The sequence below is a fragment of the Flavobacterium sp. DSP2-3-1 genome, from assembly GCF_049896865.1.
Classification (GTDB): Bacteria; Bacteroidota; Bacteroidia; order Flavobacteriales; family Flavobacteriaceae; genus Flavobacterium.
In genome coordinates, this window is record NZ_JAFCVD010000011.1 from 1 (window position 1) to 57,671 (window position 57,671).

Below are 57,671 nucleotides of genomic sequence, written 5' to 3' on the forward strand. Positions count from 1 at the left end.
GCAACTTGTTAAGTAGAAAAAAAGTCCACCTATTAAAATAAATCCGATAATAGTATATGTCATTTTCATTGATGTAATTCTGTTGTTGGTTTTGCAACGGTTGCTTGTAACGTCCCGCTGCTTTGAGATGGCTGGAAGTTCGTAAACGCTCAGTTTTCGGCTTAACGAAAAATTGATGCGAAACGGTAATTCCACTAAATTCCGGCTATATCAAAACAGCTGTTGTATGCTGGCTTTATTATTTTTTCCAATGTTCAATTTTGAAACTATTCAGCGTTGAATCTTTTGATATTTTTATTTTTAATGTTTTTACTTCCACGGGGTCAATATCCCAACCATAATCGGTCATCAATTCATAACTAATTGTTCTTTCAATTTCATCATTTAAGTTTTGTGGCGCTCCTAATAAACTTATTATTTTTTTGTACGTTGTGCCTTTTTTTAAATAATTTTCTGTTAAATCTCCAATCATTTCTTCACGATAAAGATAGAATCCATCTTCTCTTTTGTTCCACTTTATTTTGTCAAATTTTTGGCTTTTACCAACGCAGGAATTTATTAATGAAAGCATTAAAATCATAAAAAAAAATATTAGTAAAATTAAACAGCCATTTTTCTTTTTTTTGTCGGAACTGCGTATATTTTCAATATTGTCTTTGGCATTTTTTTCTGTCAAAAAATATCCTCGCCAAGCATTTTCAGGTATTGATAACCACCAATTTTGATTACAATTTCCACAAGTGTAAGTGTAATGAAAGTCGTCCAAATATTCGTTTTTTGAATTTATAAGCTCTAAGTATTTTGATTTTTTTCCCAGTGTTTTTTCAAAATCATTAAAATCTGATTGGCTGTCAAATCTGAATATCTCTTTATCAAAACATTTTTCGCACATATTTTTAAGGTATTGATTTTCAGCAAGCTTGCATACAACTTGTATATACTCGCTACAAAGTAGCGACAATCTACCCAATTTAGGATGGATAGTCGCTACGGAGTAGCGTATTTTTATCAAATGTATAAATAATATTTTTATTACAAATCATCAAAAGGACTTTTTATTTGTTGGATACTTTTTGTACTTACGTGGGTATATATTTCGGTCGTTTTGCTGCTATTGTGTCCCAATAATTCTTGAATGTACCTCAAATCGGTTCCGCTTTCAAGTAAATGAGTAGCATAACTGTGGCGTAACCAGTGCAAAGTAACGGGTTTTCTGATTCCTGATTTTTGTATGGCTTGTTTTAAAACTTGTTGTAAGCTTCTATCATCATAGGGCTTTCCTTTGATTTGTCCTTCAAACAAATACGTTGTGGGTTTAAATACTTTATAATACTCCCGTAGCATTTCTAAAATTTTTGGGCTTAATGGGACTATCCTGTCTTTTTTGCCTTTTGAATTTTTAAGCAATACAATATTCCGCATTGAATCTATGTGAACGGGCTGGAGAGCCAATAATTCGCCACAACGCAGGCCACAACTATAAATCAATGAAAGCATCATTTTATGTTTGATGTTACTATGAGCGTTTAATATCAATTTTATTTCTTCTTTGCTTAATATATTGGGTAAAAGTTTAGCTCGTTTTGGTCGGTGAATTTTATCTATTTCAATTTTTGTTGCTCTGACTGTCATAAAATACAGTTTTATAGCGTTAACGATTTGGTTTTGGTAAGATGCTGACAAATTATTCTTTAAGATATAGTCATTGTTGTAAATGATTACATCGTCATTTGTGATTTCGGAAATGGGTTTTTCCCGATAGAAGATCAAAAAAGATTTCAAGGCTTCGCTATAGGTAGTAATGGTGCTTTCACTATACCGTTTAGAACACATCCATTGTTTGAATTTTTCGATTTGTGTTATTCCTTCGCTTGAAGGGACCAAATTTGCAGGGGGCGCTATGTTAAAACGCAGTCTGTTTTCCTCTGTGTCTGGAAGGTGCCAAACCGTTTTTTGCTGGCTCCACCGTGCGCCTTCTATTTGTTTGATCCTGGCAATCAGGTCTTGATTTTTTTCAAAATAAACGGCAATTCTATTTTCACTGTTGTGTTTTATCAGTTTTGCTGCCCAAGTCATATCGTGTTGATTTTGTGATTGAAAGATAGTAATTATTTTGGTAAATGAGGTTTTATTACTGCAATGTCGCTGGTGGTATTAAGGCTGTTTTGCGTGAGGGATAAAAGTGAAAATCCTTTTATGAAGCGTAGCGGAATAAAAGATTATAGCGGATAGCCCGACCTTTTTAGGGCACGCCCCAATTGATTTGCTAAATCTTGATTAATTTTTTAAATTATCTAATTATCTAGTTTTCAAATTAACCTATCTTTGCCCGCCGAACAATCGGAAGAAATATGCCAATATGAAGTTTGATTTATTAAAAAAAGATCCGCTGTCTAAAGCCAGAGCGGGAAGTATTACTACTGATCATGGGGTGATCGAAACCCCAATTTTTATGCCTGTTGGAACCGTAGCTTCAGTAAAAGGAGTGCATCAGCGGGAATTGAAAGAAGATATAAATCCGGATATTATCCTGGGAAACACCTACCACTTATACTTGCGTCCGCAAACCGAAATTCTTGAGAAAGCCGGTGGTTTGCATAAATTTATGAACTGGGACCGTAATATTTTGACGGATTCCGGAGGATACCAAGTGTATTCGCTTTCGGCCAACCGAAAAATTAAGGAGGAAGGCGTGAAGTTCAAATCGCATATCGATGGTTCCTATCACTTCTTTACACCAGAGAATGTGATGGAAATTCAGCGTACCATAGGGGCCGATATTATCATGGCTTTTGATGAATGTACACCCTATCCGTGTGATTACAACTACGCAAAACGCTCGATGAAAATGACGCACCGCTGGCTGGACCGTTGCATCAATCATTTAGACACACAGCCTGTTAAATACGGGTATGATCAAACGTTTTTCCCGATTGTTCAGGGAAGTTGTTACAAAGACTTACGCCAACAATCAGCAGAATATATCGCAAATTCCAATCAACAAGGAAACGCGATCGGCGGACTCTCAGTAGGGGAACCTGCCGAGGAAATGTATGCCATGACTGAAATTGTTTGTGAAATTCTGCCCGAAGACAAACCGCGGTACCTGATGGGTGTGGGAACTCCAATAAATATTCTCGAAAATATTGCGCTTGGAATCGACATGTTTGATTGTGTAATGCCTACGCGCAACGCCAGAAACGGAATGTTGTTTACAGCAAATGGTACGATTAATATCAAAAACAAAAAGTGGGAAGCTGATTTTTCGCCCGTTGACGAAATGGGAATCACCTTTGTAGATACAGAATACACCAAAGCGTATTTGCGTCACCTTTTTGCTGCCAATGAATACCTCGGGAAACAAATTGCTACGATACATAATCTTGGTTTTTACATGTGGTTGGTTCGTGAGGCCAGAAAACATATCTTAGCGGGCGATTTCAAGCCTTGGAAAGAAATGATGGTAAAAAATATGAATCAGAGACTGTAAAATAATTATGAATTATAAATGATGAGTTAGGTTGTATCTCATAATTCATAATTCATAACTCATAATTTAAAATATGCTAACAATAATAGACAAATACATCCTAAAAAGATATTTAGCCACATTTGTGGTGATGCTGTTGTTGTTTATCCCGATAGGAATCGTTGTTGACGTATCCGAGAAGATCAATAAAATGCTGGAAAATAAAGTTCCGATTTTAGAGATCGGGCTTTATTACTACAACTTTACGGTTTATTTTGCGAACTCTCTTTTTCCAATATTTTTGTTTTTATCGGTGATTTGGTTCACCTCAAAACTGGCGAATGATACGGAGATTATCGCTATTTTAAGTTCGGGGATTTCATTTACACGATTTTTGAGACCGTATATTATAGGCGCATCTATCGTTTCTGTTTTTGTATTGTTAATGGGATTTTTTGTTGTTCCGGCTGCCAGTGAAGGATTCAATAACTTTAGGTACACGTACTTGAAAGGAGGCGGAAAAGAAGCCATGCGCGGTGATAATACAGATGTGTACCGCCAAATCAATGACAATGAGTTTATTTATGTAAACAGTTTTAATACCGAGTCTAAAACGGCTTTTAATTTTTCATTGGAAAAATTTAAAAATGAAAAACTTATCTATAAAATTACGGCCAGCAGAATCAAATGGAATCCAAAGGACAGTACTTACACGATGTTTGATTACACGAAAAGAACAGTGGGTGAACTAAATGATAAAATTGAAAAGCTACCCCAAAAAGATGCTGTTTTCGCGTTTGATTTAGAGGATTTAACACCTGTAGTTTACATTGCAGAAACTTTAAGTTTAGGAAAATTGAATGCCTTTATCGAGAAAGAAAGAGAAAGAGGATCTTCTAACATCAATGTGTATTTGGTGGTATTATATAAAAAATACAGCGTTCCGGTATCGGCATTTATTCTCACTATCATTGCGGTTGCGGTTTCTTCAATGAAACGAAGAGGAGGAATGGGGACCAATTTAGCCATTGGAATTGCATTGGCTTTTGCCTTTGTGTTTTTTGATAAAATCTTTGGCGTATTAGCCGAAAAATCGAGTATTCCGCCAATGTTAGCCGTTTGGTTGCCTAATATTGCTTTCGGAATTTTAGCCATTTATTTATTACGAAATGCAAAACGATAATTTAAAAAGTTACTTAAATCTTCATTTAATTGTTTTTATTTGGGGTTTTACCGCCATCTTAGGCGCTTTAATTACTATTACAGCAGATGCTTTAGTTTGGTATCGCATGTTTTTTGCCGGGGTATTTTTAGCCATTTTTATACTATTAAAGAAAAAATCGTTCAGAATCCCTTTAAAATCTTTTTTCAAATTAATTTTTGTCGGCTTGTTGATTGCATTGCATTGGATCTTCTTTTTCAAAGCGATCCATGTTTCCAATGTGTCAATTACGCTATCGGTTTTTTCGTTGGGTGCTTTTTTTGCATCAATATTAGAGCCATTGTTTTATGGTCGAAAGGTATTGTGGTACGAAGTTTTTTTTGGACTCATCATTATCGCTGGATTGGCACTGATCATGAAGGTCGAAATCAATTATCTTGACGGAATGTTATACGCTTTGGCGTCGATTATATTAGGCGTTTTATTTACGTTAATGAACGGAAAACTGATTGCAGATCACGATCCTTCGGTAATTTCTTTTTATGAATTTCTGGCGGGCGTTTGTTTCATCTCGATTTACTTTTTGTTTCAAGGGAAATTCACTTCTGACTTTTTTGTATTGACCGCTAATAATTGGATTCTAATTCTGATTCTGGCTTCCATTTGCACGGCGTATGCCTTTACAGCTTCGGTGAAAGTAATGCAGAAATTAACACCATACACCGTAATGTTGACGACGAATCTGGAACCGGTTTACGGCATTGTGTTGGCGTATTTTATCCTTGGAGGAAAAGAAAAAATGAGTTTTGAATTTTACATTGGCGCACTGATCATAGTCATCACCGTAATCCTGAATGGTGCTATTAAACATTATCAAAAGGGCAAAACAGAATAAGAATCTACTGCTTTGTTGAAGCAAACTTTTACACATAAATAGAATATTTACCTTTTCGACCGATTTAAAATTTTATATTTGCGGTTCCAAATAAAAACAAAAACGCAAAAATCCTATGGAATATTTAGATTTTGAGCTTCCAATAAAAGAACTAGAAGAACAGTTAGACAAATGTCTCATTATTGGTCAGGAATCAGATGTTGATGTAACGAATACTTGCAAACAAATCAACAAGAAACTAGAAGAGACTAAAAGAAAAATATACAAAAACTTGACTGCTTGGCAGCGTGTACAACTTTCCAGACACCCAAGTCGTCCGTATACAATGGATCACGTTCGCGCTTTGTGTGGCGACACTTTTCTGGAACTTTTTGGCGACAGAGGTTTTAAGGATGACAAAGCCATGATAGGTGGTTTAGGAAAAATTGACGGACAATCGTTTATGATTGTGGGACAACAAAAAGGATTTAATACCAAGACGCGTCAGTTCCGTAATTTTGGAATGGCCAATCCGGAAGGATATAGAAAAGCGCTGCGATTGATGAAAATGGCAGAGAAATTTGGCATTCCTGTTTTGACTTTGATTGACACTCCGGGAGCTTATCCTGGATTAGAAGCTGAAGAACGCGGACAAGGAGAAGCGATTGCCAGAAACATATTTGAAATGATTCGTTTAAAAGTGCCTATTATCACTGTTATTGTTGGTGAAGGAGCTTCTGGTGGAGCATTAGGAATAGGAGTGGGTGACAAAGTATACATGATGGAAAACACTTGGTATTCCGTTATTTCTCCAGAATCATGCTCGTCTATTTTATGGAAAAGCTGGGAATATAAAGAACAGGCTGCTGAGGCCTTGAAATTGACTTCAGCTGACATGAAAAAACAAAAATTAGTGGATGATATTATTCCGGAACCTTTAGGTGGAGCGCATTACGACAGAGAAACCACTTTCAAAACGGTGGAGCAATATATCATGAAAGGTTTTAACGAATTGAAAGACTTATCAACAGCCGAATTAGTGGCTCAAAGAATGGAGAAATACAGTAAAATGGGTGAGTATAAAGAGTAAAATCTTACAAAATATAATTTGATCCGAAGCCTTACCGTTTCGGATTTTTTTTGGGTTATAAACAAAAAATAGTTACTTATGAACATTTATTTGTAACAACTCAATGCCAATTTTTTTTTTATTTTTGCTACTTTCGCTCTATGGAAAACTTCAGAAATATTAGTCCTGTTAAGGTTGATAAAACTACTATTATAAGCCTTGAAAAAGGAAAATTGCAACCGCAAGTTCTCGATTTAGAAGAGGCTGTACTGGGTGCCATGATGATTGACAAAAAAGGGGTTGATGATGTAATTGACATTCTGCAGCCCGATGCTTTTTACAAGGAAGCACACAAACATATATTTGAGGCTATCGTGCAACTGTTTACAGAAACGCAGCCTATTGACTTATTAACCGTTTCTGCGCAGCTCAAGAAAAATGCAAAATTAGAATTGGCAGGCGGTGATTTTTACTTAATTCAGCTTACGCAAAAGATATCGTCTTCTGCACACATCGAATTTCACTCCAGAATCATACTTCAAAAATTTATTCAACGCAGTTTGATTCGGATTTCGACTGAAATTATTGAAGAATCCTACGATGAAACAACAGATGTTTTTGATTTATTAGACAGAGCCGAATCTAAATTATACGAAGTAACACAAGGAAATATAAAACGTAGTTCGGAGACGGCGCAGAGTTTAGTATTGCAAGCCAAAAAACGAATTGAAGAAATTGCAGGCCAAGAGGGTTTGAGTGGTGTTGCAACCGGTTTTGACAAACTGGACAAGATTACTTCAGGCTGGCAGCCAAGCGATTTAATCATTATAGCGGCAAGACCTGCAATGGGAAAAACAGCATTTGTACTATCGATGGCTCGAAATATGGCAATCGATTACGGAATGCCAGTGGCCTTATTTTCTCTGGAGATGGCATCTGTACAATTAATTACCCGTTTGATATCCTCAGAAACTGGTTTGTCATCGGAGAAATTACGTACCGGAAAACTGGAAAAGCACGAATGGGAACAACTGAGTACCAAAGTTAAGAATTTAGAAAAAGCACCTCTGTTTATTGATGATACACCTTCATTGTCTATTTTTGATTTAAGGGCTAAATCAAGACGTTTAGTTTCACAACACGGAATCCGAATTATTATTGTCGATTATTTGCAATTGATGACAGCTGGAGGAAACGGAAAAGGTGGAGGAAATAGAGAGCAGGAGATTTCAACAATTTCACGAAACTTAAAAGCATTAGCCAAGGAATTGAACGTTCCTGTAATTGCCCTTTCGCAATTGTCCCGTGCGGTAGAAACTCGTGGATCCAGCAAAAGACCTTTATTATCTGATTTACGTGAATCGGGAGCGATTGAACAAGATGCGGATATTGTATCTTTTTTATACCGTCCCGAATATTACAAAATTGACGAATGGGATGACGATGAAGCTTCACCAACTGCGGGTCAGGCGGAAATAATGATTGCCAAGCATCGTAACGGTAGTATTGAAAACGTTCGACTAAAGTTTATAGGACACTTAGGAAAATTTGATAATCTGGAAGATTATAGCGGTGGTTATGATGATTTACCATCCAGTATGAATCAGGATGATAATCCTTTTATCACCAAAAATTTACCGTCTGCCAATGACGCGTTTGGAAGCAATTTGAATGATCCGGATGATGATAGTGATGTTCCTTTTTAACATACGTTCCTTTTTTGAAATACGATTCAAGCCTACTTTTGTAGGCTTTTTTTGTAATTAATACCATTTTAGTTTTTAAAATACCGGAATATTTATTGTCAATAGTGTCATTTCAACCAAGGAGATTTAAACGAAGTGAACAAGTGAAACAAATCACATCAAGTTATTCAGATTATAAGATTTATTTCTTTAAGTGTCAGGATCTAAATGACAAATGTGTGCTTATTATTCCAGTAAATACAAAAGTAAAACTGTAAATATTTACTTAGTGTAACATTTTTTATATTGTACATAAACCTTTTCTTCATAAAAGCAAAAAAAAACAGTACTTTAGATTTTCTTTTTCTTAACGGAATAGTAGTATAACTAAAAAACTAAACATTATGTCAGAAGAAGCCGTAACAGGTAACAATGCATCTGAGGGTGCAAAAAAACTAAACACCATTTCGCTAATAGAGGCAAAAAAATGGGCCAAGCGATGGAAGAAAAAAGAAGGGAACTACAACAAACACCACGAATTAAATGCCTTTTTAATTCCAAAAATAGATTTATTGGAAGTATTGACCGAAGACGTTGATGCCGTAAGAGCCTATATTGGGATTGATGATAATGGAGTGGAGAAACTAATGATCGTAGGTACGAAATACGACCCACTAACAAAGATTTATGTCGATATGATTACCGTTGGGGTGGGGAATGAGCCAGCCGGGCAAGATGATATTTATGATTTTACAACTCCTTGTCCAAATGCGTGTGATAAAAATAGCCCGCTTAACCAGTAGCCGTTTGATTTTAAAAGTTTGAAATTTGTATAACATTAAAATTTAATAATTATACTTTTAGACAAAAACTTATTAGATTATATCTCTAACGAAGTGTCCCAATCTGTGAAAGGATAATGTGACGACATCTAATCTGGTTTACAAAACGCTGTATTGGTAGAGAAAAATTTGATTTTGAGCATACTAAGTATTTCAGAAAAAATAGTAGGTATTCGCTTTATGTATGGTTTAGAGGACCATTTAAATCTTAACTCTATTCGACTTTTATTGATACCGCGTTGCAAATAAGATTTCGGCACCTAATTTATTCCGATTTTAACAAAAAATGGTTGTCGTGAATATTTTGGGAATCGTTATTTTGTAGATGAAGTATCTGAATTATTAGCAAATTTTGTACAGTATCAAATGCAATTTAATGATGCTTTAGAATACAAAAAAAAAACAATAAGAGGAGGTTTTTTTGGTGAGAATTCTTTGGATAACAGGTTTTAGAATTAGAATTGCGAGTTTATGGCTTTTTATTTTGAGATAAGTGATAACATTATCAAGTCCGTTCTCTTACCTTAAAATGATCAAACGCGAAATTTTGCTACCGTTTACATGGATTCGACCTCCAATGCCTACAAGGTTGTGATGGATATTAGACAAGTTTAGCAACATTGATGGTTGAAAAATATTCTACAGAGCGTGAATTGTTTTTTTATAGAAAGTTCAGGGATATCATATTTTTTTAAAATTGGATGGGAGTAGCAAGTATAACGAAATGTATTATTTTGTCTCACCTTTCGTAAGCAGTATGATTAAAATGCAGGATTACAAGGAAGAAGCTCTTTCTACGATATACTATGACAAAACAGTTCCTTTTAAAGCATTGATTAAAATAATAAATTAGAACAGGCTTTTGTATGGCTAAAGAACAAATTTGATGAGTAGGTGGGAGAATACAATGTTGCTTTAGTTTAATAGTATTAAAGATTTGTTGTTTTTATGTGGCGTTGTTTTTTAAGCAATGATTCATATTTTATGTAAATAGAAAAAAAATAATGGCAATTATCAATTAAAACTATGTACTAAAAGACTTATTAGAAAAGCATTCGTCAAATAAATTGATTATAAAACTTAATGAGATGGGTTTGTATACCACTATAAATTTAATGTTTTTGCCCTATGGCGCAAAGGAAATCTATGAATTGTTATATAAATCAGCCAATTACCTATTAGCTTTTAACATACTTTTATTTCTAAAAACTGCTGTTAAGGAAAAAATATTTGTAATATTTTTCTGTTATCTTTTGACAGTAGGTGTGATTCAATTCTATTCAACTTATTTATTTAATAAACGCATTAATAATATTTGGTTGTCCCACTATTATTTCATTTCTCAATTTTTATTTCTTAGCTTCTTTTATTATTATTTACTAAAAAAAAGGAAAATAAGAATTGTCATTGGCGGGATTATAATTTTTACGATGGTCGTTTTTACATTTCAATATTCGATTGAGGATCATGTTTTTGAAAAGTATAATTCATTAGGAATTTTTATCACGCAAGTTGTAATTTCGTCCTTTGCAGTACTATATTTCTTAAATACTCTTACTAAAGAAAAGTCATATTCATATATAAATTCCGGTATTTTTATTTATATGTTAACAAGTTCGTTAATTTTTGCGGCAGGAAATTTATTAGTTGAAACTGCTCCTTCTTTGTATATGTATTTTTGGGTATTAAATGCTTTCTTTTGTTTATTATATCAAATCTTAATTAATATCGAATGGTGGAAGAGCTTTTATCGGAGGAAAACAGATTAGTTTTAATTGTTGCACTTGGGGTCTTTCTAATATTATTCATGGCTTTGTTGCTAATACTTTTCTTTAAACTTTCACAAAGAAAAATCATTCAAAAAGAATTGGAAAAAAAAGATTTAGAAATTAAGTATCAAAAAGAGCTTTTAAGTGCTGTTATTATTACACAAGAAGAGGAACGCAAGCGTATTGCGCAAGATTTGCATGATGATATTAGTTCTAAACTCAATATAGTTTCATTAAACAGTCATTTGCTGACCGCGCCTAATTTAACCGCTAATGAAGTAATTGAAATCACAGCGAATATTATTAATCTTACACACAAAGCATTAGATAATTCAAGGAAAATTGCACACGGTTTGCTACCGCCTGTTTTAGATAAATTTGGATTGCATGCAGGCGTTGAGGAATTATGCATGGAATTTAGCAGTTCCAAAGCTGTAGATATAGATTATCAAAATAGAACGACATTTGCTATTTCTGATAACGACAAACATTTGCATGTGTTTAGAATTTTGCAGGAACTGATGAATAATTCATTACGGCATGGAAAAGCCACGGTTATTTCAATTCTTTTTGAAGAAGAAAATGGTGTAAAAAATTGTCATTACACGGATAACGGTACTGGTTTTGAAATCAAAAATAATAAAAATCAGCACGGTCTTGGAATGAAAAATATAGAAAGCAGAATCGCTTTTTTGAACGGTAAATTGACCTTGGAATCAGCATTAAACAAAGGGATTTCCGTAGTTTTTAATTTTTAAATAATGAATAAAACTATAAAAATTGTATTAGTGGATGATGAAATTCTTTTTAGAAAAGGAATTTCTTTTTTATTGGGGCGCGAGACAAATATTAAAATTATTTTTGAAGCTTCCAATGGGAACGAATTGATTTCTTTTCTCCAAAGCAATATAAACAATCACCCTGATATTATTATCATGGACTTAAAAATGCCCGGAATAAATGGTGTTGAAGCAACAAAGATCATGCATGCTGAGTTTCCGGAGTTAAAAATCATTGCATTAACGAGTTATAACTCTAAATCTTTTGTTGCAAATATGATTGATGTGGGTGCGGTTTCGTATTTAATAAAAACCGCGACGCCTCACGAATTACTGACAACTATAAATGAAGTTGCTGAAAAAGGATTTTATTATACGGATCATGTCATGAAAATTATTCAGGCGGACGTGTTGACTTCTAAAAAAACAAAAAGCATATTAGACACTACTTTTTTAACCGTTCGGGAAATTGAAGTGCTTAAGCTTATTTGTTCGCAAAAGAGTACAGTTGAAATTGCAGATGCTCTTTTTATTAGTCCAAGAACCGTTGAAGGACATAGAAATAATTTGTTGTTGAAGACAGATTCAAGAAATATTGCAGGCTTAGTTGTCTACGCAGTTCAAAATCAAATTATGCTGCTTGATGTCTAAGATTGCAGGTTAAATTCAAAAGTAAGAGCAATAGAGTTTATGGTTAGTAGGTATTTCTGGCGTTTTTAACTTTTTTTGAACTGAAACGTGTACCCTGTCATGTCTTTTTCTAAAGTTGTTTGCAATAATTCTTTAACGGAACTCATGCCTCCAAAATCTCGATGGTAGGAAAATAAAAATTTTGACGTTGTGATTAATTTTAAATCGGTATCGAAATGGGTCTGCGATTTGATCAGTTTTTTGGTGATTTTTTGGAGTTGTTCGTTGATAATTTCACTCTCATAATAATCAATTATTGGATTATTTAAACAAATACTTTTTAACGCAAAATGGATTCTGTAATCCAACTCTTTTACTGCCTGTGTTTTTATAAAATCAGAGTAAAATGGATTGGTAAAGTATCCAAAACCCATTTTAAATTTAGTCTTCCTTAAAATTCCGTGCTCAATATCGTTTAATGAAAGTAAACAATGAGCAATTTTTATTCTTTTCAATGTGAAAATGGAGTCACGATCTGCCGTATCTTTTGAAATGATATGAAAAAATGCATTGTAAATATTTATCCAAAATGTTTTTCTCAAATCATTAGTATCCAAACTTTTCTCCAGTTTGGCTTGTCGGATATAAAAAAGCTGTCTTCTGAGCAATGTCGAATCCCCTTCGAATTTTGCTATAGAGAGAATTTCCTCTGATAAAGTGGTATAATAATTTTTCAAAATGATTTTTTTTAGTGATTTACAGACGGAGATGTTGGAAACAAAGCATGTAGAAAGTTAAAATCAGAATTACTAATAGACATAATCCTATTTTTTTCAATAAATTCATTAAATTAAACGGGTCATTGCTTTCATTTGGATTCATTACTAAATTTTTCATTATGATTGCTTAAGAGATATCTGCGAATTTATGATTAAGATGTAGTTTGGCTATGCGTATTTTTACGTGTTTTATTAAAAAAGATAATTTTTGTAATTCATTTAAAAGTTAAATTTGAAATAATTCAAATGCTTAATTTCTATCTTTGAGGTATCAAAATTTTCAGAATATGCGCAAACGATTTCTATTTATACTCATTTTGTTACTGTCAATAACAAGTAAAGCGTCTTTTATTTTATTACCAATGGATGAAACTTCGCAGAAAAATCATCTGAAAGCGTATGGAATAACTTATTGGTGTTTGGATAAAAATTATAAAGCAAGCTGGTTACTCAATTACCGTGGCGGATCTTTTTTACTGCCTGATGCAGAGGAAATTCGTAAAGAATGTCAGATTCGGGGTGTCAGTTTTGAAATAATTTCTGATGGAGAAGAAGTAGCCATATTAAATGAAATTTCCAGTCCATCCCAGAATATGGAATCAGTAATATTAGAAAAAGCTCCAAAGATTGCCGTTTACACACCCAAAGGAAAACAACCTTGGGATGATGCTGTAACTTTGGTTTTGACCTATGCTGAAATTCCTTTTACTCCCATTTATGATGAAGAAGTACTTAGTGATCAATTATTGCTTTACGATTGGTTGCACTTGCACCACGAGGATTTTACGGGACAATACGGAAAATTTTATGGAGCCTATAAAAATGTTCCTTGGTATATTGAACAAAAGAAAGAGGCTGAAACATTAGCTTCAAAACTAGGATATTCCAAAGTTTCTACTGAAAAAGGAGCTGTAACCAAGAAAATCAGGGATTTTGTAATTGGAGGAGGATTTATGTTTGCGATGTGCTCGGCAACGGATAGTTTTGATATTGCTTTGGCGGCTGACGGACTTGATATTTGCGAAGCCATGTTTGATGGCGATGCCAGTGAAGGAAATTACCAATCAAAGATGAATTACAATAATTCTTTTGCCTTCAAAGATTTTATTTTGGAAAGAAGACCCGAGCAATATGAATTCTCAGATATTGATATGACTTCGAAACGAAGAATTCCTATGGACAAAGATTACTTTACTTTAATGGAATTTTCAGCAAAGTGGGACCCAATTCCTAGTATGTTGTGTCAAAATCACACGCAGTTGGTCAAAGGATTTATGGGGCAAACTACCGCTTTTGATTTGCCTCTAATAAAATCAAATGTCTTGGTTATGGGATCTTGTGAATTAAATGGGGAAGCACGTTATATTCATGGGCAAAAAGGCAAAGGGATGTTCACGTTTTATGGTGGACATGACCCCGAAGATTTTCAACATCAGGTGGGTGATCCACCTACGGTTTTAGACTTGCATTCTAATTCACCGGGCTATCGCTTGATTTTGAATAATGTGTTGTTTCCAGCAGCCAGAAAGAAAAAATTGAAAACATAAGGTAAAAATAAAAGTCAATCGGAAATCGATTGGCTTTTATTTTTTAGCCCTGATGGTAGTGGCATCCTTTCTTTGCCTTCTTTAGGCAAAGAAAGATATAACGGACAGCAGGAACAGCTTCTGAAAATTACAGCACTCCGTGTTCGTTTTCTTTGTCTAAATATTCTTGTACAATATCAATTGCATTCGTAACTACGTCGCTTAAGGCTGTGATGAAACTTCCTTCTTCGGCGCAATTTATGGCATGTTTTATCGCTTCGGTTTCTTTAGGAATAATTTCATAAGTAACGGTTTTACCGGAATTTTTGATACCTTCAAGAATTAAATTAATGATTTCATCTTCAGTTCTTCCTCTCAGGTATTTTTCTTGTCGGATGATAATGTGGTCGAACATTCGGGCGGCAATAGTGGCACATTCCCTGATATCTTCGTCACGACGGTCGCCAACTCCTGCTATAATTCCAATTTTCTTAGTAGCATCTACACTATGAAGGTATTCTTCGACACCTTTATAGCCTGATGCGTTGTGAGCAAAATCAATCAATACTTTGAATTTTTTAAACTCAAAAATATTCATACGACCTGGAGTTTGTGCGGCACTTGGAATAAAAGTTTGCAAAGACAAGCTGATATCTTCAGTTTTGAAACCCCATAAATAACTCGCTAAAGTGGCTGCAAGTACATTGGCAATCATGAATTTCGCTTTTCCGCCCAATGTTAAAGGTACGTGAGTGGCACGCTCGATGCGGATTTTCCATTCTCCTTTTTTGATGGTGATGAAACCATTTTCATAAACAGCAACTGTTTTTCCTTCGGCACAAAGTTTTTTTATGAAATCGCTGTCTTCGCTTAAACTGAAATATGCGACATTACAATTCAGGTCTTGACCTATTTTTACACAATGTTCGTCATCACCATTCAAGACAGCCCACCCGTTTTTCTTGATACTTTTGACCACTGTGGCTTTCACCCTGGCCAAATCACTTAAGGTATGAATGTCACTTAAACCCAAATGATCTTCCTGAATGTTAGTTATAATTCCGATATCACAACGGCTAAAACCCAGTCCAGAACGAAGAATTCCGCCTCTGGCAGTTTCCAGAACAGCGAATTCTACAGTTGGATCTCTCAAAATATATTCGGCGCTTAAAGGTCCTGTAGTATCTCCTTTTTCCATCATGTGATTTTGAACATAAATCCCGTCTGATGTGGTAAATCCTACTTTAAATCCATTATTTTTAACAATGTGTGCCAAAAGTCGGGTAGTAGTGGTTTTTCCATTAGTTCCTGTCACAGCAATTATTGGAATACGACATGATTTTCCCGGGGGATATAACATGTCAATTACCGGTGCCGCAACGTTTCTTGGCAATCCTTCCGAAGGCGCAAGGTGCATTCTAAAACCGGGCGCCGCGTTGACCTCCAAAATTACACCGCCATTTTCTTTTAGCGGTTGCGTTAAATTTTCGGCCATAATATCAACTCCGCAAACATCGAGTCCAATGACTCTTGAAATCCTTTCGGCAAGAAAGATATTTTCCGGGTGCATCATATCAGTTACATCTACAGATGTTCCGCCGGTGCTTAAATTTGCTGTGGATTTTAAAAATACAATTTCTCCAATATTTGGAATAGTTTCTAATGTGTAGTTTAGTTTTTTCAATAAATCTTCGGTATCCCGGTCGACATCAATTTGAGTCAGTACATTTTCATGTCCGTAACCTCTACGTGGGTCCAGATTTGTGGTGTCAATTAAATTCTGAATGTTGTCCGTTCCATTTCCTATAACATGAGCAGGAACTCTTTTTGCAGCAGCAACTAATTTATTATCGATAACTAATATTCTAAAATCGAAACCAGTAATGAATTTTTCTACAATGACACGTTGGCCGTATGCTTGCGCAAATGTTAAACCGGCAACCGCATCCTCCCAATTAGTAACATTAATAGAGGCGCCTTTTCCATGATTTCCGCCCAAAGGTTTTAGGACAATAGGATAGCCAATTTTTTGTATCACTTCAGCTAAACTGTCTTCGTCTATACAAATGCTTCCGCTGGCTACGGGAATGGAAGCCATTTCCAACATTTTTTTAGTTTGTTCTTTATTGCAGGCAATATCAACCGCAATGCTGCTTGTTTTGCAGGTAATTGTCGCCTGAAAACGCATTTGATTGATGCCGTATCCAAGTTGTACCAAAGAATTTGTTCCAAGTCGTATCCAAGGAATATCTCTGGAAACTGCTTCTTCCACAATACTTCCGGTGCTTGGCCCAAGTCTCACACGCTCGCGTATTTCTCTCATTTTCTGCAAGTCGGCATCCACATCATATTCAGTCCCCGCAATTAATGCTTCGGCAATGGCAACAGAGGATTCCGCTGCAAAAAGACCTACATTTTCTTCGGTATAACTGAAAACTACATTATAAGTTCCGGAAGTTTTAGTTTCTCTTGTTCTTCCAAAACCGGTTTCCATTCCGGCAAGCGACTGAATTTCGAGTGCAATATGTTCGATGACATGTCCCATCCAGGTTCCGCGTTCTACTCTGGAAAAAAATCCGCCTCTACAACCTTCAGAACAACGATGTTCAATCATTGAAGGAAACATCGCTTCAATTCGTTCTTTAAATCCGTCTATTTTATTGGTAGGTAATTGCTCCATTTCTTCCAAAGCCAAACGCATTTGAATTAATTTTTTTCGTCGAATACTCCAGATATTCGGTCCACGAAGGGCTTGTATTTTAATTATTTTCATAAAAACGGAAAAATTATTTTTGTTTAAAAATGCAGTTGAATAGAAAGTCTTAATTTTCATTTTCACCCAGTAATAATTTGGATAAAAAAAGTAAAGTACAATCTAATAATTCAATCTAAATAAGTTATGCTGTAACTAAAGTAAAGTTTTTACAATAGTAATCAAAATTTATTATTTGAAAATTAATGAATAGTATCTCTGTTGGTGATTATTCAAAAAAAAACACAACTTCAAAGGCTCTTTTTTATCTTTTTGGTTATTTTTACAAAATGAATATACTTGGAAAACTAATAATAATAGGCGGTGCAGTGGATAAAGGAAGTTTTACAGAAACCGATTTAGATAAAAATGCCACCAATAATTTAAACTTTTTTGAAACTGGAATTTTAAAAAGGATATTAAATGAATCAAAACACAAAGAAAAATCACGAATAGAAGTCATTACAACGGCTTCAGTCATTCCGAGAGAGATTGGTCCTGAATATGTTAAGGCATTTGAATATTTAAATGCTAAAAATATTGATATTTTACACATTGAAAGAAGAGAACAAGCAGCTGATGAAGCAGTTTTGGCCCGATTAAAAGCGGCTGATATTGTTATGTTTACCGGAGGTGATCAACTTAGATTGAGTTCTATTCTTGGTGGAACACGATTTCATGATATGTTATTGGATAAATATCATAATGAAGAATTTATATATGCCGGAACTTCGGCTGGAGCAGCAGCAGCCTCGAATAACATGATTTATCAGGGAAGTAGCTCAGAAGCATTACTAAAAGGTGAAGTTAAAATTTCAAGTGGATTGGGTTTAATTGATGGCGTTATTATCGATACTCATTTTGTGCAACGCGGCAGAATTGGCAGACTTTTTCAAGCAGTGGTTGGCAATCCTAGAGTATTGGGAATCGGACTTGGTGAGGATACAGGACTGTTAATTACTAATAATAAAGATATGGAAGCGATAGGTTCTGGTTTAGTTATTTTAGTGGACGGTCGCGAGATAAAAGATACTAATTTGACAAAAGTAGAGTTAGGTCAGCCCATATCCATCTCCCATTTGGTAACTCATGTCATGAGTAAATTTGACACTTACAATCTTGAAACGCACAAAATGTACATTCAATCTTCTCATTATTTGTAACATTTAATGGTGCAAACTAAAAGCATTATCAAATATGAAACTAATTATACATGGTGGTTTTTTCTCGGAATCATCAACCAATCACGAAACAAAAGTCGCTAAGCAAAAGGCTTTAGAACGAATTGTCAAAGATTCTTACGATTTTTTGAAAACACACACCGGATTAGAGACGGTTGTTTATGCTATTTCCCTTTTAGAAGATGACGAATTATTTAATGCTGGAACTGGATCGCAAATACAAAGTGACGGAAAAATAAGAATGAGTGCTGCGATTATGGATGGTGAAACCCAGAAAATGAGTGGCGTCATCAATATTGAAGCAGTTAAAAATCCTGTTCAGGTTGCCCAAGTGCTAATGCAATATGACGATAGAATTTTGGGAGGAAGTGGAGCAACTAATTTTGCAAGACAACATGGTTTTGAACCTTTTTCAACTGAAATTCCACAGCGAAAAGCGGAATATGAAGCGAAACTAAAATCACTGGGAACAGGAACGGTAGGTTGCGTGGCTTTGGACCAAAATGGTAAAATTGCCGCTGCGACTTCTACTGGCGGTAAGGGATTTGAAATGCCGGGTCGTATATCTGATTCCGCTACTGTAGCCGGGAATTATGCCAACGCATTTTGCGGCGTGAGTTTGACCGGAGTAGGTGAGGACATCGTGAGTAATGCGACGGCGGCAAAAATCGTCACTCGAGTTACCGATGGGTTTTCATTGCAAGACGCTTTCACCAAAACGTTTAACGAATTGAAACCTTATGATGGTTTTGCAGGCGCGATTGCTGTTGATAATCAAGGAAATGTGTTTCATCAGGATTCGCATCCAAGTATGGTTTTTGCCAGTTTTGACGGAGATAATTTTGAAGTTTTCGATTAAACTGTTATGAATTAAATTGTTGTTAATTTAAAGAAAATTCAAACCAAATAGGAATGTGATCCGATACTGTCCGGGCTTCTTTTAATGAAGTAAAATTTTTATAAAAGTGAATTATACCCGATTTTAGGGAATTTACTTTTAAAGAATTGTAATACATATTGTCAAATTCGGATGCGAGGCATTTTTCATTTTTACATTCTTGTTTAAGCGATGTTTTTTGATCAATCAAAATTGATTCGTACCCCATTTTTTTCAAAGGATTAAAAACGTTATGCGATTGTGGACAGTTAAAATCTCCCGAAAAAATTAAATTTAAATGAGGATATTCGTCCGGTAGAAATTTAAAATATTTAATTTCGGTTTCAGGTTGACTTTTTTTAGAAATGGCATGAAAATTTACCACTGTAAATTGTTTATTTTTATATTCGAACGTACAAAAATAGGGTTCTCTTACTATTTCTAGATGGTATTTTTGTTCGAGCCATGCTCTTCCAATTTTTGTTACCTTGCTAGTTTTCCAAATAAAAGCGTAACGCTCGGTTTTATAGGCACTACTGCTGGTCGGGTCACTAATCACATAATCCCATTTAGCACCTTTACGATTGAGTTCATCGGCCAGTTTTGCTACTGCCTGTGCTCCTCCATAACCCGCAACAATTTCCTGAATTGCAATGATGTCGTATTCTCTCAGCGTATTGGCGATGTAGTTTATTGTTTTCTCTGATTTAGATTTTCCAAAATTTTCTATATTCCAAGAAATCAATTTGGTTTGAGATAGAATGCTGAAGGGGGAAAGTACAAATAGAAGAAAACAAAAGGATTTCAATGCATTCAAATGTTACGGATGTTATAAGTTGTAAAATTAGAATAAATCGACGGTAGTTATTCGATATGGACCAGATTTAATTTATTATCTCTTTTAGTAAAATTGATAAAGGAAGGATTAAATTATTTCTTCATTTTTTTAAATTTGTAGCTATGAAACTGAAATTAGAGCTTCATTACTTTTTTGTATTTTAATAGTATAAATTTCTTTTCGAACCTCATTTACAATATCTATTGTAAGATGTTTTGATTTTAAATGTACTTTATTTTTAAAAATTTGACCGTTTTTTAAGCGTAATTTTAAGCTGTAGCTTTTGTAGTCATTCTTTTTTATAATGATAGCAATTACGACCAAGAAAGCAATGATTAGGATTAAGTCAATTTGGAAATATAAATAATTAAATGCCGCTATACCTGCAGCAGACAGCAATATTAGAACTTCATAAATGGTTTTCATTTTGTTTACAGTTATGTAAATTAGATCTAAATCAGAAAATAAAATTTGTTTATTTTCTTTTGTTTTGAGAATTAAAAGTATTCCATTTTTATTTAATGTTAATTTTCTAAAATTATTTGTAAGGTTCATGACGTGTGTTATTTATCTTAATTAATTTACCGTTATTCTTAGAGTTTGCAGAAAAACTTTTTTTAATTATTTATTTCTTCCATAAATAATAAACTAAATAAATAAGGCCAATTGCGCCTATAAGCAACATTACTATTTGTACAAAAAACAATAAATTTGTATTTAAAAGGTGTAATGGTTTCATTATTTTTATTGTTGGTGTAAATTTTATTTACTGAAAAATTGTTAATCAAGTTTAGTTTCAGGAATTATATAATGATCGTATGAAAGCATGATTTTTCCTTTATTGTTTCTTGAGGAATGCTGGATAGTATTTTCATTCTTGTAAATATCAAACGGATTTTGGATGAAATTTTTCTTGTAAAATTCTTCAGAAATTTTCGTTGAATTTTCTTCGTCAGAATCAAATTTTCCTCCGTTTAATACTGTTATTAAAATTGCATTTTCTTTATTTGTCCTATTATTGTATTTGTGTTTTAGTTTTGTTGGATAAGAAAAAAGCAGGATTAATACTATTACCCCAATTAAAATATTTTTTTTCATTTTGTCTTTAATAAAGATTTAATCACATCATTTATTTACTATTTTCAATTAAATTTTCTAAATTTTTTTATTTGTATTTTTGTCAACAGTCCGTTATTCATTTCCATTGGTTTATTCAATTTCGTATTTAAAACCTCTGTTTTGATTTTCATGTGTAGACATTTTGATAAGGAAACGGTATTTGTCTAAAGTGATTTCTTATCAATCTTTAGATATTCTTTTACATAATTTTCACCATCTTAAATTCTTTTGTTCCATTTGTCATATACTTGATTTTCTTTTTCTTTCACAGTGAAAGGATTCTGAACTTCGTTTTCGTAATTTTTCAAGACTGAATTGATTATGAAAATAATTTAAATTTATGATTTCATCAAAATTAAAAGCGATAAAGCAAATTTCCTTGAGGTAAACCGTAACGCATCAAAATAATAATATGTATTGTCTAAATGTTATTTTTCGATTCTATTAAAATGAAGTATAACAGTTATAAATATTTATGGTGATTGTTTAATTCTAAACGCATATTTTTTTTGCAATCGAATCGAGAAGTAAAAGAAATTATATTTTTATCCAGTTACTGGCAATCCAATCTTGTAAATGATCTTTGTGGTCTTCATTTTCTAATTCGGGATGTTGTAAAAAACTTTCTACTTTTTGAAAACTGGCTTTAGTTTGGGGAACTTTATATTTTTCTAAAAACTGATTGCAGAAATGGATTATTTGAAATTCTTCTGTTTTATCGATATATATGTGATCAAAGATTTCAGTACAATCGGAATTATTTGTCAAATCAATTTTTTGAGAATATCCGTTAAATGCTAAGTCTTCTCTTGTGAAATTGGCCATTTTAAATGATTTTAAAGTTTATGGGGTAAACCTAACATCTTTAAAAACTATATCTTTACGGGAAACCGTAAATGGATTGTTTTTTTTTAAATTTAAAAAAGAATGGCATTTATTTTTGAGAGTATTAACTCAAGGTAGATGGTTTAAAATAAATTGGTTCTTTGTTTTACTAATTTTTTATGAAATAGTTAAGTTGCCTAAACTAGTCCTAAATCTTTAGTAATGGCTATCAAATGCACATTGTTAGTTGCTTTAAAATATATTTTTAATTTATTAATTCGTTTTTCTAAGCTGCTGCTTCCATTTGGAATAATGCCTGAATCTTTGAATTCGGAGGATATATCGTCAAGTGTAAATCCTTTCGCTAAGGATTTCAAAAGAGTAATATCATATGCTTCAATTTCAAATAATGATTTGTCTCTCATTGCGTACGCAACCTCTTCAGATAATTCGATTTCTTGGTTGTTATAAATGCGGTAAATTGCTTTTTTAAGTTCCGGAATACTGTCTCTGCCTTTTAATACATAAGCGTTAATACCTATATTTTGAAAAAGTGATTTTATTCGGTAAGACTTATCCTCAATAGAAAAAACTATTGTTTTTATATCTGGTTGTATTTTTTTTACTTCTTTAATCAGTTCTTCACCTGACTCCAATCGAAGTTCTCGATGATCCGGTTTGAATGACAAATCACTAATTAACAATTCATAAGGGACTTTATCATGAAGTGCTTTTTTTATTTTCAAAAAAGCATCATCGCAGTACTTTGAATGATGAATTTCCATTATGGATAGTTCTTCAAGTGCTTTAATTGAGGCTATACTGATACTGTCTAAATCTTCGGCAATTAATACTTTATTAAACATAAGTAACTGGTTTATAATGAAAAATTAAAATTAACTTTAAATCCTACATAAGATTTAGTATCAAAAGTAATAGTTCCTTTTCTGGTTCTATTACGGTTTTCCACATTCAGCAGTCCATTTTTTTAATTAAATATTTTATTTCTTATTCAAAGCCTGCTATCATTGCAATCGAGGTGTACTTTAGTTTAAAATTCAAGACTGATAAAGTTAAGTTGCACGATATAATAAACTTAGATTATTAATAGAAATGTTTATTTACGATCAGATTTACTTCATATCGGAAACTCACAACTCACTTTAAATCCTTTATTAGATTGGGTGTCAAATGAAATTTTTCCTTTTATGGAATGAATGCGATTTTCGATATTCTGTAAACCATTTTTCGAAGCTAATTTTTCAAATGTTGCGCCAACTCCATTATCACTATAATTTATCTGTAACTTATTTTCATTTTTTTTGAAAGAGATTACGACTAAGCTACATTTACTATGTTTTTTCATGTTTACCAATAATTCTTGAAGGATACGATATATGATGATTTTTTTGTAATTTTCAATATTGGACCAAAATATGGTATCGATACCGTTTGTAATAACATTGACTTCCTTGGTATTGAAACCAGATAACATTTCTTTTAAATGAGACGCAAATGGTGTTCCGGTATTTATATTGCTATTTTCTCTTGAGATATTTCGGGTTTGATAATAAATTGTGTCTAAATGTGAAATCAATATTTTTTTATTTTGACTTGACGATAAATCTTGTGTTTCAGCAAAAGCCATCGTTTGGAAAACGTCATTTGCTAATTCATCGTGAAGTTTTTTAGAAAGCCGAATTTCAGTATTATACGTTACTTTTATTTTTTCTCTTTTATTTTTTATTTTAAGATAGTTCGCAATAATTATACTCAATAAAATAAGTATTACCAATGCAAAATAGACAAGCTGATCTCTATATAGTTCCTGTCTTTGTTGATTTGCTTGCTGAGTTTTTAATTTTAGATTCTCCTCTTTTACTTTCTTAAAATCGTATTTGATTTTAGCAAATTGATTTTTTGCTTTTTGTCGGACGTCAGTAATACTGTCATTAATGTGAAGATATGCGAGAGAATATTTTTTCAGTTGATCATCTGAGGTATTTTGTATTAATAATTTTAAACAAACTAGTCGGTCGTCCACATGGTTTATTTCAGTCGCTTTGTTGTAGGCAAGGAGAGCGTATTTAATAGATAGATTTAAATTTCTAGTTTTGTAATATTCAGATAAATTGTAATAACTTGAAATCAGTCCCGATTTATCTTTTATATCTAACCTTGTTTTTAATCCTTTAATTAAATAAAAAAATGCTTTTGAATTTCCGGATTTATCATAAGCATGCCCCAAATTATCATTTATTCGAGCAATTATCTCGGCATTATTTATAATTCTTTCTTTACGTGTCAATGGCAAGAGAATTTGTATTGCTTTTTGATAATCACCTTTTTCAGTGTAGGCCATACTGATATTATTTAAAATTCCAGATTTAGTGTCATCATCTGTTTTCGAATTTATTGCTTTTTTAAAATAATATATAGCTTTATCATTTTCATGGGTAAGCAAGTAATTATTACCTAAACCAATATATATATTAGTTTCTCCATAAAGATATTTATTTGAATTCTCTATTAATGGAAACGCTTCAATGCTAGTAGTTTCACTTCCGGCATTATCTCCATGGTTTCGTTGTATTTGTGCCAACCAGCTTAAGGTGTGAATAATTCGGGAAGTATCTTTTTTTATTGCGGCAGCATATTTGGCTTTATTAAAGTAATAATAGGAACTATCATATGCTTCGTTTTCATAATGTTTGTGACCAATATCTATGAGTCTGTTGATTTCTGTAAGATCTTGTTTTTTAGGGGAGTTATGTCTCTTTTTCTTTTCACAGGATTGTGTGGCAAAAAGGAATGCCAAGAATACATAAAAAACCGGTAAATATTTTTTTTTGCACATCATTGCACGAAATTACTGAAATTTATTTAAAAATAGAAGGTAACGGATTGCTATAATTTTTTAATATTTACAACAAAATTAAAAACAAAAAACCCCAATCTTTCGATTGGGGTTTCTATATAAGTAAGTAATCTAAATTGAGTTGATAAAACGTTTATTTTACTTTATTAAGTACTGCTTTGAAAGCTTCTGGGTGATTCATCGCTAAATCTGCAAGAACTTTACGGTTCAATTCGATACCGTTAGCTTTTACTTTACCCATAAATTGTGAATAAGACATTCCTTCCAATCTAGCTCCAGCGTTGATACGTTGAATCCACAATGCACGGAAATTTCTTTTGTTCACTTTTCTGTCACGGTAAGCGTAGCACATTGCTTTCTCTACCGCATTCTTAGCAACTGTCCAAACGTTTTTACGTCTACCAAAGAAACCTTTGGCTTGCTTCATTATTTTTTTTCTTCTTGCTCTTTTAGCAACTGAATTTACCGCTCTTGGCATAATTTTGATGTGTTTTTGTAGCTGGCGGCTTGAATTAAATCAAAAGCGCTTAATGGCCATACTCCAAGGTTATTTTAAATTGTTTTAACCTAAAGATTATTTAGTCAAAAGTTATTAAAGTTGAATCTCGAAAGTCTTTAAGACTTCTGAGTTTACAACTTTAAGACTTACTTATATAATTCTTAATTGTTGTTTGATGCTTTTCATATCTGTTTTGTGAACTAACGCTGAGTGTGTCAGAGCTAATTTACGTTTTTTAGACTTTTTAGTCAAAATGTGACTTTTAAAAGCATGCTTTCTTTTAATCTTTCCAGAACCAGTAACTTTAAAACGTTTCTTGGCGCTAGATTTGGTTTTCATTTTAGGCATTTTTTCCTAGTATTTTAATTTATTCTTACTTACTTATCTTTTTTCAAGTTTAAAGTTGTAAAACTGGACGCTGACCACTTCAAACTGAATACTATTTTTTCTTCTTCGGAGCAATGAACATAATCATTCTCTTTCCTTCTAAAACTGGCATCGCTTCCACTTTACCAAATTCTTCAAGATCTGTAGCTAATCTCAACAATAAGATTTGACCTTGATCTTTATAAATAATTGATCGTCCTTTAAAGAAAACGAAAGCTTTCAATTTTGCGCCTTCTTTTAAGAATTTTTCCGCATTCTTTCTTTTAAATTCATAATCATGTTCATCTGTTTGAGGTCCAAAACGAATCTCTTTAACGACTACTTGTGTAGATTTCGCTTTCAGGACTTTGTCACGTTTTTTTTGCTCGTAAACAAATTTCTTGTAATCCATTATTTTACAAACCGGAGGTTCTGCATTAGGAGATATCTCTACTAAATCCAGTTCGAATTGATCCGCTAATCTTAAGGCTTCTGAAAGTTTAAAAACTCCTGGTTCAATATTCTCACCTACAAGCCTTACTTCTTGTACACCACGAATAAGATTATTTATTCTGTGTGCATCCTTTTTTTCTACGCGAGGTTGATAACCTCTGTTGCTTCTTATTGCTATGACTTTATAATTTAAGTTAAACTGAAAATACTTTTAATGTTTGGTTGATTTCTTCATTTACAATAGCAACAAATTCTTCTATTGTAACGGTGATATTTCCTTTTCCTTCTTGTCCATGACGACGGATAGAGATCGTACCATTTTTCTCTTCTTCCTCACCTACAATCAACATAAACGGTGTTTTTTGCATTTCGGCGTCTCTGATTTTCTTTCCTATTGTCTCGTTTCTATTATCAACCGAGGCGCGAATTTCGTGATTTTCTAGCAAATCTAAAACTTTTTTCGCATATATTTCATATTTCTCGCTCAAAGACAATATTATAGCTTGTTCAGGCATTAACCATAGCGGGAAATTTCCTGCAGTATGTTCTAATAAAATAGCGATAAATCGTTCCATCGATCCAAAAGGAGCACGGTGAATCATCACAGGTCTGTGTAATTCGTTATCCGATCCTTTATAAGTCAAATCAAAGCGTTCTGGTAAGTTATAATCTACCTGAATCGTCCCGAGTTGCCATTGTCGTCCCAAAGCATCTTTTACCATGAAATCCAATTTTGGACCATAGAAAGCAGCCTCGCCATATTCAATTACTGTGTTCAAACCTTTGTCTGCAGCAGCATTAATAATTGCATTTTCTGCTTTTTCCCAATTCTCGTCAGAACCAATATATTTATCTCTATTTTCTTTATCCCTTAAAGATATTTGAGCGGTAAAGTTTTCGAAACCTAATGAGCCAAAAACATACAATACCAAATCAATTACTTTCTTAAACTCTTCATCCAGTTGTTCCGGAGTACAAAAAATATGTGCATCATCTTGAGTAAAGCCTCTTACACGAGTTAAACCGTGTAATTCGCCACTTTGTTCGTATCGGTAAACCGTGCCAAATTCAGCATAACGCTTTGGTAAATCTTTATACGACCAAGGGCGTACATTATAAATTTCACAGTGATGAGGGCAGTTCATCGGTTTCAACAAAAACTCTTCTCCTTCGGCTGGTGTAGTGATCGGTTGAAAACTATCTGCACCATATTTCGCATAATGTCCAGAAGTTACGTACAGTTCTTTTTGGCCAATATGTGGGGTAATTACTTGCTCATATCCTGCTTTTTTTTGTGCTTTTTTCAAAAACTGTTCCAATCGATCTCTCAAAGCGGCTCCCTTTGGCAACCACAAGGGTAAACCTGCACCCACTTTTTGTGAAAAAGCAAATAATTCCAATTCTTTCCCTAATTTTCTGTGATCACGACGCTTTGCCTCTTCTAATAATAAAAGGTATTCTGTCAGATCTTTTTGTTTGGGAAATGAGGTTCCGTAAACACGTGTAAGTTGTTTGTTTTTTTCATCACCACGCCAGTATGCACCTGCTACACTCATGATTTTCATCGCTTTGATTATTCCAGTATTTGGAATATGTCCACCGCGACATAAATCTGTGAAAGTAGAATGATCACAAAAAGTAATTGTTCCATCTTCAAGATTGGTAATCAATTCTGTTTTGTAAATGTTGTCTTTGTATAATTCTAACGCATCAGCTTTAGAAACTGGGCGTAATTTAAATTCATGTTTTCCTCTTGAAATTTCAAGAACTCTGTCTTCAATTTTCTTAAAATCAGCATCAGTGATTTTATGATCTTCAAAATCTACATCATAATAAAATCCATTTGAAATTGCTGGTCCGAGTGTTAATTTTATTCCAGGATACATTTCCTCCAGAACTTGTGCCATGACGTGTGAAGTGGAGTGCCAGAACGCTTTTTTTCCAGCATCATCATTCCAGGTGTACAATGTAAGACTGCCGTCCGTCGTCAAAGAGGTAGTAGTCTCCACAGTTGTACCATTAAAAGAAGCCGAAATTACATTTCTGGCAAATCCTTCACTAATGCTTTTAGCAACATCCATGGGAGTTACTTCTGGAGCAAATTCTCTAATTGACCCGTCGGGCAAAGTAATCTTAATCATTGTTTGATATTTTAAGAATGCAAAGATAGATCATTACAAAAACACAAACAATATATATGTAAGGTTTGTTAGTCTAAAATTAATAATCCAGCGGGTTTGTAAGAATCAGTGTCGTATTAAAAAATATTTTCGGTCAAACATGCGCAAAACATAATCTAAGATTAATTTTAAAAATCTTTCCTATTTCAATTGTAGCGCGTCAAGCAGTTCTTTTTTTAGGAAAAAAAAGTGTGTTTTTTATAAATCGATTTTCTTTAATTCTTTATAATTGGCATACAGACGGCGTAATAAGATTCCGTATAAGACTCTGTAAAACAGCCAAAATAGCCCATAAAACACGATGCTGGTAAAGGCTAAAAAAGCTATTGTTACCGCCATCACTTTGCTGTTAGAATTAATTTGATTTTTTAAGGCAACCATTTCAGGATTGTAAGCAAACGCAATTACAAAACCAATAATCAAACTAAAAACAAGCATCGCTAAATTATACCAAACATAATATTGCACCGTTTTACGGGTTTTAAGAATATCTTGCATCAATTGCGTGGTTGAGGCAGTGGTCGAAATTCGAATATAATTTTTGTAAAACAAATAAATAAAAATCAATATCACTGCGTAATTAAAATAAGTCAATACTTCAAAATAGGCAATTAGTTCTACATGCTTTATTTTTTTTAAATAATCGTCAGAGTCAAAGCAAACGCTTAGACAAGTCCATAACAATACCTCCAAAATGCTAATAATCAAAATCCACTTCACTATCGAAGATGATTTTTTATGTATCATTTTATAAATCTCGATTTCCGATACTTGCTCAAAAGAGTTTTCGCTCTTCTGCCAATCTTTTTTTAATAAATCCAGCTCTTTCATATTCCTAATGGATTTAATATTTTTTTTAATTTCCCTTTTATTCTATTCATTTTTACCCTTGCATTTACTTCGCTAATCCCCAATGTTTCTGATATTTCCTGGTAATCTTTATCTTCCAGATACATAAATATCAACGCCTTTTCAATATCATTCAGTTGGTAAACCGCTTTGTACATTAATTTTAATTGTTCCTCCTCTTCGTAGTCATATTCCACATCATTCAGGAAATGTTGCCGTCCTTCAAATTCTATAGTAATTATGGATCGTTTTGTTTTTCGATACAAAGTAATTGCTGTATTCAATGCGACTCGATACGCCCAAGTAGAAAATTTGCTGTCACCCCTGAATTTTGGAAAAGCCTTCCATAACTGAATTGTAATTTCCTGAAACAAATCCTTGTGTGCATCATCGCCATTAGTGTATAACCTACAAATCTTGTGGATTATATTCTGATTTTCCTGCAACTGCTTTACAAAAGAATGTTCTAGATTATCACTCATATATACGTTAGTAATTCAATACTGGTTTTTGTTACAAAGTAGCACTTTTTTTTCGAGGAGCACAACACTATTCATTTCATGACTAAGACTCGTCCCGCTGTACATTACAATCTTTATTTCCTGATAAAAATCAGTAAATAAAGGATTTCCATTCCCATCAGGGCTAATTTCCACGGGTATTTTTATGAAGACATTTCCTTTAATGGAATGTATCAAATTTTTTTTAACAAAAAAAGCCCTTTATGAAATTTTCATAAAGGGCTTTTTCGTAAGGATTGTTAGTTATTTTTTACAGTCAGAATAATCTACACTAAAAGTGTATTTTTTATCAGTAACTTTTTGGACTGCAGGATTGTTTCTGTGGTCTGGTTTGTATGCTGCTCCAGTTCCTAAATCTACTCCAATACCTAATATTCCGAATGAGAAAACACTAAGTATAAAATTTCCTGTTCTAAAAGCGTTATTAAATGTTTGTTTTTTTGTTTCGCAACCATCTTCTTTCAATTCTACATTTAATGATTTGTTTCTTGGAAATAATGCTGTTACTTGCCCATTACCCATTTTTTGACCATCAACATAAATCTCTGCATTAGGTCGATCTTTAGCAACAATTGTACCTTCGTATTTGCTTCCTCCAAACATTACACCGCAACTATTTAACATAATTAGCATTGATAATGAAACAACAATAGTTGTAATTCTTTTTTTCATAAGTAAAAATATTTTTTAAATTAGAGTTAATTGTGTAGCTAAAATAGTAATAATAATATTTCAAATGCAATTTTTTTTATTTTTATTTTTAATTTTTCACTAATCAATTCAGTTACTTTGTCTTACACAAAAGTGATTACAGGCTAATTCCTTAAATCTTCACTAACTTTGTAATTCATTTCATTATTTTAAATATGAACATCCCAAATTCAACTTTACCCAGAATAGTAATTATAGGAGGTGGCTTTGCCGGGATTGCATTAGCCAAAAAACTAAAAAACAAAAAAGTTCAGGTTGTCCTTTTAGACAAACACAATTATCACACTTTCCAACCTTTATTATATCAGGTAGCTACAGGCGGTCTCGAAGCGGGTTCTATAGCATACCCAATCCGAAAAGTAATTCAGGAATACGATGACGTCTATTTCAGACTCACCAATGTTCAAGAAATCGACACTAAAAACCAAAAGATAATCGCCGAAATTGGAGAATTGAGCTATGATTATCTCGTGATTGCCACAGGTTCCAAAACCAATTATTTTGGCAACAAAGAAATTGAGCGCAACAGTATGGCTATGAAAACCATACCGCAATCGCTCAATATTCGAAGTCTAATTCTTGAAAATTTTGAACAAGCGGTTTTAACCACTGATGTAGCCGAACAAAATAGTCTCATCAATTTTGTACTCGTAGGTGCTGGACCAACAGGAGTAGAGCTTTCCGGAGCTTTAGCCGAAATGAAAAAGGCCATTCTGCAAAAAGATTATCCCGATCTTGATATTGCCAAAATGGAAATCAATCTGATTCAAAGTGGTGACAGGATTCTTAATACTATGAGTGAGAAATCATCTCAAGCTGCCGAAGAGTTTCTAACTAATTTAGGAGTTAAAATCTGGAAAAACGTCCGCGTAACTAATTATGACGGACGCACGATAACCACAAATTCCGATTTGACTTTTGAAACTGCCACCGTAATTTGGACAGCAGGAGTTCAAGGCGCTCTTGTTGCGGGATTGGATGGTAAATCTTTGGTTGACAAAGTAGAACGCATTCGGGTCAATGAATTCAATCAAGTGGTGGGGTACGACAATATTTTTGCAGTAGGCGATATCGCTTCAATGGAATCCGAAAGCTATCCGCAAGGACATCCCATGATGGCACAACCTGCAATGCAGCAAGGGAAATTATTGGGTGAAAACTTATTTAAATTAATTCAAAAGCAACCTATGGAAGCTTTCGAATACAATGATAAAGGTTCTATGGCAACCATAGGAAGAAATAAAGCGGTTGTCGATTTACCTAATTACCATTTCAGTGGCGTTTTTGCTTGGTTTGTCTGGATGTTTGTGCACTTGTTTTCCCTTATTGGATTCAAAAATAAGGCCGTCGTATTCCTGAATTGGGTATACAATTACATTCGTTTTGATCGTGAAGGAAGATTAATCATTAGACCTTACAAAAAGAAAAGTTTTATGACTTTTACGAGTGATGAAGTGTAATTTTCGAACGTCTTGAAATTAAATGTTGGTAATCTTTTAGAGTTGTTTGTCATTCCACTGTAACTTTTTTACTTTCATTACCATGCGATAAAAAGTCAAATTATGTCACTTAAATAACGCTCTAAATTCTCCTTATCTCTTTTTAAATATTTAAATCTGTCTCAAAAATTAGTATTAGAAGGATATTCAATTTACTTTAAGACATTTGACTTTCAAACTTTAAGACTAAAACTCTTTTCCCTTGTAATAATTCACCATCAAATTCACAAATTTGCTGTAGCCTTCCATGCCGTCTTTTTGCTGGTTCACTTTAAGGAATTGGTCGTAAAAAGCATGAAAACCTTTATCGATAATCGTGTCGTATTGCTTCCAGAAATGCTCACTTTCTTTGTAGTTTTTCAAAATTCCGGGATGGACAGTTTTTAATAATTGTTTGTAAATCGTTTCGTCTCGGGCCTGCCAATTACCTAAACAATAGCGTAAAGCCATGCTGTAGCCCGAATATTGAATGTACGGATCATCATTTTTTATAGATGCTAAAAAGCCGATAAAGTTGCATTCACTTTCGCTGGCGTAACCCATTTGGTGTGCCATTTCATGATTTGTAGTCATCGGGAAACTATACATTGGACCCAAATAATTAACCTGTGCTTCATTGGTAAACGGATTCAAATAGCCTCCAAAACCCATATAAGTCAATGGCAAACTAATCAGTGATTTCTTGGTGCTCAACTTGGAATAGGAAAAATAAGGATATTCCGCGGATAAGTTTTTGTATCCATTCAGACTCATTTCAAAAACCTGTTCTTGGGAGTAAGGAAATTCCACTTTCAAGCTGTCGTTTTTTGTGAGTTGGTTTTGAACAGCATTGGTTTTGGCAATTATTTTTTTGGTGAAAGCCAACAAATCCTCATCCGAATAATCTTTTTGAATTTCCATTTTTTCAAAAAGCGGTTCACGGTAATAATTCAACGCCCAAAGAACATGAAACAAAAAGTAAAAAACTGAAACAAAACTCAAGATGCTAAATAAAGTGTTTTTCCATTCGGATTTCCATGTTTTTCGTTGGTTCCAAAACCATTTAAAAATCAATAGAATAACAAGGAAATAAAGACAGTCACCGACAGAAAAAGGAATTTCACCGAAAATAGTTCTTGAAAACAATGAAAGTATCGGATAGAAACCATTGCTGTACCATTCTTCTATCTGTGCGGGGTAAAAGGGAATAATTTGCAAAAGCAGTATTTGAATAAATAGAAAGAAGGAAAGGAAATATTTAGTTTTCAATGTTTGAATTTTGGTAATGTAAATATAATTACAATATCAATTACTACCATAGGGAATTTAAACTTTGTAACTTTGGTACTTGTAAATGTAAAACCTCAAACAAAATTAAATGAGCCAAGAAATAAGAAATCTGGAACCAAAAGCACTTTGGAATAAGTTTGCCGATTTGAATGCAGTGCCTCGTCCTTCTAAAAAAGAAGAGCGTGTGATTGCGTTCATGAAAAACTTTGGCGAAAGCCTAGGTTTAGAAACTTTCGAAGATGAAATTCGCAACGTAGTCATTCGAAAACCAGCTACTGCTGGAATGGAAAACCGAAAAGTAATCGTACTTCAAGGACATTTGGATATGGTGCACCAAAAAAATTCGGATACTGTTTTTGATTTTGATATACAAGGAATTGACATGTATATTGATGGGGATTGGGTTCGTGCTCGCGGAACAACTCTTGGTGCTGATAATGGTCTTGGAGTTGCGGCTATCATGGCAATTTTAGAAAGCACTGATATTCCGCATCCTGCAATAGAAGCTTTGTTTACCATTGATGAAGAAACTGGAATGACAGGAGCTTTGAATTTAAAAGGAGGTATTCTGCAAGGTCAAATTCTGCTGAATTTAGATACAGAAGAAGATGATGAAATTGACATTGGTTGTGCCGGAGGAATCGATGTGACAGCTACTGCTGAGTATGATGAAGAGGAAACTCCGGAAGGTTCTGTAGGATATACAATTACTGTGAAAGGATTGAAAGGTGGACATTCAGGAATGGATATTCACAAAGGTTTGGGTAATGCCAATAAAATCATGAATCGATTGTTATTTGATGGTTTTGATAATTTTGGTTTGCAAATTGCTGAAATAAAAGGAGGCAGTTTACGCAATGCAATTCCTCGTGAAAGTCAGGCAAAAGTAATTATTGCCGAAGTGTATGATGAAGCTTTTGTTTTTGACATGCAGCAAATTGTAAACGAAATCAAAACGGAGTTTAAAATAACGGAACCAAATTTTGAAGTTGTTTTTGAAAAAATGGCTGCAGCTCCTACTAAAGTAATGCCAACAATTGCTCAGTTTTACTTTGTGAGATCCATGTATACTGCTCACAACGGAGTGTATAGAATGAGTGCTGATTTTGACGATTTAGTAGAAACATCAAATAACATCGCCAAAGTGATTGTTGGAGATGGTCAACTTTCAGTACAGTGTTTAACGCGTTCTTCTGTCGAAACATCTAAATTTGATTTGGCTAATGCGTTGCGTTCCGCTTTTGAATTAATGGGTTGTGAAGTAGAATTTTCAGGTTCATATCCAGGTTGGACACCAAATTCAGAATCAGAGATTTTAGATGTTTTAGTTCCAATATATGAAAAACAAAACGGTGAAAAACCAAAAGTGGTGGCGTGTCACGCAGGATTAGAATGTGGGATTCTAGGAACTAATTATCCTGATATGGATATGATTTCTTTTGGACCAACGATTCATGGTGCACATTCTCCGGATGAAAGAGCGAGTATTTCTTCTTCTCAGAAATTTTGGAAATTTCTATTGGAAATTTTAGCTAATATTCCGGTGAAATAATATTCAGTGTTCAGCATTTAAAAAAAAATAGTGTTCAGTAACAAATGAAACTGAACACTATAAACTGAATGCTGAACACTAATTTTAATCTCTTTTAGGACTGTTTTTCTTGTCTCTTTTTTCTTCTTTCTTTTCTTTAGCCGTTTTTAAGGGCTCTTTCTTCGCGGTTTTCTTTGCGTCTTGACTTTTTGCCATGATATAGGAATTTAGGTTTTGTTTTTAATTGTTGATTCAGGTAAATGTATATAATATTTTTGATTTGTCTTAAATATTATTTTAAAAAATCCCCATCGATAATTAATAATGCTACACCATTAACAGACATAGAGCGATGCGAACTAGCATCATCAGAAACTACATAGGTCATTCCTTTAGAAAGCAGAACTTGTTCTCCCGATTTTAATTCACTAATAAAATCTCCTTCAAGACAATGAACAACATGTCCTTTTTGACACCAGTGATTTGCCAGATAATCTTTGGAATACCTTACTTTACGAATTCTAAGTCCGCCTAATTGTATTGTTTGCCAATGCGCTATTCCTGTTGTCCCGATATGTTCAGTTTTTTCTATTGAATCCCAATCAATAGTTTGGAAAGGTATATTGGACATTTATTTTACTTTTTTGATTATTTAAATTTTGAATAGAACTTGAATGTAATGACTTTAAAATAAAAGTCCCCAATTTTTTCAGAATTGAGGAATAATCTAATTTATTATAAAAGTCTAAACTTTAATTCAATAACAATTTTTATTTTTTCTTTAGAACTTTGTATTCCTCATAACAACCACTAATGGCGTCCATAATTTGTAGGTCGTTCGCCGTTTTTATAAACGATTCCGAATAGTTGCAACGTTGTAAAATCTCAGGGATTTCATTTTTATCAATACCTAAAAGTACGGCTATAGTTTCTCTGTCAAATTTTGATTCCAGAAGATTACGTACCGTATCATCTTTCTTCATTTCTTTGAGTTTTTTGAGCTCTTTTGGATTGTTACCAAAGAAATTATATAGCATATCTGCTGGATTAAAGATAGAACCAAGAACTTTTCCAAACGCATTTGGAGAATATTCGCCAGCTTCATATCCCTGAGTCAATCCGGAAATACTGTAGCGATAGTTTTCTTTTACAGGAATAATTTTGGTGTCTACTTCAAGATAACCGGTCAGATTAAAAGGGCGTATTACCACTTCTTCAAGTGCGATCGCTTTTTCAGTAAGTTGTATTTTGGTGCTTTTATTTTTGATCCAGTCATTAGTGACCCTAACACGAAGAGATTGAAAACCCAGACTTGTAATGTGTAAGGTGTCGTTTAATTGAACATCTATCTCAAAAAATCCTCCTGCATCAGTTGTAGCACCCCTTACTTTGTTGATATTAATAATATTTACGCTGGATAGGGGTTGTCTGGTTGAATTACTGATGATGATACCATCAACTTTTTGTGAAGGTTCTTTAACTTGCGCAAACGCTGTTGCGGATATTACTAAAAAAAAGAAAACTACAAAATATTTCATAAACTGATTTAAGACTTTAAAAGTAATAAAACAGGATTAAATATTTTGTAGTTCCAGTATAATTATAAGAAAATTAACAATACCTGTTAGTCTCTTCTTGGTCTTCTTGGTCTTGGTGAATCACCAAAGCTTTCAGATCTTCTCGGTGCTCTATCAGATGAACCTTCAGTTCTAGGCCTGTCAGATGAAAAACCACCTTCTCTTCTTGGAGCATCACTTCTTCCGCCAAATCCACCTTCTCTAGGAGCCGAATTTCTATCGCTTCTAAATCCGCCTGAACCTTCTCTTCTTGGGGCAAAACTTCCTTCTCTTCTTGGAGCTGAACTTCTTCCGCCACCAAAACTTCCACCTGAACTTCTTCCATTATGGTCACGTCTTCCGCCACCGTCGTTTTTAGAAATTTCAACATTGATTCTACGTCCTTCTAATTGCACGTTATTCAATATTTCCATTACTTTATCAGTATGCTCGGGATCTGTGTTAAAGAAAGAGAAGCCTTCTTTTACATCTACTTTGAAAACGTCATCACGACCTAAGTCCAATGTTTCTTTCAAATAATCTTTTAATGACATCCAATCAAAGTTATCTCTAGAACCTATGTTCACAAAATATCTTGTTGCACCACTATTGTTATTTTCTCGTGGAGCACCGTCTCTGTCATCATGATCACGTCTTTCAGAACCTGATGCTTGATTAGAAATATCTCTAGTTTTCTTGTAATAATTGATAAAACGATTGAATTCAACCGACACCATTTTCTTAATAAGTTCTTCTTTAGATAAACCCTCAAGTACACTATTAATTGCAGGAAGGTAAGTGTCAATTTCATGATCAACTTCAGTATCCTTAATCTTCGTTGCTAAGTGTAACAATTGGATTTCACAGATTTCAATTCCAGAAGGAATTGTTTTCTCTTCAAATTTTTGTTTGATGATTCTTTCAATTGAAGAAATCTTACGCAATTCACTTTTAGTTACAATTACAATAGAAGTCCCTAATTTACCCGCACGACCAGTACGACCAGAACGGTGATTGTATGTTTCTATTTCGTCAGGTAATTGATAATTTACTACGTGAGTAATATTGTCAACGTCAATTCCACGTGCAGCAACATCAGTCGCTACAAGCATCTGAATTTGTCTTCCGCGGAAAGATTTCATTACCCCATCACGTTGCGCTTGAGATAAATCTCCGTGCAAAGCAGCAGCGCTGTATCCGTCTTCAATCAATTTTTCAGCAACAGCTTGCGTATCTCTTTTGGTACGACAAAAAACTACTGAGAAAATGTCTGGATTAGAATCGGCTAAACGTTTTAAAGCTTCGTAACGGTCACGAGCATTAACAAGGTAAAATTCGTGTGAAACTGTAGCTGAACCCGAGTTTTTAGTTCCAACTGTAATTTCAATTGGATCTTTCATGAATTGTTTTCCAATACGTGCTACTTCAGCAGGCATTGTTGCAGAGAATAACCATGTATTTTTTTCGTCTGGCGTAGTCGAAAGGATGTTTACGATATCTTCATAAAAACCCATGTTCAACATTTCGTCAGCTTCGTCAAGGATACAATAGTTGATTTGAGAGATGTTTACTAAACCTCTATTAATCATGTCTTGCATTCTTCCTGGAGTTGCCACAATAATCTGCGCACCTCTCTTTATGTCTCTCGCTTGTTCTGTTATGCTAGCTCCACCGTAAACTGCTACCACATTAATACCTTTTTCGTATTTAGAGTAGTTTTTAATTTCGTTGGTAATCTGCAAACACAATTCGCGGGTTGGAGATAAAATTAATGCTTGTGTGTTTCTGTTGTTGGCATCAATTTTCTGAATAACTGGAAAACCAAAAGCTGCCGTTTTCCCTGTCCCTGTCTGAGCCAACGCAACCATATCTGTGTCTTTTTCCAATAATAGGGGAATCGCTTTCTCCTGTACTTCGGTCGGATTTTCAAATCCTAGATCTAAAATCGCCTTCAGTAACGATTCACTCAATCCTAATTGTTCAAATTTATTCATATGTATTTTTAAAATAGGGTGCAAAATTACTGTTTATAATCCATATAAACTAATGCTATTTTAAGATTTGATGATTTATTATAATTTGATTATCAGAAAGTTATATTTTTATTTACAAATTTGAGGTTTCGATTTAGGCTATTGAGTATAAAATCATGACTTTGAATTTAATATTGTGTTGTAAAAATGTTGTAATCATAACTTATTCGATTTCTTTCAAAAAATTAATTAATTGCTGAGTCGCCTTTCCTCTGTGACTTATTTTATTTTTTACGTCCAAGGATAATTGGGCAAATGTTTGAGGAAATCCTTCCGGTTGAAAAATGGGATCGTAACCAAAACCTTGATTACCAATTTTTTTTAAAGTAATCTCACCTTTTGCAATTCCTGTAAAAAGATATTGTTTGCCGTTTAAATTTAATGCGATAACAGTTTTAAATTGTGCTTTCCTTTCATTTTGAACTGCTAAGACTTCTAATAGTTTATTCATATTATCATCTGCATTGCGTTGTTCGCCAGCGTAGCGTGCGGAGAAAACGCCCGGATCGCCATTTAAAGCGTCTACTTCCAGTCCAGTATCATCAGCAAAGCAATCATACCCGAATTTTTCAGTGACATAATTTGCTTTTTGAATTGCATTCCCTTCAATAGTGTCTGCGGTTTCTGGAATGTCTTCAAAACAACCAATGCTCTCTAAACTTAAAATGGTAATAGTTTCAGGAAGCATGCTTTGTAATTCCAAGATTTTATTTTTGTTATTTGAGGCGAATACGAATTGCATTTTTTTAGTTTTAATCTTCAAATATACATTTTCTACTTATTTAAGAATTGAAATGATTGATTTTTTATTACAAATATTTATTGGCTGGATATAAAGATTTAAGCATTTTTAATATCGATTTAAATTACCATCTTAATATTTAGTTAAAGTAATATTTATCAATATTTTAAATAAAATTTTAACGTATATTTAAATGTAGTTTTGATTGGTCACTTGAATAATTCACCAGCAATAGTGATAATATTCAGATAGTCAATTGTACTGAACGGTAGAGTTGATAATGGTAAATCAAAATTAACAGTTGGAGGTCTTTCACAAGGCCTCCTTTTTTTTGGAATATTTTCATCAGCAATTTTATACTCTAAAATACAGCGATAATATGTTAGTAATAGTATGCAAATCAATAAGTTAAAAACATGTTAAAGTATTAATTAAGTGTTTTTTATGTTTAAAACTGTTGTATATTTGATTGTGGTTTTGGTTTTTTGTTGAATATATCCATCTGCAAAGAGAAGAGTATTTAATAGTTAGTAGCATCGAAAGATTCAATCTGATAACAACAAACCAAAGTCCATATTTGGAGGCCCTTTAAAAAGGCCTCCTTTTTTTGTGCCTATTTGTAAAACAAAAAAATGATTTTTAAAATTTTTCAATTGTTGAAAATGCATTCACTTATTTATTCGTAATGTTGGGATTTAAATAAACTGTTTAGAATTGTTGTTATTGTATTGGCAAACAGCACGTTAAATACATGTTAAAGTCTTTATCAAGGGTTTTTAATTCAAAAACTGTTGTATATTTGAATATGGTTTTGGTTTTTTGTTGAATATGTCCATCTGCAAAGAGAAGAATATTTATTAGTTAGTAGCATCGAAAGATTCAATCTGATAACAACACACCAAAGTTCATATTTGGAGGCCCTTTAAAACGGCCTCCTTTTTTTGCTCTTTCTCCAATAAATAATTTTGCAGTTTGTTAAGATCTCATTTTAAATTTTAAAAAACTATATGATAAAATTCCCTTTCAAATATGAATTATATAAATGAAATAATGCTTTTAAAATTTTAAATTATAGTTAAAATACTGACAATGAATTTATTGCAATAAAATAATTGTATCTTTGATTGTGGTTTTGATTAATTGATTAAGTTGTTACTTTTATAATGAGATTGACAACTTATAATTGACTCTATCAGTAACGGTATGAGTTAGTATTGGTAAATCAGAATCAACAATTGGAGGACTTTACAAGTCCTCCTTTTTTTATTACCACTAATACATATTAGTATTGTTTCATAATCGTAATTACTAAAATCACCTGTTAATTTGAGGTTAAAGTATTGATTATTAGCACTTGTTAATTTATTAAATCTTAAATTTAAATGTGGTTTTGATTCATTACTTGAGTATATCCATCTTACAATAAGATTTGATAATTCAATAATCATCTATACTTGCAACAGTATGAGTTGATAATGGTAAATCAGAATCAACAACTGGAGGGCTATAAAGGCCCTCCTTTTAATTCAAGCGTATTTTACTTTGATTCTTGATTACACTTTTTAAATTATTTCGAAAAATATAAATTGGATAAATGAACTAATTCATCACCGTGAACAAAAATATTGATGTCAACTCCAGCAAAGCTTTTTTTACTTGCTGCAGGAAGGATCACGTCAGCGGAGTATAAAGTGTTTTTATTAAAATTAAAAACGCGTTCTGTCTTATCTGTAACCACTAATCCTTTTATCCTCATTTAGTCTTGTGTTACAACTCTTGTTGGACATTCGTTATTGTTTAATCGTAACGCTTAGATACATCCCAACAATAATATACATCGGCGCGCACTATTGCAAATGTCAGCGCCAATTGCTCTTGCTCTCCGTATGGAATATCCAAATATAAGTTTACCAATGGAAATGATTCGGATTTTTTCTTTAATTCTAAAACTAACTAAAGCTTTGTTGACAAAAATATGTAATGACTCAAATAGCATTCCTGCACCATCTGCAAATTTTAATGATCCAGTAATAATTCCTGCCTCGGCACCATCTACGGTAATGAAATCAGGAAAGCAGTTTTGAGTAGTCATTTCGTGGCATATTAGTTCAAATTCTCGGGTATCTACAATGCATAATTTAAAGTCAATTGGTTTGCCATTAGACAGCTGACGTAATTTTGCTATTGAAGCAACCAAAGTTATTATATCTTCAAAAGCAGAAGGACTAGGAGAAGAAAGTATTGTTGTGTTTAGTAAAAGACCTCTTATTTTAGCAATTTGCAACGTGTTTTTTGCTTCAGGTAAAACACCTTCATGACCTGATTTTGCTCCCTTTGGTAATTTAATTAAACTCATTTTTACTTCTGGCAAATTTGCTTTTTCAGCAAAATTAATGCCATCGAGTCCACCTCTATTATCTCGGCAGCCAAAACAACCAGTACCCATTTGCCAGAATACGTCGCCATGTGTTGATGGTATTGGATTAAACCACCTTTGCCGGTATTGTGATGTAATTTTTCTTTTTGGGCTCCTTGGTTCAGTTTCACTATTGCATTTTTGCTTAAAGAATCAAAACTCATTGCTGAAATGTTTAATCAGCAAGGTTAATACTGTTGTGTTCAATCAGGCGCGCCAATTGAAACCCGCAGAAGCTCTTAATTGTCTGCTGTTGGGAAAATAGAATGTTTATTTCCTTCCTACATAGACTGGTTTTAATTCATTTGTGTCCCAAACGATGTCTTCGAATCAATATTTTTAGCTCTTTGATACGTGAGCGAACATTCATTTCTTGAAAATGGTTTTCCGTTCGTGCAACGTTCTGAAAAATATCGCAGAATCGCAGGAGCTATCATTTCGAATATATCTGAAATAACCCAAAACAGCAAAATTTCTTAAAATGCAATGTTTGTATCGTGAAGCATTTGCAAAACTTACTGAGAATATACAATCAATGCAGCCATGAATAGCAATCCAATATTAAAATAATAATAAATGACAGGTTTACTCATAAGTACGAATATTACTAAAAATATAATTTTTTGACTTATTGTAAAGTTTTTTCAGCCCCGACAATAATAAGAATTTTAAATATTTTGGACTTTTAATTCTGTTATTTGACAGAAATTGCTTTATTTCACAAAACAAATGTAAAATTTAAGCGTAGTTGGAAAACTAAAGTTTCTTACGTTACGTACATATGTTGCTTAATCATAATTTATTAAACATGAGTCAAAAAACCAATAAACAGATTTGTGCTATTTTGAAATTATTATTTTTCACCTTGTTTTTTTCAAACACCTATTCTCAATATGTCTTTAGCGGTGATACAATTCCTAAAGAAATCTCTTTGCATAATCACACCACAATTGCAGATGTAGGGAAAAGAAGTTTGGATATCAAATATGTTGTTGCCAATTATGACACCCTGAATCCCACAAAACTTATCAGTGAAAATGATGATTTAGGTTTTACTCAAAATAATTTTTGGTCAAAAACAAAAATAAAAAATCTTACAAATTCAAAATTAAATTATTATCTGGAAACGGCACGTCCCATAACAGATTTAGTAGAATTATTTATTGTTGATGTAGCCTCAGGAAAAATAACTACCAAGATTAGTGGGGATAATTTGGCATATTCCGAACGTAGTTTCGATAATCGAAAAACTATTTTTAAGATTGAAATAGCACCAAAATCTAGTTTGCAATTATATATGCATTTGAAGAGTGACGGTGAGGTAATAAAAATTCCCGTAATGCTTTATTCGTCGGAAAGGTTCATACAAATGATTTCAAATGAACAATTATTTTTTGGAATTTTTTACGGCATTTTGTCTATCGCAGCTATTATCTATTTTTTCTTCTTTTTTGCTTTAAATGAAAAAATATTTTTATACTATAGTCTCTACGTTTTATTTGTTGGATTACTACAATTCGCGTTAGATGGTTTTTTCTACAAGTATGTCACACCAAATGCAGGATGGTTTTCAAATCATAGTGTCTTATTTATGGCGATAATTGCCGTCTTTTTTTCGGGTAAATACAGTGAATTATTTTTAAAGATTAAAAAAAATAGTAAGAAAATTTATATTCTGTTTAATATCGCTTACGTATTATTGTTTTTATTATTATTATGCATCATTTTTATTCCCTCAACTTTGTTATTTTCGTACGTTTTAGTCAACGTTCTTACGCTTGTGTTTTTGATTTTAATTGTATGCTCAATAATATATTTATATTGTAAAAAAAAGTACATAGATCCTTTTTTCACAGCTGGTATTTCATTTCTGATCATCGGATTCGGTATTTTTATTTTATATAATTTCGGATTATTACCTAATAATTTTTTCAATCAAAACAGTTCAAAATTAGGGACTGGATTAGAGGTTATTTTTCTTTCACTTTCGATGGCAAATTTGATACGGAATTTGAAAAATGAAAAAAACGAGCTCAATCGTCTTGCTTTGATTCGCTCCGAAGAAATGAATGATTTAAAATCCTATTTCTTATCTAATATCAGTCATGAATTGCGAACGCCGCTGAATGCAATTATAAATTTAATTGATTCTATTTCTAGTGAAGTTCAGGATGATGTAATCAAAAAAAATTGCCAAATTATAAAGTACTCTTCTCATAGTTTATTAAGTTCTGTGAATGATATATTAGACTTTTCTAAAATCGAAAAAGGAGAATTAAAGCTTGAAAAGAACCCATTTGATCTAGTACAGGTTTTGGGAAATTTAAAGAATAATGCCATCAATAGAGCCGAAGATAAAGGATTAGTATTTCAGTTTTCAAAGTCAGGTACTTTTCCTGATTTAGTGATCGGGGATGTTAACCGATTGGTTCAAGTTGTGAATAATGTGCTGAATAATGCCATCAAATTTACAGCGACAGGATTTGTCAAATTTCATGTTGATTGCCAATTGAAAGAGGGAAATATAGCCAGTTTGATTTTGACTGTTTCGGATTCCGGTGTTGGCATTTCAAAAGATAAAATGGAAAGTATTTTTGACTCTTTTTCTCAAAATATTATTGATAATAAACGAAAATTTGGCGGACTTGGTTTAGGACTTTATATCGTGAAAACTTTAGTCGATATGCAAAACGGAACCATCAAAATGGAAAGTAAAGTAAACGAAGGAACGACTGTCGTTATTACAATTGATTTTGCCATATCAGCACAGCAAAGAAAGCTAGAGGCTCCCGCTAAAGTTGCTTTAGATGATTTGGCAGGAAAATCCATTTTAGTGGTCGAAGATAATCCCATTAACCAGATGGTGATAAAAATGATTACAAAAAAATGGTTGGATACTAAGGTCGTTTATGCTAATAATGGTCAGGAAGCATTAGATGCATTTAAAACAAATCAATTTGATATTGTATTAATGGATCTACAAATGCCAATCATGGATGGTTATGAGGCAACAATCGCTATCAGAAATGGCGAAGCTGGAGCGCACAATAGCAATATTCCTATCATTGCAGTTACCGCCGATGTAATGGAAACCACAAAAGATCGTGTAAAGGAAATAGGAATGAATGATTATTTGTCGAAACCACTAAAGAAAGAAACTTTATATGAGGCGGTTAAAAAATTAGTTTAACTGAAACGCAGTCTTACATAAACGTGTTTGATTCCTTTTTTATCAGAGTCTCTTTCGTCGATTTCGAGTATGTCAGTCAATGATTTTAGCATGGGAGTTAATTTTGAAAAGCCATAATTTCTTGGGTCAAATTCCGGTTTTTTCTTTACAATTAGGTTTCCCACATCACCTAGAAACGCCCAACCGCTATCGTCAGCAATATCTTCTATGGTTGACTCTATTAATTCTATAGTATGCAAATCGACTTTATTTAAGCTTTTTGGCGTTGCTTTTTTAGTATCAGTTGCGGTTCTTTTTGGTAACTTCTTTTTAATGGCGCCATCCAAAACTTCGATATAAATGAAACGGTCACAGGCTACAATGAATGAGTTTGGCGTTTTTTGTTCGCCGATTCCAATGACTTTCATTCCGGATTCTCTCAATCGGATGGCCAAACGTGTAAAATCAGAATCACTGGATACGATACAAAAACCATCCACTTTATCGGAATACAATAAATCCATAGCATCAATAATCATCGCTGAATCTGAAGAGTTTTTTCCAACTGTATAACTGTATTGTTGAATAGGAGTAATGGCGTGTTCCAATAATACACTTTTCCAGCCACCTGCATTTGGTTTAGTCCAATCGGCGTAAATACGTTTGGTGGTGGGTGTTCCAAATTTAGCAATTTCTTCCATCATTCCTTTTACATTGCTGTACGGAACATTGTCAGCATCAATGAGAACGGCTAATTTTAATTCTTTTGTATCTTGTGACATTTTATTAAAAGTATTGATTTTCGTACTTAAAGGTACAGATTATTCTTTTGAATTGTGTTTATTTTATTTTTTGGAAGCCAAATCTTTAATTGAAACGTCATTGATGCGAACATCCTTAAGTACCGCTTCTCCATTTTTTACTGCCACTAAAGCGTAAGTTTCGTTTTTCTTTTTGATAGAGAATTCCTGATAGATTTTCTCCGCTTTTTGCGCAATATCGTCATTCATATAAAACCGATTGAAAGGAAAATCTATTAGTATTTTGGAGTTAATATAATCCAAACTAATTTTCAATTTAATATAGGATTCGTTATTTTTTGGTTTGATTTTAGAAATAGAACTGATTTTGGCAAACCCATTTTTGTCGGTAGTGAGTGTTGCAAAAACAGTTTCACCGCTGTGCCATTTAATGTTTTTTTGTACAGTGATTTCTCTTTCTTTAAAGAATAATGTAATGTATTTTCCTCTAAAAGGATCGTACGGATCTAGTGGAATAGTTTGGAATCTAAATTCTTTTCCACTTTTTATAATATCTTCCTGATTGTATATCATTTGGAATGGAACGTATAATTGCGCCGTAACAATCAAGATGAAAATTAGGAATGTAATTTTCTTATTTTTCATTTTTGTTTCTTTTTTTAAGGATGAAATAATTAGCCAAAAAGAATCCTAAACCAATTGTTATAAATAGAATCCCTCGAAGGACGAAACTTAAATCAGTATCGAAAAAACGACACATAATAAGAACAGTAATAAGGAGTAATCCAAAATTCAATAGTCCCATATGATTTCGTTTTATGCCTCGTTTAACTTCAAATATACCAATGAATAATACGAGTGCATTTGCTGCTAATGAAAACTCGTAACCGGTAATGAGAGGAAGTATGTTCATCAAAAATGCAAATTCTAAAAGAGAGACTTCCTTAAAATTTGTTAGACTGTTTTTTTTGTAAAAGAAAAACGCTGCGAGTACTGTGAGTACAAAAGCAGTTATGAATTCTATCGACAGCAGTGTTTCTAATATTGAATCCGTTTTGTAAAAAGATTTATTCCAAAACCACTTAAAACTATATAACAGCAATAAATAGAGTATCCCTAATTTTCCAACAATCAGAAAGCTGTTGTTTTTTAATTTCTGCTGGTCAAAAAATGGAGTCTTACCAATGAAGTAAAAAATCGTGAATAAACTTATGTAGCTTAAATACAGTAAATGTCCATTTTTATGGGCAATCGTACCGAGGCAAATTACAATTGATATAGAAATAAACCAGTTGTGAAACAGTGTAAAGTTGCTTAGTGCTTTAGTTTTTACCAACTGATAATAATAGGGAGAAATTCCTAAAAGTAAAAACCAGTGTAAAAAGGAATGCGTACTTGGATAGGTAAAATAATTAGAATTACAGCCATAATACGTAATCCCAGAAATATATAAAAGAGAAACTATCGAGGATTGAAGCAGATAAACCAGTGGTAAACTCAATAGCATCCAAGCAATAATGAAGGAATTAATATCTCCGGGAATATTATAAACCTGAGCAACTAATGAAATGCTTGCGCCAATGGCAAAGAATACAAAAACGGATGCTGTTTCTCTCCAAACCGTACTTGCGGATTTTTTTAAAAGAGAATAGCCGCAAAAAATCTGGCCAATCAGAAGCGGGAGAAAAGATAATACTACTCTGGTAAGTCTAGAAAGAGTATCCCAGTTATGTGCGAAAACAAGAATAATTCCAAGTCCAACAAGTATGGCTCCCAAAATCCCAAAAACGGAAAAGAGTCTGTTATAGTTTTCTTTTTTTTTTTGGTGGAAGTAATCGCGTATTCTCTCGGCTGTTTCTGCACTAACTACCTTGGCATTTAGTAGTTCATGCAGTTCATTTGTTATTTTGTCAGACATAAACTATGTTTTATATAATTCAAATATACAAAGTTTACCATTGGAATCGTTTTTTTAGCCCTGACCGCAACGGCATCCTTTTGCATTGTCATTGCGAGGAACGCAGCAATCTTCCTGACAGTGCAAAAGATACAGTGTAGAGCAGGAATTAGCTCCAGATAATCATAAAGTTAAAGCTTGAAAAATAAATTTACTTTCAAGTCCTTTATAAAGTTTAAATAATTATTTTTGCCACTTCTCAAAATTAAAATTATTACTTGATATATTATGGTAAAAGATTTATTCGAAAGGATTCAAAACAATAAAGGACCGTTAGGAAAATGGGCTTCACAAGCAGAAGGTTATTTTGTTTTTCCTAAATTAGAAGGTGAGTTGGGTCCAAGAATGCAGTTTGGTGGAAAAGATATTTTGAATTGGAGTTTGAATGACTATTTAGGTCTTGCTAATCATCCCGAAGTGCGTCAGGCAGATACGGAAGCAGCAGCACAGTATGGCGCCGCTTACCCAATGGGAGCGCGTATGATGAGTGGTCACACTAAATATCATGAGCAATTAGAGAATGAATTGGCAGCTTTTGTAATGAAAGAATCGGCATATTTGTTGAATTTTGGATATCAGGGAATTATGTCAACAATTGACGCTTTGGTTACAAAAAATGATGTAATTGTGTATGATGTTGATGCTCATGCTTGTATTATTGATGGCGTTCGTTTGCATATGGGGAAACGTTTTACATACCGTCACAATGATCTTGCAAGCATGGAAAAAAACTTGGAGCGTGCGACAAAATTAGCGGAAGTTACAGGAGGAGGAATTCTTTTTATTACCGAAGGTGTTTTTGGAATGCGTGGACAACAAGGAAAATTGAAGGAAATTGTTGCCATGAAAGAAAGATATAATTTCCGTTTGCTGGTTGATGATGCACATGGTTTTGGAACACTTGGAAAAACAGGTGCCGGAGCAGGAGAAGAGCAAGGTTGTCAGGACGGAATTGATATTTATTTCTCTACTTTTGCAAAATCGATGGCAAATATTGGTGCTTTTATAGCCGCAGACAAAGACATAATTGATTATTTAAAATACAATTTGCGTTCTCAAATGTTTGCTAAAGCATTGCCAATGATACAAACAATTGGCTCGTTAAAACGATTGGAACTGTTGCGTAATCACCCGGAATTAAAAGATAAATTGTGGGAAAATGTAAATGCGTTGCAAAACGGATTGAGAGAGCGTAATTTTAATATAGGTGACACCAATACCTGTGTAACTCCAGTATATCTTGAAGGAAGTGTACCGGAAGCAATGATTATGGTAAACGATTTACGAGAAAACTACGGCATTTTCTTATCGATTGTAATTTATCCTGTGATTCCAAAAGGGATTATCTTGTTGCGAATGATTCCTACAACGTCTCATACTTTATCAGATGTTGATGAAACACTATCTGCTTTTGAAGCGATTCGTGAGAAACTAGAAAATGGGACATACAAAGAAATTGCAAGTAGAACTACAGTCGATTTAGATGCATAATTAAGTAATTAAGTTTTTACATATAAATCCATCATTTTTCGGAATGATGGATTTTTTTGTATTTTATTGTGTCAGGAATTAGTATATTTATTAAACTAAATTGAAAATATATGAAAAAAGTAATATTATTGGGTGTCGTTTTTATTAGTGTTTTTGTTTCTTGTAAAAAAGGAATGAAAACGGAAGAATCTCCTGCTGTTTTAGAAAAAATTGTTGTTGAAGAACCTGAATCTAAAGAGTGTTACCGAGCAATTCTTAAAAAAGACACTGTTTCATTGACTTTAAATGTAAAAAACGGTCAGCTTTCTTCGGGAAATTTAAGCTATAATTTTTTTGAAAAAGATAAAAATGCAGGAACACTTGTAGGAGAATTTAAAGGAGACACGCTTTATGCGGATTATACTTTCATGTCCGAAGGTATTTCGTCAGTTCGCGAAGTTGCTTTCTTAAAAAAAGACGATTCTTATGTCGAAGGTTTTGGAGATGTGATTGATGACAATAAAGGGAAAGTAACTTTTAAAGATAAAAAACAATTACAATTTGATGGAAATGTTCTGTTATCAAAAGTGGATTGTAAAATGTGATTTACATGAATGGCATTAGTAAATTAATCTAATTGTCCGTTCGATCGCAGTCGAGAAATCAATAACATCTAGACTGTGCTCATTGTGACAAAATAATATTATTTACAGATTACTCTTTTCTTTTTTTCATGATATAGCGGTACAAGTATTGTGTGTCTCCTATTTTTTCATTGTCAATACTTATGAAATCATATCCATTTTTACTCATAAAATTTAAAGCATCAATGATAGAATTGAATTGATTTGGATTTCCGCTCAGGTCTTTTAATTCTTCTACTTTTTCTTGACCATAATCAACACTAATACTTAATTTTTTAGCAAATAATTTTGCTTCTTCTTTTATTTTTATGTAATCAATATCTAGTTCTGAAATGGGTTTGTTGTCTATAAATTGTGCGACAGCGCTGTACATTGACATTAATAAAAATACGATTGTTAAGAGTATTTGTTTTCTCATATATATTGTCTTAATTGTTTTAAATATTCTAAGGTAAAAAATGTTTTAAAACCCTAAATTAGAATAAAATTTTCACTGCAATGTAAAAGAAAGTTTATTTGAATTAATGTTAGAAAACTACTTATTACAACTCTTTTCTGTAAGTACATCTGCGCTTGTGAATCTGAGGATCAAAATGTTTCCACAAGTTGATGCTTGCGGCGTTATCAACTAATTCAGGAGTTCTGAAACAATTGACAATACCTTTTTCTTTGAAAGTTTCGTAGTATTCTTTGAATATAATGGCTGTGACCGCTTTGTTTTGGTATTCAGGCAACACACCAATAAGGTAGAAAATGACGTCCTTACTTCGTTTTTTTGCTTTGAGCAAATGAAGAAATCCAAATGGGAATAATTTCCCTTTTGCTTTTTGTATCGCCTCAGAAAAAGAGGGCATTACAATACTGAAAGCAACAATATTATGGTTTTTGTCTTCCACGAATTTGATAAATTCAGGATTGATGAAACTTATGTATTTTTTCTTGAAATATTCTTTTTCTGTATCTGAAATAGCTACAAACGAAGATAACGAAGCATAAGACTTATTGAATAAATCAAACATTTTATCCACGTGCGGCATTACTTCTTTGGTCGTTTTAAAATTAAGAGGATTTAATTGATACCTTCTTTTGACCAAATCATTTGCTTTTTCAAAAAATTCAGGCTTTACGTTTACAAAGGGAAATTTACTTTCAATATATTCTTTCTCTTTTACGTATCCCAATTGTTCGAAATGAGTGGCATAATATGGATTGTTGTACCACGTAATCATGGTTCCTATTTCATCAAAACCATCGGTCAGCACGCCCACTTTATCCAGATTTGAAAAACCCATAGGTCCTTCAACATATTCTAAATTGTTTTTTCGACCTAATTCATATACTTTTTCTAAAAGTGCTTTAGTCACCTTTACATCATCAATCACGTCAAACCATCCAAAACGAACTTTCATTTTTTGTTGGTCTTTTACCTCGCTCCAATTGATGATTGCGGCAATTCGGCCTACAGTTTTGTTATTTCTTTTGGCAATATAAAAATATGCTTCAGCAGTTTCAAAAGCAGGATTTTTAGTTTTATCAAATCCTTCCAGTTCCTCACCAATTAATGGCGGAACCCAATTCTTATTGTTTTTATATAAAGAAAAAGGGAATTTTACAAATTCAGTTAATTCACTTTTAGTTTTTGCTTCTTGTATTGTAATCATTCTGTTTTTTAAATTCTGTGATTATCCTTTTTTTGTCTTTTTTGCTCTTTTTTCCGCTTTCTTTCCTGAGTCCCCTGAGTCATTGTTTATGCGCACTTCCTGATAATTGGCGTCATAACGCCAGGAAAAACCAATTCCGCCATAGAGGGCAGATGGAGTGTCTTTCAGACTTGTACCAATCGAAGCGTCAATTTGCATGTCTTTATTTAATAAATAAGCGGCGCCTCCGCGAACAATTGCATCGCTGTAAAAATCACTTTTAAATCCTTGATTTTCTAAAAATCCAGACCATTTATCATTAATTCCTCGGGTTAAAGTCAATACATAACCATAACTAGGAAAATCAGTTGTTACATAATCAGCTATTATATTGGTTACAAAAACCCATCTACCGTCACCCAGATGGTTTTGAGTTATCAGTATTATCTTTGGGGAAATGCTGGATTCTGAAGAAAAAGAATACGGATTGTCCGCCATAGTGAAATTTGCTCCTGCAAAAACAGAAACGGCAGGTACCAGTTGACGCCAATTAAAAGCTCTGTTGGCTTTCCAGCTATAAATATTCACCTTTTTGTCGTAATTTTTGAAAGGATCGTAAATTAAATATTTGGCTCCCAAAATAGTTTGTTTGAAGTCGGCTCTTTTCGAGCTATTGAACAAGGTGGTATATTTCTCGTTCTGGTATTGTATGTCAGCTATCAATTCAAGTTTTTCCATGAACATTCCCCATCGTAAGGTGGCATCAACACCAAAACCATTGGCATCATAATTCAACAAACTATGGTTTTGTTTGATTCCATAAACGCCTGTTTCTATTTGGATTACTGATTTTCCAACTGCAAAAGCCGACATGGTTTCGCCTGGCCTGTTAGAATTTATTTGATCCGTATGCTGGCTGTAATGAATACTTGGAAACATTGCAATAGCTGCGATAAGTATGATTTTGATTTTGGACATATTATTTTTTTTGAGTTAAAAAGTAATAACGCTTTTCAAATGTACTATATTTTATTATTTATTTAAGAATGATATTTTTATTTTGTCCCGAACTTTCGAGATGAATTTATTAATTTTGGAAAAAATTACACTTCTATGCAAACAGCTTCATTTACGGGTTTTATAAAAGCACTATTTTATATGATTGCTTTCTACTATATTTTCAGATTTTTAGCAAAATTATTTTTGCCTTTAATAGTTAAAAAGGTAGTAGAAAAAGCGGGCGAAAGTATGCAGAAACAACAAAAGCATGCGGAAGACAGCACTTGGAAAAAAACACAAAGTAAGGATGATGTAACATACAATTCAGTAAACACTAAAAATCCCCGCGAAACCAAAAAAGTGGGAGATTATGTTGATTACGAAGAAATAGATTAAATTTGTCATTATTAACAAGCTTTTTACTCTAATCCAAACTTTTTTAAATTGAAAATAATAAATAGGTTTTATCCACACGCCCTTGCCATACTTGGTTTTGTACTTGTTTCTACACTCTATTTTTATCCTGTATTACAAGGAAAACAAATTTTCCAGTCTGATATTGTACAGTATACAGGAATGGCCAAAGAGCAAAATGACTTTAGAGGCACGGATCATGTAGAACCTTATTGGACTAATTCAGCTTTCGGCGGAATGCCAACGTATCAATTAGGAGCAAAATACCCACACGATTATATTGGCGCTATTGATGATGCGTTGCGTTTTTTACCGCGACCTGCGGATTATTTATTTTTATATTTTTTAGGATTTTACGGTTTGATGCTGGTGTTAAAAGTCGATCCTTTAAAAGCCTTTTTTGGAGCATTAGCTTTTGGTTTATCTACTTATTTGATTATTATTTTGGGCGTTGGCCATAATGCCAAAGCGCATGCGATTGCATACATGCCACTTGTTATTGCCGGGTTTATTCTGGTCTTTCAAAAAAAATATATTCTGGGAGGTTTGATTACGCTTTTTGCAACAGCGTTAGAAATCAATGCGAATCACTTCCAAATGACTTATTACTTATTGATTTTCTTATTAATTCTTTCTGCTTATTTTATCTATCAGCTAGTAAAAGAAAAGGAATATAAATCAATGTTGTATTCCTTTGGAACATTGGCAGTAGCCGGAATTTTTGCTCTTGGTGCGAATGCGACTAATTTATTGGCAACTTCTGAATATGCGGATTTTAGTACGCGTGGAAAAAGCGAATTAAGTTTTAATCCTGATGGTTCAAAAAATACAAACAGCAGTGCGCTGACGCATGATTATATTACGGAATACAGTTATGGAATTACTGAAAGTTTTAATTTGATTGCACCGCGACTTTTTGGTGGGTCAAATAATGAGGCCGTTGGGAAAGATAGTAATATGTATGAATTCATGATTGGTCAAGGCGTGCCGGAAGATCAGGCAACTGATTTTGTTGCTGGAATGCCAACGTATTGGGGCGATCAGCCTATTGTAGCGGCTCCTGCCTATATAGGTGTGGTGGTTTTCTTTTTAGCAATAATGGCTTTGTTCATCGATAAACGTAAAATAAAGTATGTATTCCTATGCGGTTCAATAATTGCGTTAGTGCTTTCATGGGGAAAAAATTTCCCAATATTGACGGACTTTTTCATTGATTATGTTCCGATGTACAATAAATTCAGAGCAGTTTCCTCCATACAAGTTATTCTTGAGTTGTGTTTCCCTGTTTTGGCGATTATGGGGTTGCAGTCTTTTTTTCAATTGGATAAAAAATTACAGTGGAAAGCTTTATATGAAACTGGAATTTTAAGCCTCGGAATTATTGTAATATTGTTTTTGAGCAAAAGTATGTTCAGTTTTTCTGGCGGAAATGATGCTTATTTTCAACAAACCTACGGTCCGGATTTTGTAAATGCATTGAAACAGGACAGGATGAGGTTGTATAGCGCTGATTTATTGCGCTCTGCTTTCTTTATCTTACTAACTACGGGAGTTTTGTGGTTATCGATTAAAGATAGATTTGCCCAAAATACGGCTATTATAATCGTGGGATTATTGATGGTTTCCGATCTGTTTTTCGTGGATAAAAATTATGTTTCGGGAAAAGATTTCGTTAACGGAAGAGAAGTAGAAGTTCCTTTTCAAGAATCTCCTTCGGATGTTGAGATTCTTAAAGATACCACACATTATAGAGTTTTCGAGGTCTCTGGGAATTTATCCAGTGCCAGAGCTTCCTATTTTCATAAATCAATTGGAGGTTATAGTGCAGTAAAACCGCGAAGGATGCAGCAGTTATTTGACTACCAAATTGCTAACAACAACATGGAAGTATTGAATATGCTCGATGTAAAATATGTAATTCAAACTGATAAAGAAGGGAAAGAATTTCCAACGTCAAATCCTAATGCAAATGGAAATGCATGGTTTGTAAGTCAAGTAAAATTGGTGAGTTCTGCTGATGAAGAGATGAAAGCATTAGATAGTTTAGATTCTAAGAATGTGGCAGTCGTAAATAGTAAAGATTTTGAATTAAAAAAGACGGCTTTCGCCAAAGACAGCGCAGCGACTGTAACTTTAGAAAACTACAAACCCAATTATTTGAAGTACAAATCTGAAAACGCAAATGAAGGTTTAGCCGTTTTCTCCGAAATGTATTATGGAAAAGGTTGGAATGCGTATATTGACGGTAGAAAATCAGATCACATTAGAGTTGATTACGTTCTAAGGGGATTGCAAATTCCAGCTGGAAAACACTCGATAGAATTCAAGTTTGAGCCACAAGTCGTTAAAACCGGAAGTACAATAACGTTGATCAGTTCCATAGGGATACTATTGCTTTTGATTGGGGGGATTTATTTTGAAAGGAAGAAAAAGGCGTTAGCTGTCTGATATTTATTTGTAAATTTGATCTAATAAATTTCGAATACATTCTAAATTTTTAAAGCAATGGGTAAAGTCAAATTAAATCACGCACCTCCGTTAGTTATGGAGGCAAGATATATTGAAGAAACAAGACAATTGACTTATCAACAACGTTTTGAAAAACTGATGGCAATAATCGAACTTTCTTGCGTATTAAAATCGGCAAAAAAATATTCAAAATCAAAATAATTTGAAACGAATATGCATAAACAAATAATAGATGTTTGGAAGTACTTGTCAGAAAACAATGTAAACTATCTAACCATCGGTGGATTTGCTGTAAACATTTATGGCTACGGAAGAAATACAGGAGATATTGATATTTTCATTGAAGATACGATTGCTAATCGTGAAAATTTGAGAAATGCTATTAAACAAATGGGATTAGGTGATTTTGAAAGTATTAAAACGATGCAATTCATTCCGGGTTGCACAGATTTCACTTTAAATATTAATTTTAGATTGGATATTATGACTTCCGTTAAAGGTCTAGAAAATAAGCCTTTCGTAGTACTTTTAGAAAAAGCAAATATCATAGATATAGATGGAATTCCGGTTTTTTTTATTGATTACGATAATCTGATTATTGCCAAAAAAGCAGCCAACAGACTGAAAGACCAGCTCGATATTGAAGAGTTGGAGAAACTAAATAATAAAAATATTTGTTAAAAGTATGATAGAATTATCCGGTTTAAAATCGTTTCAACAAATATTGTTTTGGCTTTTTCTTGTAGGAATTATTATTGGAGTTTTATTAACACTATACTTCATTAATCAGGACAAATTTAGATTAATATTGTTATTACCGTCGTTACCAGTTTTATACTTTATTTCAAAAGGATTGTATAAAAACAGTAATTCGTTTTTTATGGATTTAAAATCAATTACTACAAAAGCCTAACTTTGGAACCCAAGAAAATTTTAATAATTACTTATTATTGGCCTCCTGCTGGAGGACCAGGAGTGCAACGTTGGCTTAAGTTTGTCAAGTATTTGCCAGATTTTGGCATTCAGCCGATTGTTTATATTCCGCAGAATCCAACATATCCTATTGTTGATCAAAACTTGGTAAAAGAAGTTTCGGAGAAAGCCATTATTCTGAAACAGAAGATTTTTGAACCGTATCAACTGGCGTCTTTTCTTTCGAAGAATAAAACAAAAAAAATCAGTTCAGGAATTATTCCAAATCAGAAAAAGCAATCTTTTCTGGATAAAACCTTTCTTTGGATTCGTGGAAATCTTTTTATTCCCGATGCGCGTGTTTTTTGGGTAAAACCATCGGTTGCTTTTTTGGAGAAATACATCGTTGACAATAATATTGATACAATTGTTACTTCAGGACCGCCACACAGTCTGCATCTTATTGGATTGGAATTAAAACAAAAATTAAATCTGAGATGGTTTGCTGATTTCCGTGATCCATGGACGACAATTGGCTATCACAAATCATTGCGATTGTCGAGTTTTGCTGCCAAAAAACACAAAGCTTTAGAACATCAGGTTTTAAATTCAGCCGATACCATTATTGTAACGAGCAAAACCACCAAAACCGAATTCCAGGAGATTACCACTAAACCTATTGCGGTAATAACGAATGGCTATGATAAGGAAGAAGTTGAAAAACAAACGCTGGATTCTAAATTTAGTTTAGCACACATCGGTTCTTTTTTGTCGGAAAGAAATCCTCTGATTTTATGGGAAAGTTTGGTTGAATTAATTCATGAGATTCCAGATTTCAAATCGCATTTCGAAATAAAACTAATCGGAGCGGTTAGTCAGGAAGTTTTAGAAACGTTAAATCAATTCGGGCTAAATACGTATTTGAATAATTTGGGTTATGTTTCCCATTCTGAAGCGATTGCGCACCAACGAAAGTCGCAGGTTTTGTTGCTTGTCGAAATTAATTCGGAAGATACTAAAAGCATTATTCCGGGAAAATTATTCGAGTACATGGTTTCAAACCGGCCTATTGTTGCCATAGGTCCCAAAGATTCAGATTTTGCTGAGATTATTACGAATACCAACACAGGTGTATTTTTTGATTATTCTGAGAAAGTGAAACTTAAAAGTGTAATTTTGGACTTTTATAATCAGTTTTTGAAAGGCAAATTACAATCAAATGGAGTTGGTTTACAAAATTATTCCAGAAGAAACCTAACGAAAGAATTGGTTGAATTGCTTAACAAAATGTAAATTAGAAAGTGAGGTTTCTCAATACTTCGCAATGATAAAATAATGGGAATAGTATTAAATCAGTCTTTAAAGAATACAATAATTACCTATTTGGGTTTTGGAATTGGTGCCATAAATACGCTGTATTTGTATCCTGTTTTTTTAGGAGATACTTATTATGCTGTAACAGGTTACATTCTTTCTTGTGCAAATGTAATCATGCCTTTATTTGCAATAGGGATGCAAAATACGTTAGTGAAATTTTATTCGCAATATGAGTCAGAA

At 33.3% G+C, this 57,671-nt stretch carries 53 protein-coding genes and 1 pseudogene (1 of these 54 running past the window's edge); 24 read left to right on the forward strand and 30 right to left on the reverse strand.

Annotated features, from left to right (window positions below):
- Nucleotides 1-238: 238 nt before the first annotated feature.
- Nucleotides 239-892: a hypothetical protein gene (locus tag ACP7AT_RS12770; RefSeq protein WP_426064717.1), complete on the reverse strand. Its 654-nt coding sequence runs from the start codon at nt 890-892 to the stop codon at nt 239-241.
- Between the two features lie 140 nt (nt 893-1,032).
- Entirely contained in the window at nt 1,033-2,076 is a 1,044-nt protein-coding gene (locus ACP7AT_RS12775; protein ID WP_426064718.1) for a tyrosine-type recombinase/integrase, read from the reverse strand.
- Nucleotides 2,077-2,359: 283 nt separating this feature from the next.
- Between ACP7AT_RS12775 and tgt the strand changes: the two genes are divergently transcribed.
- The 9 genes from tgt (at nt 2,360) to ACP7AT_RS12820 (ending at nt 12,300) form a co-directional block, all read left to right on the forward strand.
- On the forward strand, nt 2,360-3,490 hold the full coding sequence (tgt, locus tag ACP7AT_RS12780; RefSeq protein WP_091209193.1) for a tRNA guanosine(34) transglycosylase Tgt: 1,131 nt from the start codon (nt 2,360-2,362) through the stop codon (nt 3,488-3,490).
- A gap of 73 nt (nt 3,491-3,563) precedes the next feature.
- Nucleotides 3,564-4,652 carry an LptF/LptG family permease gene (locus tag ACP7AT_RS12785; RefSeq protein ID WP_426064719.1) on the forward strand — a complete coding sequence of 363 codons (1,089 nt, stop codon included), beginning with the start codon at nt 3,564-3,566 and terminating at the stop codon, nt 4,650-4,652.
- Entirely contained in the window at nt 4,639-5,526 is an 888-nt protein-coding gene (locus ACP7AT_RS12790; protein ID WP_426064720.1) for a DMT family transporter, read from the forward strand. The genes ACP7AT_RS12785 and ACP7AT_RS12790 overlap by 14 nt, the downstream gene beginning before the upstream one ends.
- A gap of 115 nt (nt 5,527-5,641) precedes the next feature.
- Complete coding sequence (locus ACP7AT_RS12795) at nt 5,642-6,595, forward strand: acetyl-CoA carboxylase carboxyltransferase subunit alpha (RefSeq protein WP_426064722.1); 954 nt, start codon at nt 5,642-5,644, stop codon at nt 6,593-6,595.
- A gap of 140 nt (nt 6,596-6,735) precedes the next feature.
- Nucleotides 6,736-8,280: a replicative DNA helicase gene (dnaB, locus tag ACP7AT_RS12800; protein WP_426064723.1), complete on the forward strand. Its 1,545-nt coding sequence runs from the start codon at nt 6,736-6,738 to the stop codon at nt 8,278-8,280.
- 383 nt (nt 8,281-8,663) lie between these two features.
- Nucleotides 8,664-9,062 (forward strand): hypothetical protein, encoded by a 399-nt coding sequence (locus tag ACP7AT_RS12805; protein WP_426064724.1) that lies wholly within the window; start codon nt 8,664-8,666, stop codon nt 9,060-9,062.
- A 1,127-nt stretch (nt 9,063-10,189) separates the two neighbouring features.
- Nucleotides 10,190-10,870 carry a hypothetical protein gene (locus ACP7AT_RS12810; protein WP_426064725.1) on the forward strand — a complete coding sequence of 227 codons (681 nt, stop codon included), beginning with the start codon at nt 10,190-10,192 and terminating at the stop codon, nt 10,868-10,870.
- The gene (locus tag ACP7AT_RS12815; RefSeq protein WP_426064726.1) at nt 10,834-11,628 is read left to right on the forward strand and encodes a sensor histidine kinase; all 795 of its coding nucleotides are present in this window, start codon (nt 10,834-10,836) and stop codon (nt 11,626-11,628) included. The genes ACP7AT_RS12810 and ACP7AT_RS12815 overlap by 37 nt, the downstream gene beginning before the upstream one ends.
- A gap of 3 nt (nt 11,629-11,631) precedes the next feature.
- Nucleotides 11,632-12,300: a response regulator transcription factor gene (locus ACP7AT_RS12820; RefSeq protein ID WP_426064727.1), complete on the forward strand. Its 669-nt coding sequence runs from the start codon at nt 11,632-11,634 to the stop codon at nt 12,298-12,300.
- A 65-nt stretch (nt 12,301-12,365) separates the two neighbouring features.
- Here ACP7AT_RS12820 and ACP7AT_RS12825 read toward each other — a convergent pair whose 3' ends face one another.
- On the reverse strand, nt 12,366-13,016 hold the full coding sequence (locus ACP7AT_RS12825; RefSeq protein ID WP_426064728.1) for a DUF547 domain-containing protein: 651 nt from the start codon (nt 13,014-13,016) through the stop codon (nt 12,366-12,368).
- Nucleotides 13,017-13,420: 404 nt separating this feature from the next.
- Between ACP7AT_RS12825 and ACP7AT_RS12830 the strand changes: the two genes are divergently transcribed.
- Nucleotides 13,421-14,605, forward strand: coding sequence for an asparagine synthetase B (locus ACP7AT_RS12830; RefSeq protein ID WP_426064729.1), 1,185 nt, complete (start codon nt 13,421-13,423; stop codon nt 14,603-14,605).
- A 127-nt stretch (nt 14,606-14,732) separates the two neighbouring features.
- Here ACP7AT_RS12830 and cphA read toward each other — a convergent pair whose 3' ends face one another.
- Nucleotides 14,733-17,357 carry a cyanophycin synthetase gene (cphA, locus tag ACP7AT_RS12835; RefSeq protein WP_426064731.1) on the reverse strand — a complete coding sequence of 875 codons (2,625 nt, stop codon included), beginning with the start codon at nt 17,355-17,357 and terminating at the stop codon, nt 14,733-14,735.
- A 269-nt stretch (nt 17,358-17,626) separates the two neighbouring features.
- Here cphA and ACP7AT_RS12840 point away from each other — a divergent pair, with 269 nt between their 5' ends.
- Nucleotides 17,627-18,499 (forward strand): cyanophycinase, encoded by an 873-nt coding sequence (locus ACP7AT_RS12840; RefSeq protein WP_426064732.1) that lies wholly within the window; start codon nt 17,627-17,629, stop codon nt 18,497-18,499.
- Between the two features lie 34 nt (nt 18,500-18,533).
- Complete coding sequence (locus tag ACP7AT_RS12845) at nt 18,534-19,376, forward strand: isoaspartyl peptidase/L-asparaginase (protein WP_426064733.1); 843 nt, start codon at nt 18,534-18,536, stop codon at nt 19,374-19,376.
- Nucleotides 19,377-19,398: 22 nt separating this feature from the next.
- Here ACP7AT_RS12845 and ACP7AT_RS12850 read toward each other — a convergent pair whose 3' ends face one another.
- The 13 genes from ACP7AT_RS12850 to ACP7AT_RS12910 form a co-directional block, all read right to left on the reverse strand.
- Nucleotides 19,399-20,139: an endonuclease/exonuclease/phosphatase family protein gene (locus ACP7AT_RS12850; protein WP_426064734.1), complete on the reverse strand. Its 741-nt coding sequence runs from the start codon at nt 20,137-20,139 to the stop codon at nt 19,399-19,401.
- Between the two features lie 213 nt (nt 20,140-20,352).
- Entirely contained in the window at nt 20,353-20,658 is a 306-nt protein-coding gene (locus ACP7AT_RS12855; protein ID WP_426064735.1) for a hypothetical protein, read from the reverse strand.
- Between the two features lie 354 nt (nt 20,659-21,012).
- Nucleotides 21,013-21,330, reverse strand: a complete 318-nt coding sequence (locus ACP7AT_RS12860) for a hypothetical protein (RefSeq protein ID WP_426064736.1) — start codon at nt 21,328-21,330, stop codon at nt 21,013-21,015.
- Nucleotides 21,331-21,888: 558 nt separating this feature from the next.
- Nucleotides 21,889-22,176, reverse strand: coding sequence for a hypothetical protein (locus ACP7AT_RS12865; protein ID WP_426064737.1), 288 nt, complete (start codon nt 22,174-22,176; stop codon nt 21,889-21,891).
- Between the two features lie 197 nt (nt 22,177-22,373).
- Entirely contained in the window at nt 22,374-23,042 is a 669-nt protein-coding gene (locus ACP7AT_RS12870; RefSeq protein WP_426064738.1) for a response regulator, read from the reverse strand.
- Nucleotides 23,043-23,314: 272 nt separating this feature from the next.
- The gene (locus tag ACP7AT_RS12875; RefSeq protein ID WP_426064739.1) at nt 23,315-25,036 is read right to left on the reverse strand and encodes a tetratricopeptide repeat-containing sensor histidine kinase; all 1,722 of its coding nucleotides are present in this window, start codon (nt 25,034-25,036) and stop codon (nt 23,315-23,317) included.
- A gap of 151 nt (nt 25,037-25,187) precedes the next feature.
- Nucleotides 25,188-25,532 carry a 50S ribosomal protein L20 gene (gene rplT, locus ACP7AT_RS12880; RefSeq protein ID WP_091205336.1) on the reverse strand — a complete coding sequence of 115 codons (345 nt, stop codon included), beginning with the start codon at nt 25,530-25,532 and terminating at the stop codon, nt 25,188-25,190.
- Between the two features lie 171 nt (nt 25,533-25,703).
- Nucleotides 25,704-25,901, reverse strand: a complete 198-nt coding sequence (rpmI, locus tag ACP7AT_RS12885; RefSeq protein WP_022827375.1) for a 50S ribosomal protein L35 — start codon at nt 25,899-25,901, stop codon at nt 25,704-25,706.
- 91 nt (nt 25,902-25,992) lie between these two features.
- Complete coding sequence (gene infC, locus ACP7AT_RS12890; RefSeq protein WP_369699884.1) at nt 25,993-26,550, reverse strand: translation initiation factor IF-3; 558 nt, start codon at nt 26,548-26,550, stop codon at nt 25,993-25,995.
- 16 nt (nt 26,551-26,566) lie between these two features.
- Nucleotides 26,567-28,513 (reverse strand): threonine--tRNA ligase, encoded by a 1,947-nt coding sequence (gene thrS / locus ACP7AT_RS12895; RefSeq protein ID WP_426064741.1) that lies wholly within the window; start codon nt 28,511-28,513, stop codon nt 26,567-26,569.
- Between the two features lie 237 nt (nt 28,514-28,750).
- Complete coding sequence (locus ACP7AT_RS12900) at nt 28,751-29,383, reverse strand: hypothetical protein (protein WP_426064742.1); 633 nt, start codon at nt 29,381-29,383, stop codon at nt 28,751-28,753.
- A complete protein-coding gene (locus ACP7AT_RS12905) occupies nt 29,380-29,883 on the reverse strand; it encodes an RNA polymerase sigma factor (RefSeq protein WP_426064744.1) in 504 nt (167 codons plus the stop codon). The genes ACP7AT_RS12900 and ACP7AT_RS12905 overlap by 4 nt, the downstream gene beginning before the upstream one ends.
- Before the next feature lie 282 nt (nt 29,884-30,165).
- Nucleotides 30,166-30,594 (reverse strand): hypothetical protein, encoded by a 429-nt coding sequence (locus tag ACP7AT_RS12910; protein ID WP_426064745.1) that lies wholly within the window; start codon nt 30,592-30,594, stop codon nt 30,166-30,168.
- 194 nt (nt 30,595-30,788) lie between these two features.
- Between ACP7AT_RS12910 and ACP7AT_RS12915 the strand changes: the two genes are divergently transcribed.
- Entirely contained in the window at nt 30,789-32,093 is a 1,305-nt protein-coding gene (locus ACP7AT_RS12915; protein WP_426064746.1) for an NAD(P)/FAD-dependent oxidoreductase, read from the forward strand.
- Between the two features lie 225 nt (nt 32,094-32,318).
- Here ACP7AT_RS12915 and ACP7AT_RS12920 read toward each other — a convergent pair whose 3' ends face one another.
- Complete coding sequence (locus tag ACP7AT_RS12920) at nt 32,319-33,380, reverse strand: DUF3810 domain-containing protein (RefSeq protein ID WP_426064747.1); 1,062 nt, start codon at nt 33,378-33,380, stop codon at nt 32,319-32,321.
- A 109-nt stretch (nt 33,381-33,489) separates the two neighbouring features.
- Between ACP7AT_RS12920 and ACP7AT_RS12925 the strand changes: the two genes are divergently transcribed.
- Complete coding sequence (locus tag ACP7AT_RS12925) at nt 33,490-34,953, forward strand: aminoacyl-histidine dipeptidase (protein ID WP_426064749.1); 1,464 nt, start codon at nt 33,490-33,492, stop codon at nt 34,951-34,953.
- Between the two features lie 271 nt (nt 34,954-35,224).
- On the opposite strand, the gene ACP7AT_RS12930 is transcribed toward ACP7AT_RS12925, so the two are convergent.
- The 6 genes and pseudogenes from ACP7AT_RS12930 to ACP7AT_RS12955 form a co-directional block, all read right to left on the reverse strand.
- Nucleotides 35,225-35,563 (reverse strand): DHCW motif cupin fold protein, encoded by a 339-nt coding sequence (locus tag ACP7AT_RS12930; protein WP_426064750.1) that lies wholly within the window; start codon nt 35,561-35,563, stop codon nt 35,225-35,227.
- Between the two features lie 139 nt (nt 35,564-35,702).
- The gene (locus tag ACP7AT_RS12935) at nt 35,703-36,470 is read right to left on the reverse strand and encodes a carboxypeptidase-like regulatory domain-containing protein (protein WP_426064752.1); all 768 of its coding nucleotides are present in this window, start codon (nt 36,468-36,470) and stop codon (nt 35,703-35,705) included.
- A gap of 86 nt (nt 36,471-36,556) precedes the next feature.
- Nucleotides 36,557-38,482: a DEAD/DEAH box helicase gene (locus tag ACP7AT_RS12940; protein WP_426064753.1), complete on the reverse strand. Its 1,926-nt coding sequence runs from the start codon at nt 38,480-38,482 to the stop codon at nt 36,557-36,559.
- Nucleotides 38,483-38,684: 202 nt separating this feature from the next.
- Nucleotides 38,685-39,263 (reverse strand): non-canonical purine NTP diphosphatase, encoded by a 579-nt coding sequence (locus tag ACP7AT_RS12945; RefSeq protein ID WP_426064755.1) that lies wholly within the window; start codon nt 39,261-39,263, stop codon nt 38,685-38,687.
- A 1,567-nt stretch (nt 39,264-40,830) separates the two neighbouring features.
- Nucleotides 40,831-41,019 carry a hypothetical protein gene (locus tag ACP7AT_RS12950; protein ID WP_426064756.1) on the reverse strand — a complete coding sequence of 63 codons (189 nt, stop codon included), beginning with the start codon at nt 41,017-41,019 and terminating at the stop codon, nt 40,831-40,833.
- Between the two features lie 54 nt (nt 41,020-41,073).
- Nucleotides 41,074-41,843, reverse strand: a pseudogene (locus ACP7AT_RS12955) (glutamate synthase-related protein).
- A gap of 644 nt (nt 41,844-42,487) precedes the next feature.
- Here ACP7AT_RS12955 and ACP7AT_RS12960 point away from each other — a divergent pair.
- The gene (locus ACP7AT_RS12960; protein ID WP_426064758.1) at nt 42,488-44,869 is read left to right on the forward strand and encodes a 7TM diverse intracellular signaling domain-containing protein; all 2,382 of its coding nucleotides are present in this window, start codon (nt 42,488-42,490) and stop codon (nt 44,867-44,869) included.
- On the opposite strand, the gene ACP7AT_RS12965 is transcribed toward ACP7AT_RS12960, so the two are convergent.
- The 3 genes from ACP7AT_RS12965 to ACP7AT_RS12975 form a co-directional block, all read right to left on the reverse strand.
- The gene (locus ACP7AT_RS12965; protein ID WP_426064759.1) at nt 44,866-45,630 is read right to left on the reverse strand and encodes an NYN domain-containing protein; all 765 of its coding nucleotides are present in this window, start codon (nt 45,628-45,630) and stop codon (nt 44,866-44,868) included. The genes ACP7AT_RS12960 and ACP7AT_RS12965 overlap by 4 nt on opposite strands.
- A gap of 63 nt (nt 45,631-45,693) precedes the next feature.
- Nucleotides 45,694-46,254 (reverse strand): GDYXXLXY domain-containing protein, encoded by a 561-nt coding sequence (locus ACP7AT_RS12970; RefSeq protein ID WP_426064760.1) that lies wholly within the window; start codon nt 46,252-46,254, stop codon nt 45,694-45,696.
- Entirely contained in the window at nt 46,244-47,527 is a 1,284-nt protein-coding gene (locus tag ACP7AT_RS12975; protein WP_426064762.1) for a DUF2157 domain-containing protein, read from the reverse strand. Before ACP7AT_RS12975 ends, ACP7AT_RS12970 begins: the two co-directional genes overlap by 11 nt.
- Before the next feature lie 267 nt (nt 47,528-47,794).
- On the opposite strand from ACP7AT_RS12975, the gene ACP7AT_RS12980 reads away from it, so the two are divergent.
- The gene (locus ACP7AT_RS12980; RefSeq protein ID WP_426064763.1) at nt 47,795-49,057 is read left to right on the forward strand and encodes an aminotransferase class I/II-fold pyridoxal phosphate-dependent enzyme; all 1,263 of its coding nucleotides are present in this window, start codon (nt 47,795-47,797) and stop codon (nt 49,055-49,057) included.
- A 110-nt stretch (nt 49,058-49,167) separates the two neighbouring features.
- A complete protein-coding gene (locus ACP7AT_RS12985) occupies nt 49,168-49,641 on the forward strand; it encodes a hypothetical protein (protein ID WP_426064764.1) in 474 nt (157 codons plus the stop codon).
- Nucleotides 49,642-49,750: 109 nt separating this feature from the next.
- Here ACP7AT_RS12985 and ACP7AT_RS12990 read toward each other — a convergent pair whose 3' ends face one another.
- The 3 genes from ACP7AT_RS12990 to ACP7AT_RS13000 all read right to left on the reverse strand — a co-directional run bounded on the left by ACP7AT_RS12990 (nt 49,751) and on the right by ACP7AT_RS13000 (nt 52,298).
- Nucleotides 49,751-50,098 carry a hypothetical protein gene (locus ACP7AT_RS12990; protein WP_426064765.1) on the reverse strand — a complete coding sequence of 116 codons (348 nt, stop codon included), beginning with the start codon at nt 50,096-50,098 and terminating at the stop codon, nt 49,751-49,753.
- Between the two features lie 124 nt (nt 50,099-50,222).
- Nucleotides 50,223-51,341 (reverse strand): GTP cyclohydrolase, encoded by a 1,119-nt coding sequence (locus ACP7AT_RS12995; protein WP_426064766.1) that lies wholly within the window; start codon nt 51,339-51,341, stop codon nt 50,223-50,225.
- Nucleotides 51,342-51,362: 21 nt separating this feature from the next.
- A complete protein-coding gene (locus ACP7AT_RS13000; protein ID WP_426064768.1) occupies nt 51,363-52,298 on the reverse strand; it encodes a transporter in 936 nt (311 codons plus the stop codon).
- 135 nt (nt 52,299-52,433) lie between these two features.
- Here ACP7AT_RS13000 and ACP7AT_RS13005 point away from each other — a divergent pair, with 135 nt between their 5' ends.
- The 7 genes in view from ACP7AT_RS13005 to ACP7AT_RS13035 are tightly spaced (at most 57 nt apart) and all read left to right on the forward strand, a layout consistent with a single transcriptional unit that may run on beyond the window.
- Entirely contained in the window at nt 52,434-52,715 is a 282-nt protein-coding gene (locus ACP7AT_RS13005; protein ID WP_426064769.1) for a DUF4834 family protein, read from the forward strand.
- Nucleotides 52,716-52,763: 48 nt separating this feature from the next.
- Complete coding sequence (locus ACP7AT_RS13010; protein ID WP_426064770.1) at nt 52,764-55,181, forward strand: YfhO family protein; 2,418 nt, start codon at nt 52,764-52,766, stop codon at nt 55,179-55,181.
- A gap of 57 nt (nt 55,182-55,238) precedes the next feature.
- Nucleotides 55,239-55,403: a hypothetical protein gene (locus tag ACP7AT_RS13015; RefSeq protein WP_426064771.1), complete on the forward strand. Its 165-nt coding sequence runs from the start codon at nt 55,239-55,241 to the stop codon at nt 55,401-55,403.
- 12 nt (nt 55,404-55,415) lie between these two features.
- Nucleotides 55,416-55,883, forward strand: a complete 468-nt coding sequence (locus ACP7AT_RS13020) for a nucleotidyltransferase (RefSeq protein WP_426064772.1) — start codon at nt 55,416-55,418, stop codon at nt 55,881-55,883.
- A gap of 4 nt (nt 55,884-55,887) precedes the next feature.
- A complete protein-coding gene (locus ACP7AT_RS13025) occupies nt 55,888-56,115 on the forward strand; it encodes a hypothetical protein (protein WP_426064773.1) in 228 nt (75 codons plus the stop codon).
- A gap of 2 nt (nt 56,116-56,117) precedes the next feature.
- On the forward strand, nt 56,118-57,407 hold the full coding sequence (locus tag ACP7AT_RS13030) for a glycosyltransferase family 4 protein (RefSeq protein ID WP_426064774.1): 1,290 nt from the start codon (nt 56,118-56,120) through the stop codon (nt 57,405-57,407).
- Nucleotides 57,408-57,449: 42 nt separating this feature from the next.
- Nucleotides 57,450-57,671: the beginning of a lipopolysaccharide biosynthesis protein gene (locus ACP7AT_RS13035; protein ID WP_426064775.1), read on the forward strand. The gene runs 1,239 nt beyond the window's last position; only the first 222 of its 1,461 coding nucleotides appear in the window; the start codon lies at nt 57,450-57,452; its stop codon lies beyond the right edge, outside the window.

Excerpts from the sequence above, each read along its gene's own strand:
- ACP7AT_RS13025 (WP_426064773.1), top strand. The coding sequence starts at position 55,888 with ATGATAGAATTATCCGGTTTAAAATCGTTTCAACAAATATTGTTTTGG.
- ACP7AT_RS12790 (WP_426064720.1), top strand. The coding sequence starts at position 4,639 with ATGCAAAACGATAATTTAAAAAGTTACTTAAATCTTCATTTAATTGTT.
- ACP7AT_RS12990 (WP_426064765.1), bottom strand. The coding sequence starts at position 50,098 with ATGAGAAAACAAATACTCTTAACAATCGTATTTTTATTAATGTCAATG.
- rpmI (WP_022827375.1), bottom strand. The coding sequence starts at position 25,901 with ATGCCTAAAATGAAAACCAAATCTAGCGCCAAGAAACGTTTTAAAGTT.
- ACP7AT_RS13015 (WP_426064771.1), top strand. The coding sequence starts at position 55,239 with ATGGGTAAAGTCAAATTAAATCACGCACCTCCGTTAGTTATGGAGGCA.
- ACP7AT_RS12985 (WP_426064764.1), top strand. The coding sequence starts at position 49,168 with ATGAAAAAAGTAATATTATTGGGTGTCGTTTTTATTAGTGTTTTTGTT.
- dnaB (WP_426064723.1), top strand. The coding sequence starts at position 6,736 with ATGGAAAACTTCAGAAATATTAGTCCTGTTAAGGTTGATAAAACTACT.
- ACP7AT_RS12805 (WP_426064724.1), top strand. The coding sequence starts at position 8,664 with ATGTCAGAAGAAGCCGTAACAGGTAACAATGCATCTGAGGGTGCAAAA.
- ACP7AT_RS12820 (WP_426064727.1), top strand. The coding sequence starts at position 11,632 with ATGAATAAAACTATAAAAATTGTATTAGTGGATGATGAAATTCTTTTT.
- ACP7AT_RS12795 (WP_426064722.1), top strand. The coding sequence starts at position 5,642 with ATGGAATATTTAGATTTTGAGCTTCCAATAAAAGAACTAGAAGAACAG.
- ACP7AT_RS12950 (WP_426064756.1), bottom strand. The coding sequence starts at position 41,019 with ATGAGGATAAAAGGATTAGTGGTTACAGATAAGACAGAACGCGTTTTT.
- ACP7AT_RS12940 (WP_426064753.1), bottom strand. The coding sequence starts at position 38,482 with ATGAATAAATTTGAACAATTAGGATTGAGTGAATCGTTACTGAAGGCG.
- ACP7AT_RS12840 (WP_426064732.1), top strand. The coding sequence starts at position 17,627 with ATGAATATACTTGGAAAACTAATAATAATAGGCGGTGCAGTGGATAAA.
- ACP7AT_RS12975 (WP_426064762.1), bottom strand. The coding sequence starts at position 47,527 with ATGTCTGACAAAATAACAAATGAACTGCATGAACTACTAAATGCCAAG.
- ACP7AT_RS12980 (WP_426064763.1), top strand. The coding sequence starts at position 47,795 with ATGGTAAAAGATTTATTCGAAAGGATTCAAAACAATAAAGGACCGTTA.
- ACP7AT_RS12960 (WP_426064758.1), top strand. The coding sequence starts at position 42,488 with ATGAGTCAAAAAACCAATAAACAGATTTGTGCTATTTTGAAATTATTA.
- tgt (WP_091209193.1), top strand. The coding sequence starts at position 2,360 with ATGAAGTTTGATTTATTAAAAAAAGATCCGCTGTCTAAAGCCAGAGCG.
- ACP7AT_RS13005 (WP_426064769.1), top strand. The coding sequence starts at position 52,434 with ATGCAAACAGCTTCATTTACGGGTTTTATAAAAGCACTATTTTATATG.
- cphA (WP_426064731.1), bottom strand. The coding sequence starts at position 17,357 with ATGAAAATAATTAAAATACAAGCCCTTCGTGGACCGAATATCTGGAGT.
- ACP7AT_RS12815 (WP_426064726.1), top strand. The coding sequence starts at position 10,834 with ATGGTGGAAGAGCTTTTATCGGAGGAAAACAGATTAGTTTTAATTGTT.
- ACP7AT_RS12970 (WP_426064760.1), bottom strand. The coding sequence starts at position 46,254 with ATGAAAAATAAGAAAATTACATTCCTAATTTTCATCTTGATTGTTACG.
- ACP7AT_RS12785 (WP_426064719.1), top strand. The coding sequence starts at position 3,564 with ATGCTAACAATAATAGACAAATACATCCTAAAAAGATATTTAGCCACA.
- ACP7AT_RS12875 (WP_426064739.1), bottom strand. The coding sequence starts at position 25,036 with ATGATGTGCAAAAAAAAATATTTACCGGTTTTTTATGTATTCTTGGCA.
- ACP7AT_RS12865 (WP_426064737.1), bottom strand. The coding sequence starts at position 22,176 with ATGGCCAATTTCACAAGAGAAGACTTAGCATTTAACGGATATTCTCAA.
- ACP7AT_RS12915 (WP_426064746.1), top strand. The coding sequence starts at position 30,789 with ATGAACATCCCAAATTCAACTTTACCCAGAATAGTAATTATAGGAGGT.
- ACP7AT_RS12830 (WP_426064729.1), top strand. The coding sequence starts at position 13,421 with ATGGATGAAACTTCGCAGAAAAATCATCTGAAAGCGTATGGAATAACT.
- ACP7AT_RS12775 (WP_426064718.1), bottom strand. The coding sequence starts at position 2,076 with ATGACTTGGGCAGCAAAACTGATAAAACACAACAGTGAAAATAGAATT.
- ACP7AT_RS12855 (WP_426064735.1), bottom strand. The coding sequence starts at position 20,658 with ATGAAAACCATTTATGAAGTTCTAATATTGCTGTCTGCTGCAGGTATA.
- ACP7AT_RS12905 (WP_426064744.1), bottom strand. The coding sequence starts at position 29,883 with ATGAGTGATAATCTAGAACATTCTTTTGTAAAGCAGTTGCAGGAAAAT.
- ACP7AT_RS12845 (WP_426064733.1), top strand. The coding sequence starts at position 18,534 with ATGAAACTAATTATACATGGTGGTTTTTTCTCGGAATCATCAACCAAT.
- thrS (WP_426064741.1), bottom strand. The coding sequence starts at position 28,513 with ATGATTAAGATTACTTTGCCCGACGGGTCAATTAGAGAATTTGCTCCA.
- ACP7AT_RS12995 (WP_426064766.1), bottom strand. The coding sequence starts at position 51,341 with ATGATTACAATACAAGAAGCAAAAACTAAAAGTGAATTAACTGAATTT.
- ACP7AT_RS12935 (WP_426064752.1), bottom strand. The coding sequence starts at position 36,470 with ATGAAATATTTTGTAGTTTTCTTTTTTTTAGTAATATCCGCAACAGCG.
- ACP7AT_RS12945 (WP_426064755.1), bottom strand. The coding sequence starts at position 39,263 with ATGCAATTCGTATTCGCCTCAAATAACAAAAATAAAATCTTGGAATTA.
- rplT (WP_091205336.1), bottom strand. The coding sequence starts at position 25,532 with ATGCCAAGAGCGGTAAATTCAGTTGCTAAAAGAGCAAGAAGAAAAAAA.
- ACP7AT_RS12770 (WP_426064717.1), bottom strand. The coding sequence starts at position 892 with ATGTGCGAAAAATGTTTTGATAAAGAGATATTCAGATTTGACAGCCAA.
- ACP7AT_RS13000 (WP_426064768.1), bottom strand. The coding sequence starts at position 52,298 with ATGTCCAAAATCAAAATCATACTTATCGCAGCTATTGCAATGTTTCCA.
- ACP7AT_RS12860 (WP_426064736.1), bottom strand. The coding sequence starts at position 21,330 with ATGAAAAAAAATATTTTAATTGGGGTAATAGTATTAATCCTGCTTTTT.
- ACP7AT_RS13020 (WP_426064772.1), top strand. The coding sequence starts at position 55,416 with ATGCATAAACAAATAATAGATGTTTGGAAGTACTTGTCAGAAAACAAT.
- ACP7AT_RS12900 (WP_426064742.1), bottom strand. The coding sequence starts at position 29,383 with ATGAAAGAGCTGGATTTATTAAAAAAAGATTGGCAGAAGAGCGAAAAC.
- ACP7AT_RS12965 (WP_426064759.1), bottom strand. The coding sequence starts at position 45,630 with ATGTCACAAGATACAAAAGAATTAAAATTAGCCGTTCTCATTGATGCT.
- ACP7AT_RS12810 (WP_426064725.1), top strand. The coding sequence starts at position 10,190 with ATGGGTTTGTATACCACTATAAATTTAATGTTTTTGCCCTATGGCGCA.
- ACP7AT_RS12910 (WP_426064745.1), bottom strand. The coding sequence starts at position 30,594 with ATGAAAAAAAGAATTACAACTATTGTTGTTTCATTATCAATGCTAATT.
- ACP7AT_RS12925 (WP_426064749.1), top strand. The coding sequence starts at position 33,490 with ATGAGCCAAGAAATAAGAAATCTGGAACCAAAAGCACTTTGGAATAAG.
- ACP7AT_RS12870 (WP_426064738.1), bottom strand. The coding sequence starts at position 23,042 with ATGTTTAATAAAGTATTAATTGCCGAAGATTTAGACAGTATCAGTATA.
- ACP7AT_RS12930 (WP_426064750.1), bottom strand. The coding sequence starts at position 35,563 with ATGTCCAATATACCTTTCCAAACTATTGATTGGGATTCAATAGAAAAA.